We start from the raw sequence: 54,003 nt of genomic DNA, 5'->3' as shown, positions 1-54,003 counted from the left end.
GCTCGCGGCGCCGGTGCGTTCCGGCGACCAGACGCAGCTCATCGCGGAACCGGTTCCGGTCAGGCCGGGGATCTCGCTCGCCGACACCCGGGAGTGGGCCCTGCAACGGCTGCACGAACCGCTCACCCTGGCCGACCTGGCGAGGCACCACAGCAGTAGTGTGCGGACCGTCATCAGGCGGTTCCGGGCCGAGACGGGACAGACGCCACTTCAGTGGCTGCTGGACCAACGCATGGACCGGGCGAGGGAGTTGTTGGAGACCACCGATCTGGCACTTGATCAGGTCGCGCAGCGCAGCGGCATCGGTTCGGTGGATTCGCTGCGCCAGCACCTGGTCCGCCGGTCGGGCCTGACCCCGAGCGCCTACCGCGCCGCGTTCGGCCGGGCCGTCACCCGTCGCCGGCGGTGGTGAACGCCGGAACTGGGTGACAGCACCGGGATTTCCCGGAGGGAGCCACCTATGCTGGCGCTCGGCAGGACAGGGGGAGGGGCGGCTGATGGACTGGTTCTGGTGGGTTCTGATCATCTTCTGGACGGGGGGCTTCGCATGGGTCGCCGACAACGTCCGGACCGCACTGCGCAATCGGCATGAGCGGAAAGTGCAGTTGCTGGAGGTGGCGAAGCAGGAACGGCTGGCCGTCGAAGCCGCGAACAAGCCGCCGGAGCCGATCTGCGGATGCACTCACCATCTCGCCAAGCACGACAAGCAGGGCCGGTGCCACGAGCGCGTCGAGGTGCCGACGGCCTGGGACGAGAACAAGAAACCGCTGCGATACGAGGCCGGCCAGTGCAACTGCCAGCAGTACGTGGGTCCGCAGCCCCTGTCACAGGTGTTCGCGGAGGACCTGACGGACCGGATCTGAGCCGCGGTGACCGCCATGCGGTGGAGGGACCGTTCGGTGTGGGTCCGGTGCGGGGCGGCGGCGTACGTCATCGGATTCCTGGAGGGAACAGGCGCGCACGCGTACTTTCTGGCGACGGGCGGGCTGGGTGCCTACAGCTACGCGCCGATGCCCGTCCAGCTGCTCTTCCACGCGCTCCTGCCGCTGGATCTGCTGGTGGCTCTGCTGATCATGCGGGGCCACCCGGGTGCCCCGCTGCTCGCCGCCGCAGTCATGCTCACGGACCTGGTCGCGAACTGGGGCATCCAATGGCACGCCGTCCTGGCGCACCCGATGGCCTATCTCCGCCCCGTCGGACTGCTGCCCATCACCGTCTTCGGTGCCTTCGTGGTACTCACCGCCCTTCCGCTCAGCCGGAGCCTGGCAGCCGGATCCGACGTCACCACCCTCAGCGCATGAGCTACGCCGCTCTGATGGCCGGAGCGAGGTACAGGACCCCGCCGCCAGTGCTCGACCGGTCCTCGGGGCGTGCTACTTGCTGACAGCGAAACGCATCAGGGCGTGCTCGTCCCCCTGCTTGATCTTTCCCGTCAGGTTGATCACCTCGAGCTTCCAACTGCCGCCGACCCGTATCGCCTTGGCAACGGCGCAACCGTTGTCCTGGGTGAGCAGGCTCGGCCAGATGTCGGCGACCTGCTGAGAGCTGCCCCCGGTCGCGTCGTAGACCTTGAAGCTGATGTTGCGCGCCTTCTGGAAGGAACTGCCCTTCTTGTACGCGGCGGCTATGAACACGATCGATGAGACGTTGGGCGGGATCCGGGCGAACTCGACGGTCACCGTCTCGTCGTCTCCGTCCCCGCGCCCGCTCTGGTTGTCGCCGCTGTGGACCAGCGAGCCGTTGCCCATGGGGTCGAGTGAGTCGAGACCCGCGAGGCGCACCGGTTCCCCGCCCTGCATGGCGATGGCGATCAGGTCGAGGTCGGTGCCGGTCGTGCGGCGCAGCTTGCCCAGCACCCCGCCGCTGCTGCCGGCGGTGGGATCCCACGAGACCCCGATGGACAGGTGGGTCACTCCGTCCAGGTCCGCCGGGCCGTCTTCCTTGGTGAGCGTGATCATGTATGGCTCATTCTTGTGTCGGAGGGACTACAACACGCAGAGTGTGCACGGCCCCCTCGTGGTTCCATGTGTCGGGTCCATGAACACGCTGGAACCCCGCTCGGCCCTGGGCGGACGCCGGTACGAAGAACGTCTGCGAGCTCAGGCGCCGGACTTCACGCCGAGGTCGGTGAGCAGGCCGCGGATGCGGGTCTCGATCTCGTCGCGGATGGGGCGTACGGCGTCGACGCCCTGCCCGGCCGGGTCGTCCAGCGTCCAGTCCAGGTAGGTCTTGCCGGGAAAGACGGGGCAGGTGTCGCCGCACCCCATCGTGATCACCACGTCCGATGCCTGGACGGCCTCCGTGGTCAGGATCTTGGGGATCTCGGCGGAGACGTCGATGCCCACCTCGCCCATCGCCTCGACGACGGCGGGGTTGACCGTGTCGGCGGGGGCCGAGCCGGCTGAGCGGACCTCCACCGCGTCTCCGGCGAGATGGGTGAGGAAGGCCGCGGCCATCTGGGAGCGGCCCGCGTTGTGGACGCAGACGAAGAGGACGGAGGGCCGGCCGACGGCGGGAGTGCTGGACATGGTGGCGACTTCCTGGGCGGTGGGTCAGGGGAGGGTGGGAGCGGCGAGTCCGGGCTCGCCGGGAACCGACGGCGAATCGGGGTCGGTGTGAACCGTTGGCGTATCGGGCTGCGCGGGTGCCGGGCGGCCGAAGACCGCTGTCACGAGCGCCAGCCCGAGCACCGTGCCGACGGCCTGTGCGGCGATGAACGGAGCGACCGAGTGGGGCGCGATCCCGGCGAAGGTGTCCGTGAAGGCACGGCCGATCGTGACCGCCGGGTTCGCGAACGACGTCGAGGACGTGAACCAGTACGCGGCGCCGATGAACGACGCCACGGCCACCGGGGCGAAGCGGTCACGGCCGGCCCTGGCCAGGCCGAGGATCAGGAGGACGAGGCCGGCGGTGGCCACCGTCTCGCCCAGCAGCAGGTGGCCGGCCGAGCGGTCGTGCGTCGACCAGTGGACCAGCGGCTTGCCGAACATGGCGTCGGCGAGGACCGCACCCGCGATCGCTCCCGCGGTCTGGGCGGGGACGTAGGCCGCCAGGTCCCGTGCGGTCGGTCCGTCGCCGGTGCGGCGGCCGTCGAGCCAGGCCGCGAGGGTGACGGCGGGGTTGAAGTGGGCCCCGGAGACCGGCCCGAGAAGTGTGATGAGCACGCCCAGGCCGAAGACGGTGGCCAGCGAGTTGGCGAGCAGCTGTACGCCGACATCACGGGTGAGTTCGGTGGCCTGGATGCCCGAGCCGACCACCACGGCGACCAGTGCCGCCGAGCCGAGGGCCTCGGCCAGGGTGCGGCGGCCCAGGGAGGCGTTCACGCGCGTGCCTCCGTGGCCGTCGGCGTCGTCAGGAACACGGCGAGCCGGTCCAGGGCCCCCGGCAGCACCCAGTAGTAGACCCAGGTACCGCGCCGCTCGCAGTCGATGAGTCCGGCCTGCCGCAGCAGCTTGAGGTGGTGGGAGATCGTCGGCTGGGACAGGTCGAAGGCCGGGGTCAGCTCGCACACGCACACCTCGCCGCCGTCCCCGCGCGCGGCGATCATCGACAGCAGGCGGAGCCGGACCGGATCCCCGAGGGCCTTGAACACCTTCGCCAGCTCGGCCGCCCGTTCCTCGTCCAGCGGCGAGGCGGTCAGCCCCGGGCAGCAGGCCGTGTCCTGGCCCAGCACCTCAAGCTCTTGTTTCGACATGCCTCTATGTTGACGTTCTTCGATCCAAGGCGCAAGGTTGCATCGAAGAACGTCAATGCAAGGCCGTTCCGGGGCATCGCGATGCCCCGACTCACCCAGGAGTGACGCCATGAGCGAGCAGTCCGCCGAGCTGCGCGAAACAGTCCGGCAGCGGTATGCCGCCGCAGCCGTGAAGGTCACCGGGGGCGACACCGCCTGTTGCGGGCCCGAGCCGGTCGAGGTCGACGAGAACTTCGGCTCCGCTCTCTACGCCGCCGACGAGCGCGAGGTCCTGCCCGCGGAGGCGGTCGCCGCGTCCCTCGGCTGCGGCAACCCCACCGCCGTCGCCGAACTCCGCGCGGGCGAACGGGTCCTGGACCTCGGTTCCGGCGGCGGCATCGACGTCCTGCTCTCCGCCCGCCGCGTCGGCCCCACCGGCAAGGCGTACGGCCTGGACATGACCGAGGAGATGCTCGCCCTGGCGCTCGGCAACGCGAGGAAAGCAGGCGCGACCAACGTCGAGTTCCTCAAGGGCACCATCGAGGCGATCCCGCTCCCCGCGAACACCGTCGACGTGGTCATCTCCAACTGCGTGATCAACCTGTCCGTCGACAAGCCCGCCGTCTTCGCCGAGACCTTCCGCGTCCTGCGGCCCGGCGGCCGTATCGGCGTCTCGGACGTGGTCGCCGACGACGCGCTCACCCCCGGACTGCGCGCGGAGCGCGGCGACTACGTCGGGTGCATCGCCGGCGCCCTGTCGTTCGCCGAGTACCGGGAGGGCCTGGAGGCGGCCGGCTTCACGGACGTCGAGATCACCCCGACGCACCCGGTCGCCGACGGCATGCACTCCGCCATCGTCCGAGCGGTCAAGCCCGCCGACGTCACCGAGGCACGCGGTGCGGCTACGGCAGCAGGTACGTGCTGCGGTGTCTCCGCGTGCTGCACCTCGGACGAGCGCGCCACCGACCCCTCGGCCACGGCGACCGAAGCCAAGGCCGCCTCGGGATGCGGCTGCCGGGACGCCGCCCCGCTCCCTCCCGTGCGGTGACCAAGGACCGCGAGGCTCGCTCGACTCCCCTCGACGGCCGCCGCATCTCTCACATGGCGCGCAGGCCCCGGTCGGCGAAGGTGATCAGCCACTCGAAGCTCTCGTCGATGTCGGCGCTCCACTGGAAGCCGTTGTCCGCCTGCAAGGTCGCGAAGCCGTGGCAGAGGCTGCGGAGCATGCGCAGGGCGTGGTCCACGTCGGACTCGGGGATCTGGTAGCCGCGCAGGACCGCCATGAACGCGCCGAGCAGCCGCTGCCCCGCGGTGGCCAGCGGATCGTCCGGACCGGACGGTTCCACGCCGATCGTCGCGGCGTAGCGGCCGGGGTGCGCCAGGACGAAGGCGCGGAAGGCGCGCGCCGCGGCCGCCAGGGCGCCGCGGCCCGCGTGCCCCTGGACCGCTCCGCCGACGGCGTCGGCGGCCTCGCTCAACGCCAGAACCGCGATGCGCCGGTTGAGGTCTTCCTGGCTGCCCACGTGCTTGTACAGGGACGGGGTCCGCACGCCCACCCGCTCGGCCAGCAGGCCCATCGTCAGGTTGGCGAAGCCCACCTCGTCGGCGAGGGCGGCACCGGCCGCGACCACGGCCGACGGGTCCAGACCTGCCCTAGGCACGGGCGGCGACCGATCGAAGGAAGGGGAGCATGAGCGAAACCACCTGGTCGGGGAACTGGTCGTGCGGGTAGTGCCCGGCACCCTCGATCATCTCAAGGCGGCCGAGGCCGGCGGGAAGGGCATCGACGACCGCCGAACCCTCGGCGTGCGGGTCGGCCCAGTCGGGGTCGAGTGTGCCCATCACGACCAGCACCGGGCAGCGGACGTCGCCGAGCCGCTCGCCGGCGTCGGTGGGAGCGGTGCGGCCCATGCCCTGCAGGGCCTTCATCCGGCCCGGCTCGCGCAGCAGGGAGTCGATGCGGCCGAGCCGCTCGGTCCAGTCGGCCGGCTTCACGCCGGGGTAGGCGACGTCGAGGTACGAACGCCAGAGCGGCACGCTGCCGAACGCGCCCGCGCCGAGCAGGCGCAGCATGCCCCGCCGGAAGCGCCTGACCCGCAGGTCGCCGAGGCGGATCGACTGCTTGCGGGTGAACGGCGCCAGTTCGACGACCGCGGTGATCAGTGAGGGCTCCTGGGCCGCGGCGATGGTGGCGGCGCCGCCGGAGATCGAGTGGCCGACGAGCACGGCCGGGCCGCCCAGGTGGCGGATCAGGGCGAGCAGGTCGCCGGCGACGGCGGTGCGGCTCCAGGCCGGCCAGTCGGTGCCGGACTCGCCGCAGCCGCGCAGATCGACGGCGGCGACCCGGTGGCCCGCCGCCACCAGCAGCGGGATCACGGCGCGGTAGGCGGCGCGGCTGTCGCCCATGCCGTGCGCGAGAACGATCAGCGGGCCGGCCCCCGCCACCTCGTAAGCGATCGTGCCGCCGTCGACGGCGAGGAACTCGGTCATGACACCCTCCACATGGCTAACGTTGTTAGCTAAAAGCTAATCCCGTTAGCCATCCTTGTCAACGGCGAAGTCGCGGCAGCCGACGTACCCGTCCGCCGGCCTGGCCGACGGCATCGGCCGAGGCTCCAACACGCGTACTGCGAAACGGTGTTGAGGGCGCCCGATCTTCCGGTCGGGCGCTCTCGAACGGAACCGCGGGCCCGCTCCGTCTGTCCTCTCTTCAAGGCGATGTCGACGAAGAACGGAACAGCATGACCTTGCAGAGACGGAAGCCCAAGCGGCGGCTGGTGCCGGCCGTCGCCGGAACCGCCGTGGCGGCCGGGGTGCTGGCGCTCCTGCCGTCCGGAGCGCAGGCGCAGACCCAGACCTCCCAGCCGTCCGGCGCCCAGGCCGACTTCGCGGCCGCGGCAGCCAAGTACGACGTCCCCCTGCCCGTGCTCATGGGGGTCACCCGCGAGGAGTCCGGCTGGCAGTCCCACCCGGGCTACAGCGACAAGGGCGGTTACGGCCTCGGCAACCTCACCGACGTGACGACGAGCATGCTCGTCGACGGAGCGGCCGGCGCCGGTGGCCGCTCGGACCTGGCCTCGCTGGTGAACCGGGCCGGCATGCACACCCTGCGGACGGCGTCGAAGCTGACCGGCATACCCGCGTCCCGGCTGAGGACCGACCGCGGGGCCAACCTGGAGGGCACGGCCGCTCTGCTGGCGTCCTACCAGAAGACCCTCACCGGCGGCCTGTCGGAGAACCCGTCCGACTGGACCGCGGCCGTGGCCAGGTACAGCAGGCTCACGGACGAGAAGGCCGCCACCGGATACGTCGACGACGTCTTCGGGGCCATCACGTCGGGTGCCGAGCAGAAGACCGCCTGGGGAACGCTGCGCCTGGCCGCGGACAAGGCTGCCAGGCCCGAGCTGTCCCAGCTGGACAAGCTGGAGCTGAAGAGCGCGACCGCCACCGCCGGCGCCGAGTGCCCGTCCTCCATGGCCTGCACGTACGCGCCGGTCGCCGTCACGGGCAGCAACGGCCAGGTGTCCGACAGGCCCGCGAACGGCATCCAGATCGACCGGATCGTCCTGCACACCGCCGAGGGCTCCTTCGCCAGTGCGCTGGCGACCCTGACGGCCACCGGCGCGGTCGCGTCCGCCCACTACCTGATGGACACGGACGGCAGCACCACGCAGCTGATGCCGGTCGAGGACATCGCGTACGCCGTCGGCAACTACCACTACAACCTGCACTCGGTCTCGATCGAGCACGCGGGCTTCACCGCGCAGGGCGCCCAGTGGTACACCGACGCCACCTACCGGCAGACCGCGGAGCTGGTCACCTACCTCGCCCAGCAGTACGGCGTTCCGCTGGACCGGCAGCACATCCTGGGCCATGACAACGTTCCCGGCTCGCTCGACTCGAACCTCGCCAAGCAGCACTGGGACCCGGGCACGGCCTGGGACTGGAACCGCTTCATGAAACTGCTCGGCGCGCCCACCGACACGGGCCGGCACGGTGTGGGCGAGGCCGGCTCGGTGGTGACCATCGCCCCGGACTTCAAGGAGAACACCCAGTCCTACACGGTCTGCCCGATCGACGACCCGACCGGCGCGACGACGGCCTGCGGCGAGGTCGCGCAGGCGTCGAACTCGCTGTTCGTGCGCCAGGCACCGGCCGCCGACGCGCCGCTGCTCCTCGACCCCAATGTGCACCCCAGCCTGACGGCGGGCACGGACGGGATCAGTGACTGGAGCGACCGGGTCCAGGCCGGTCAGCAGTTCGTGGTGGCCGACCGCCAGGGCGACTGGACCGCGATCTGGTACGACGGCCAGGAGGGCTGGATCTACAACCCGTGCGGGCGGAACACCGTCCCGACCACGGGCGTGACGGTCATCGCGGCCGTGGGCCCCGGCGCCGCGCCGCTGTACGGCCAGGCGTACCCGGCGGCGTCCGAGTACCCCGCCGGCCTGTCGCCGTCGAGGCAGGTCGCGCTCACCGCGCCCGGCTACCGGATCCCGGTCGGCCAGGCCTACGTCGTGGACCAGCCGGCCGCGCCCGCCGACGACTTCTTCACCTCGGGCGCCGTGGTGAAGGGCGCGGCGAAGTACTACCAGGCCCAGTTCAACAACCGGACCATCTACGTGAACGCGGCCGACGTGACGGCCACCGAAGCCGACTGATCCCGGACCCCGTACAGGGGAGAACCCGAACACCGAGACGTGCCCGGAGCCGAACGGCTCCGGGCACGTCTCATTTGCGCCGCGGTCCGCTGAGCGGACTCCTGTCGTTCTGGAAATCCGAATGTCGGCCGAACAATGAACCAACTCGATTCCAGGGGCTCCGCTGAGAGGCGGTCTCATGCGTCATACCGCCGCGCGAGCATCGAACCCATCCGTCAGGCCCCGCACACCGCTCAGGCCGGCCTCCACAGAAGCCGGCTTAACAGCGTCCTCTTGACCGTTTCCCCGCAGCACCGAGGACGCCGCCACGCACCGGCCCCACTCCGGCGCTCACCCGAAGCCGGGCCATGCCCTCGGCTTTCCGAACCCCCACCCACCCGGGGACCGCCCTGCCGCCCCCGACATCGCGCGGACTCACACCGCGAATCGATCCCCCGACGCCGGAGGTTCAGTTGACACGCTCGCGCCTTACTCTCACAGCCACGGCCGGTGCCGCCGGGCTGGCGCTCCTGACCGCCGCGTGCGGCGGCGGGAACAGCGCCTCGTCCGGTACCGCGAAGGCCCAGAACCCGGACGTCCTGACGGTTGCCTCGGCCATCGCGCCCAACAGCCTCAACCCGGCTCTGGGTGGTTCCGCCGACCCGCAGCAGTACTACTTCGAGCTGGCGTACGACACGCTGATCCGCCAGACCGCGGACGGGAAGTACGTGCCCGACCTCGCGGTCAAGTGGGGCTACGTCGGCTCCGGCAGCAAGACCTTCGACATCACCCTGCGGTCCGGCGTGAAGTTCAACGACGGCTCCGCACTCACCGCCGCGGGCGTGAAGAAGTCGCTCCAGTACTACGCCAAGGCCGGCGGTCCGCTGGCGGCCGACCTGGCGCCGGTGGGATCGATCGACGTCCTCTCCCCTCTCAAGCTCCGTCTCCACCTCAAGACGTCCGATCCGCTGATACCGCTCTATCTCTCCAGACCGACGACCGGAGAGATCATCAGCCCCACCGGCCTCGGCAGGACGGACGAACTCGGGACCACGACGCACGGCGCCGGGCCGTACATGATCGACGCGTCGCAGACCGTCTCCGGGCAGACCTATACGTACGTCCCCAACCCCACGTACTTCGACAAGTCGCGGGTGCACTGGAAGAAGGTCGTAGTCAAGGTCATCAAGGACGAGAACACCATGCTCAGCGCCTTCCGCTCCGGGGAGGTCGACTACGCGCTCGGTGACTCCACGACCGCGAAGTCCGCGAGGTCCGCCGGGTTCCAGGTCCTGTCGAGCCCCTACTCGGTCATGGAGCTGATGGTCATGGACCGGACGGGCACCATGGTCAAGGCCCTCGGTGACCTGCGGGTGCGGCAGGCCATGATGTACGGCATCAACCGCGACTCGATCGCCAAGGCCCTGTACGGCACGTACGCCAAGGGCTGGGACTATCCCGTCCTCCCGGACACGAGCGGCTACACCCAGGGCAGCGAAGGAAAGTACGCCTACGACGTCACCAAGGCCAAGAAGCTGCTGACGGAGGCGGGCTACCCCAACGGCTTCACCCTGCCCATCACCGTGAACCTCACGGGTGTCGGGGAGTCCCAGGCCGCGGAGGCCTTCGCCGCGGAGATGGCGAACATCGGGATCAACGTCAAGATCAACGTCCCGGCGAACGTCAACGAGCTCTACTCCACCTACACCAAGTACCCGGCGATGATGTTCGACTACGGCGCCGGAATCGCCCCGCCGTACGCCCAGGGCAACGACCTTCTGTACAGCTGGGGCAATCCGTTCAAGGAGAACGACAAGCAGCTCGACTCGCTCTACAGCCAGGCCGCCGCCGCGTCGACCGCCCAGCTCCAGGAGCAGGGCTGGCAGAAGTTCGAACAGCGCCTGTCCGACCTGTCCTGGACGATTCCGATGGCCTCCCTCCAGAAGATCGTCTACGCCCGGCCGGGTCTGAAGGGCATCGACCTCTCGTCCACGAACCTCACGCCGGACCTGACGTCCCTCTACGCCGCCAAGTGACCCCACCGAGAAAGGCACCACGTCATGTGGCGAACCAGCGGAATGCGGATCGTGCAGGCCGTCCCCTTGCTGCTTTTCGTCTCGGCGCTCACCTTCTTCCTCCAGCTGTTCGTACCGGGTGACGCCGCCCGGTCCATCGGAGGACTGAACGCCTCACCCCAGGCGGTCGCCGCACTGCGGCACCGCCTCCACCTCGACCAGCCGGTCTGGGAGCGCTACTGGGCCTGGCTGAAGGACGCGGTGCACGGCGACCTCGGGCAGTCGATCAGCAGCAACGAGTCGGTCTCGGGCGCGCTCAACACCCGGCTGGGGGTGACGCTCTCCCTGGTGATCGCGACCACCCTGCTCGCGCTGGTCGTCGGAGTCGTACTGGGCATGGCCGGCGCGCGCGGCGGGCGCGCCACGCGGGTCACCGCGGACATCGCGTCCATCGCCGGTATGACCATCCCCGCGTTCTGGGTCGGTCTGCTGGGCATCTGGATCTTCAACACCCGGTTCGGCCTGCTGCCGGCGAACGGATACGTGTTCTTCGGGACGTCCCCCGGCGGCTGGCTGCGCTCGCTGCTGCTGCCGGTGGCCGCCCTGGCCTTCGCGCTGGTCACGGTGATCGCCAAGCAGACGCGTGAGCAGCTCGCCGACGTGCTGAGCCGGGACTTCGTACGGAACCTGCGGGCCAACGGCGTCAGCGAGCGGTCGATCCTGTTCAAGCACGCCCTGCGGCACGTCTCCGTCACGGTCCTCACCGTGGCGGGCAACAACCTCATCGGACTGCTCGGCGCAGCCGTGGTGGTCGAGGAACTCTTCGGCCTGCCCGGTCTGGGCAGCGCGGCGGTCACGGCCGCGTCCAGCGGCGACATCCCGGTCATCCAGGGAGTGGCGGTGTACTTCACCCTCATCGTGGTCGGACTGAACCTCCTGCTCGACCTCGCCGTCGGCCGGCTGAACCCGCAGGCGGTCGCCGCATGAGCGCACAGGAGACTTCGATGCCCGACGTGCCGTTCCTGCGTCGCGTCCTGCGCCGGCCGCGCATCGCGATCCCGGCCGTGATCCTGGTCCTGGAGCTGATCGCGTCGTTCGGCGCCCGGTGGCTCGCGCCGTATCCGCCGCAGCAGGCGGACTTCACCGCGGCGCTGGCCGGGCCGAGCGCGAAGCACCTGCTCGGCACCGACCGGCTCGGCCGCGACGTGCTGTCGCGGCTGATGTACGGCGGCGCGGACACGTTCCGGGAGATCGCGATCGCCGTGGTGATCACCCTGGTGATCGCGGTTCCCCTCGGCCTGGTCATCGGCCTGCGCCGGGGGCTGCTCGACGCGGTGCTGATGCGGACGGCCGACGTGGTGATGTCGATCCCCGGCATCATCCTGCTGCTGATCGTGCTGGCCCTGTTCTCGCAGAGCATGACCGCGGCCATGGTCGTGATCGGCCTGCTGTCGGTGCCCGGCATGATGCGGGTCGTCCGGTCGGCGACACTGACGGTCGGCCGGGAGACCTATGTCGCCGCGGCGCGGGTGTCCGGGCTCGGCACCTGGCGCGTGGCCCGCCGGCACGTGCTGCCGAGGATCACCGGCCTGATCCTGGTGAACGCGGCGCTGGCATGCGTGGGCACCTTGCTCATCGCGTCCGGCATCAACGCCATCGGCCTCGGCGTGAAGCCGCCCGCCCCCTCCTGGGGCGGCATGATGGCCGACGCCTCGCAGACCCTGAACGAGAGCCTCTGGCTGGCCATCCCGACGGGCGGGCTGATCGCCGTCACGGCCGCGGCGCTGATCGTCCTCGGCGACGGCCTGCGCGACATGCTCGCCGAGCGCTGGTCCGGCGCGTCGGTCGCGGCGCCGGCCCGGCGCCGCAGGGCATCCGGCCCGGCCGTGGCCGCGGCGGCGGTACCCGAGTCCGACGACGCATGGCTGCTGGCGGAGCCGAACCCGGTCGTACGGCTGACCGGCGTGACCGTCACCGCGGACACCGCGGCCGGTGCGGTCGACCTGATCAGCGACGTGAGCCTGACCGTGGGGCAGGGCCGCACGGTGGGACTGGTCGGCGAATCCGGCTGCGGCAAGTCCATGACCGGGCTGGCGCTGCTCGGCCTGCTGCCGAACGGGGCCCGCGTCTCCTCGGGCACGGTCGAGATCGACGGCGTGGACGTCGGCTCGTTCGGCGCGGCCAAGTGGCGGGACCTGCGCGGCGGCACCATCGCCTTCGTCTCGCAGGAGCCCATGGTCGGCCTCGACCCTCTGTTCACGATCGGCCACCTGCTGCGCGAGGCGGTGCGCACCCACGAGAAGCTCTCCCGCAAGGAGGCCACGCTCCGGGCCCGGGAACTGCTCACCCAGGTCCAACTCCCCGATCCCGACCGGGTCCTGAAGCTGCGCCCGTCGCAGATCTCGGGTGGCATGGCGCAGCGCGTCTCCATCGCCGTCGCGCTGGCCGGACGTCCGCGCATCCTCGTCGCGGACGAACCGACCACCGCGCTCGACGTCACCGTCCAGCGCGAGATCGTCCAGCTGCTGCGCACGATCCAGCGGGACACGGGCATGGCCCTGCTGATGATCAGTCACGACTGGGACGTCATAGCGGAGGCATGCGACACCGCCCTGGTCATGTACGCGGGCCAGGTGGTGGAGGCCGGTCCGACGGACCGCGTCATGACCGCGCCGGTCCACCCCTACACCCGCAGGCTGCTCGCCGCGAACCCGCGGCTGGCGGCGGTGGGCGAACCCATCCCCACCATCCCCGGCACCGTGCCGCCCCCGGGACAGTGGCCCGTCGGCTGCCACTTCGCCGACCGGTGTCCCGACCGGGTCGACCGGTGCACGCAGGCGCCGATCGCCCTGACACAGCCCGGTGACGACGGTGTCGCCCGCTGCGTCCTGGCAGGCGAAGAGCTGGAGGTGTCCTCGTGACGACGACCGACGCGACCGACGCGACCGACGCGATCGACACGCTCGACGCGACCGGACGGCCGCTGCTCGACGTCCGCGACCTGTCGGTGTCGTACCACCGCCGCGGCAAGGGCACTCCGGCCATCCGGGACGTGTCCCTGGACATCCGGCCGGGCGAGACCGTCGCCCTGGTCGGGGAGTCCGGTTCCTGCAAGTCGACCCTGGGCCGTGCCGTGCTCGGTCTGACACCCGCCACGCGGGGCACGATCCTCTTCGACGGCCAGGACGTCACCCATGCCGCCGGTGCCCGGCGCAGGGAGCTGAGCAAGAGCGTCCAGGCCGTCTTCCAGGACCCCAACGGTTCCCTCAACCCGGCGCTGACCGTGGGCCAGACCCTGGCCGAACCCCTGCTGGTGCACTCGCGCGACGAGCGGTCCGTGGTCCTGGAGCGGATCCGGGAGGTGCTGGAGCTGGTGGGGCTGCCGGGCGAGGCGGCCGGCCGTTACCCGCGCCAGTTCTCCGGAGGCCAGCGGCAGCGGATCGCGATCGCCCGCGCCCTGGTGATGTCGCCCAAGCTCATCGTGTGCGACGAACCGGTCAGCGCGCTCGACCTGTCGGTCCAGGCACAGGTCCTGAACCTCTTCACCACACTCCAGCGGGAGACGGGCGTCAGCTACCTGTTCATCTCCCACGACCTCGCCGTGGTCCGGCATCTCGCCCAGCGGATCGTCGTCCTGTACCGCGGCGACGTCGTGGAGAAGGGCACGACCGAGGAGGTCTACGCCGACGCGGCACACCCCTACACCCGACGGCTCCTGACGGCGGGCGGGGTCGGCGGCGCCCCGGCTCCTTCCGCCCGCTGACGCGGACGGTCCCCGACTTCGGTACGCGGAGGTACCCATGCAGCAGTTCACCGACCGTCTCGGCGTGACCAGGCCCCCGGAGCGGTCCGGGTTCAGCGCGGAACGGCTGGGGCGGATCACCGAGTTCTTCGACCGGCAGACGGAACTCGGGGTCGTCCCGGGATGGTCGGCGCTCGTGGCCCGGAACGGAGAGCCCGTGTACGCGGCGGGCGGCGGACTCCGGGACCTCGAACTCGGGCTGCCGGTCGAGCCCGGAACGCTGTGGCGTCTCTACTCCATGACGAAACCGGTGACCTCCGTCGCCGTCATGATGCTGGTGGAGCGGGGTCTGCTCGGACTCGACGACCCGGTCGGCGCGTACGTTCCCGAGTTCACGGACATGACGGTGTACGACGGCGGGTCACCGGGGAGCCTGCGGGTCCGCCCGGCCGCCCGCCCGGTGACCGTGGGCCACCTGCTCACGCACACCGCCGGGCTGACCCTCGGGCTGGCCCACATGGACCCGGTGGACGCCCTGTACCGCCAGGCGGGCCAGGACGTGCTTCCGCTGCCGGGCACGACACTCCGGCAGATGTGTGCCGACGTGGGCGGGCTGCCGCTGCTGTTCGAACCGGGCACCGCGTGGAACTACTCGCTCGGCGTCGACGTGCTCGGCCGGATCATCGAGGTCTGCAGCGGCGAGACCCTCGACCGGTTCATCGAGGCGAACGTGCTCGGCCCGCTCAAGATGACCGACACCACGTTCTCGCTGGCGCCCGAGCGGGTGCCGGACCTGGCGGAGATCTACAGCCCGGACCCCGCTTCGGGCCGCCTCGCCGTGAACCAGGAACTGCGGCCCACGTTCCGCCGGCCGGCGGAGTTCCCGTCCGGCAGCGGCGTGCCCGGACTGGTGTCGACCCTGGCGGACTACCACCGGTTCGCCGCCATGCTGGTGCGCGGCGGCGAACTCGACGGCGAGCGGCTGCTCGGTCCCCGCACGCTCGCGTTCATGACGGCCAACCACCTGCCCGGCGGCGCCGATCTGAACTCGTTCGCCAAGTACCCCGACGACGAGCACCGCGGCTGTGGCTTCGGGCTGGGGTTCTACGTCGTCACGGATCCCGTCCGCGCGGGTTCGTTCGGCAACAAGGGGGAGTTCGGCTGGTCCGGCGCGGCGAACACGCACTTCTTCGTGGACCCGGTCGACGGCGTCACCGCCGTGTTCTGCACCCAGGTCGTCACCTGGGGCAGGCACCGCACGCCCATCCGCCGCCAGCTGCGGAACCTCGTGTACCAGGCCATGACCACGTGAACCGGCCCCGGCCGGTCATGGCGCGGGTAGTTCCACGGTGATGCGGAGCCCGCCGGCCGGGCGTGGGCCGAGGGTGAGCGTTCCGTCGTGTGCCTGGGTGATGGTCTTGACGATCGCGAGGCCGAGGCCGACGCCCGCGTGGTCGGCGTGGATGCGTCCGGTGCCGCGCCGGAACGGTTCGGTGAGGGTCGAGGCCAGCTGCGGGGTGACCGGCTCGCCGGTGTTCTCGACGGTGAGCACCACGTTCCCGGGGCCGACGCGGGTATGGACCCACACGGTGCCCCGCTCGGGCAGGTTGTGGACGATCGCGTTGTGCACGAGGTTCGTGGTCAGCTGCAGCAGGAGCGCGGGCGATCCGGTCGTGGGGGTGATGTCGCCGCTGGTCCGAAGGGTGACGCCGTTCTTCTCCGCGAGGGGGAGGAGTGTCTCGGTGGCTTCCTCCGCCATGAGGGACAGGTCGACCTGTTCGCGGGCGAAGGACCGCTGGTCGGCCCGGCTGACCAGGAGCAGCGCCTCGGTGAGGTCGATCGCCCTGGTGTTGACGGCGTGGAGGCGGTCGATGATCTCGCGGGTGTCGTGGTCGGGGTCGGCGCGGGCCACGTCGAGAAGCGCCTTCGAGATCGCCAGCGGGGTGCGCAACTCGTGAGAGGCGTTGGCCGCGAACCTCTGCTGTCCGGCGACGTGTGCTTCGAGCCGTTCGAGCATCGTGTCGAAGGCGTCGGCCAGCTCGCGGAACTCGTCCTCGCGGCCCGGCAGCAGGATCCGGTGGGAGAGCGATCCGTTCGCGGCGATGCGGGTGGCGTCCGTGATCCGGGTCAGCGGAGCGAGCATCCGGCCGGCCAGAAACCACCCTCCCACCAGGCCGAACACCAGCAGGAACGCCAGCGCGACGGCCGCGGTCGGGGCGAAGGAGCGCACGACGGCGTAGCGGTAGTCGGGGATGAGGACGAGCCCGACGTGGTTCACCCGGTTCAGGAACACCCACCCGGCCGTGAGCATCAGGACACCGGCCAGCAGCAGGAATCCGGTGTAGCTGAGGGTGAGTTTGACGCGCACGCTCAGCCCGGGTGCCCTATCCACGCCCGCCCCCCTCGGGTCCGGCCTCCGGCTGCGTGTCGATGCGGTACCCGGCGCCGGGCAGCGTGACGATGATCCAGGGTTCGCCGAGACGCTTGCGCAGTGCCGAGACCGTGATGCGCACGGCGTTGGTGAACGGGTCGGCGTTCGCATCCCACGCGCGTTCCAGAAGGTCCTCGGCGCTGACGACACCGCCTTCGGCGGCGACGAGAACTTCCAGCACGGCGAACTGCTTCCTGGTCAGCGCGACATAGCGGCCGTCCCGGTAGACCTCCCTGCGGAACGGGTCAAGACGCACACCCGCGATCTCCCGTACGGGGGGCCTGCTGTGGGCGCGTCTGCGGTCGAGCGCCCTGAGCCTGAGCGCGAGTTCCTGGAGCTCGAAGGGTTTCGTGAGGTAGTCGTCGGCGCCGAGCTCGAACCCGGACGCCTTGTCGTCGAGACGGTCCGCCGCGGTGAGCATCAGGATCGGCATGCCGCTGCCGGAGGCGACGATACGTCTGGCGATCTCGTCACCGGAGGGTCCGGGGATGTCGCGGTCGAGGACGGCGATGTCGTAGCTGTTGACCCCCAGCAGCTCCAGAGCCGTGCCGCCGTCGCCCGCGATGTCGGCCGCGATCGCCTCCAGACGCAGGCCGTCGCGGATGGCTTCGGCCAGGTAGGGCTCGTCCTCGACAATCAGCACACGCATGCCTTCGAGGCTACGAGCCGGCACCTGTCGTCGGCGTATCGAAAACCGCATACGCGCCGGCAACACGGCGTCGCCTTGGCTGGCGGTATGCATCGAGTCCCGCCCTCGGCACGAACGACGTCCCGCCGCATCCGACGGCCCCTTGACGCCCTCGGCCTGACCGACGTCGTCCCTCGGGACACCGGCCACGGCACCTGGCGCGCGCGCATCCGCCGGGCGGTGCGCGCCGGCACCCGGCCCGGGCCCTGGCGGCGCGGCCGGGTGCTCGCGGCGTCGGCGCTGCTGCTCGGCCTGCTCATGCTGCTGCACGCGCGGATCACGGACCGCGGGGGCCTCGGCAGCCTGGTGGAGAGCTTCCTGCCGTGGTTCGGCCTGTTCGTTCCGGTGTTGCTGGCGGGGGCGCTGTGGCGTCGCTCCGCCTCCGCGGTGGTCGCGCTGGTGCTGCCGGTCACGGTGTGGCTGAGCCTCTTCGGCGGGCTGCTCGGCAACAGGTCCGGCCCGGGCGGCGACCTCACCGTGGTCAGCCACAACGTCGACGCCGGCAACCCCGACCCGGCCGGCACCGCCCGCGACCTGGCCGCCTCCGGGGCGGACGTGCTGGCCCTGGAGGAGATCACCCCGCAGGCCGCGGGCATGTACGAGAAGGAGCTGGCGAAGGCGTACCCGTACCACGCGGTGCTGGGCACGGTCGGGGTGTGGAGCAGGCTGCCGCTGTCGGACACCCGGCCGGTCGACATCGAGACGGACTACGGGCCGCTGGCGGCCACCAAGCCGGCCGACGCCAGGTCGGCCGAGACCCGGGCGCTGCGCACCACGGTGGCCACGGACCGGGGTCCGCTGGCGGTGTACGTGGCCCATCTGGGGTCCGTACGGGTGCTTCCCGGCAGCGGCTTCTGGACGGAGAGCCGGGACCGCGGCGCGAAGGCGCTCGCCAAGGCCGTCGCCGCCGAGCCGGACCAGCGGGTGGTGCTGCTCGGCGACCTGAACGGCACCCTGGACGACCGCGCGTTCGCCGGCCTCACCTCGCGGCTGGAGTCGGCGCAGGACCTGGCCGGGGACGGCTTCGGCTTCAGCTGGCCGGCGAGGTTCCCGGTGGCGCGGATCGACCAGATCCTGGTCCGAGGCGTACGGCCGGAGAGCGCCTGGCTGCTGCCCGCCACCGGCAGCGACCACCTGCCGGTGGCGGCCGCCGTCAGCTGGTGAACATCGGTCCCGGCCGGCTCGCCTGCCGGTTCTCCCGTCACTTCGTGAAGGTGAGGTACTTCCAGGCGCCGTACGTCGTCGTGTTCACGCTGTCCCCCGAGCCGCTGATGTACGAGTCGCGGACCCGGAAGCGGTAGCCGGTGGGCGGGGTGCCCGTGAGCGTGACGACGGACTTCCCCGAGGAGTCGAGCTTGAAGTACTCCTTGTCCGTGGTCTGCCAGACGCCGTCGTAGTAGACCTGGACCTGCAGCAGCTGCTTGCGGCCCGGGTACGCCGTCATCGTGGTCGTGACGACCGGGTCCTTGGACTGCCTGAAGAAGTAGTACGTGTGGCTCCACGTGTACTTGGTCCTGTAGGCACCGGCGAGCGTCGAGGAGACCTTCACCCGCGCGCCGACCGTGCTCGACACCGTCCTCGGCGCGTAGTGCGCGTCGCCCGCGAACTTCGCCGTCAGCTTGGTCTTCCGCTTCAGGGTGACGGCGACCGAGAGGTTGCCCGCGGAGTTGACCGTGCCCGACTTCACCAGGGTGTTGGGCTTGTCGGAGCCGTACGGGTCGGCCCAGATCTCGACCTTGCGGTTCTTGTACGTCGAGCCCAGGTGCGCGGTGAACGTGACGGACTTGGCGTAGTCGTACGCCTTGCCGTTGTTGTTCAGCGTCAGCGCGGGCGTGGCGCGCGAGACGTCGACGGTGTCCGAGGCGGTCGCCCCGGTGTGCGTGGTGTCACCGGCGTACGTCACCGTGTACTTCACCTTGCCGCCGGCCGGCGGGGTGTCCGTGAAGGAGTACGAGCCGCCCGTGCCGAGGTACTTGGTGCCGAGGGACTTGCCGTTCGGCGAGTCCAGGTCGGTGCGGGTGACCTGGAGCGGGGTGCCCGCGGGCAGCGCCAGGTTCGCGGTGAGCCTGCCCTTGACGGTGAGGGACTCGGCGCGGGTGGCCTTCGCCGGGGCGGCGGCCGTCAGGGTGGGGGCGTACAGGCGGGGCGCGTCGACGGTCTGGAACTGCATGGCGCCGACGTACCCGGTCAGTACGAACAGCTGCGAGCCGTCGGCCGACCAGCTGGTGGAGTGCCCGCCGTCCGGCATCCAGGAGCGCGACAGGTCGCGGACACCGGGCGGCTGGGCGGGGTCGGCGCCGAAGACGTAGGTGTCGCCGATGCCGTCGGTGTCGAGGACGGTGGCCGCGACCGTGCCGTCCGGGGCGACGCTGACCGTCTCCGGTTCCGAGACGGTCGGGAAGGTGCGGACCTCGGACAGGTCGGAGAGGCGGTACTCGGTGAGCGCCCGCGTCCCGGGGCCGGCGACGACGACGTTCTGGCCGTCCGGGGTGAGGGCCGCGTCGCTGAAGAAGCCGTTCTTCTCGGCGGAGACGCGGATCACCGGGGTGCCGGAGGAGATGTCGTAGACGACGATCGGGCCGGAGCTGATGTTCGAGTCGAGCGCGAGCAGCGTGCCCGGGTTGTCGGGGTCGGCGTAGAGGTCGGGCGGGCCGGAGAAGTCGTGGCCGGCCGCCAGGTCGAGGGCCACCGCGGGCGTCCCGGCGGTCAGGTCGACCTCGCCGAGCCCGGAGTCCCACTGGTCGCCGTAGCCGAACCACAGCCTGCCGTCGGCGTACGCGAGCCGGGAGGGGAACGTCCTGTCGCCCGTCGGGTACTCGGCGGTCTGCGTGAGCTGCGCGGTGTCGATGGCGACGATCTTGTCGGCGCCCTGGACCGCGGCCCACAGCGTGCCGGAGTCCGGGCTCAGCTCCAGGTCGCGGACCTGGGCCAGGCCGGTGAGCTTGGTGACGACCTTGCCGGTGAGGTCGGTGACGACGATCTGGCTGTCGTAGCCGTCGCTGATGAAGACCCGCTGGTGGACGCCGTCCACCACGGTGTCGTCCGCGCTCCAGACCGGTATGGGCGTGCTGGAGTCGGCGGACGCCGGTGCGGCGAGCACCACCGAGCCGAACAGGGCCGCCAGGGCTGTGGCGGCCGGAAGGGTGCGCAGACGCACGGTGTCGATCCCCCCGGAACGAAGATGAGCGCAAGTGGGTGCCACCCGTGCGTCCGCTGTGGGTGAACCATGGGTCGCGGGTGGCGAGTGAGCGAAGACTAGATGATGTTCCGGGAAACGGCCGCGGAGGGGGTACCTCTCGTTTCCTCAGTCCCCGGAACCGTCGCAGAGGTCGAGGATCCTGGTGAACGGCCTGCGGAGCACCACGGCCATCGGCTCCGTGTCGTCCTTGGCGTACCGGGCCAGTCCGGCGCGCGCGACGCCCGTGTCCTCGCGCGGGTCCCGCCCCGCCAGGACCGCCTCCAGGGCGCGCCCGGTGGCCTCGGCGACCGGGAGGAGGCCTGTCCGGGCCCGGGCGAGGGCCGGGGTGGGCCCGTCGCGCATGCTGAAGAACTCGACCTCGGCGGCCAGGGCCAGGAGATGGGGCACCGCCTGGACGGCGCGGCCGATCCGGTCGCCCAGCTCGGTCACCTCGGCACGGTGGCGGCGCCGCAGCGGATTGAACCGCATCGCCTTTTCCGCGTCCCGCGCCTGAGCCCCGTAGCGGCGCAGCCGGTCCGCCTCCGCCTGCGCCGACGCCCGGTTCGCGGACGCCGCGTCCGGCGACCCGATCGCGCGCGTGCTGCGTACGAGGCTCTCCGCCAGACCGGCCGCACACTCCCGCGCCAGCGTCGCCGCTTGCCGGCGGGGGTCCCGCGGCCAGAGCACCGGGCCGAGGACGGCGGTGACCGCGCCCCCCAGCGCGTTCTCCCACAGCCGTGCGAAGCCGTACGCATCCGGCGAGGGATTGGCGAAGACCAGCAGCGAGGTCACCGCGACCTGCACGTTCAGCGTGGTCCCGGAACTGACGACGGTCCCGCAGAGCAGGGCGAGACCCATCACGACGGCGAGGACGAGCGTGCTCGGCCGGAAGAGGCTGACCACGGTGATGCCCAGGGCCACACCGGCCAGCACGCCGAGGATCCGCAGCAGCAGTGCCGTCAGGGAGGAGGCGGAATCACCGCGCAGGCACAGCAGCGGAACGATGGCGGCGAACACCGGTGGCTGATCGGCGCCGGCCCACAGCGCCGCCTGCCAGCAGAGCACCGCGATCACCAGGATCCGGGCCGCCGTCGGCCCCTGCACGCGGAGCCTGCGGCGCACCTGCGTCCACGGGGAAACGCCCGTCACCTGCCCACCATAGGCACACACCACGGCCCGCCGCCCTCCGGTGACGCCCTGTGGCCGGTCTCCCCGTCGGCGCCGGGCGTCACCCGGTGGTGTGAACTTCTTCCCGTATACCCTTAGTTGCCTGGGAAGACATGATTTTGGGTTGCTCTGTCCGGCCTAGACTCCACGGACATGTCGCTGTGGCTGCTCAACCATTTCAGCACCTTCACGCTGGCCGTCGTCACCGTCGGCGGGACCGTTCTCCTGGCCGTCACCGGCAGCGTGCTGCTGCGCCGCAGGTACCCGTCGCTGGCCGGCGGAGAGCACAACGACATGGTCGGCGTGACGCTGGGGATGTTCGGCGCCATCTACGGGATCATCCTCGCGTTCGTGATCGTCACGCTGTGGACGCAACTGGAGGACACCCAGACCATCGTCGCCTCCGAGGCCACCGACGCGGCGCTGATCACCCGCGACGCCGCCGCGTTCCCGGCGACGGTGCGGGCCCGTCTCGACTCCGCCATGAGCGGTTACGTACACGCGGTCGTCGAGGACCAGTGGCCCCGGATGCGCGCCGGACACCCCAGCTACGGGGCGACGGAAACCCATCTCCGGGCCGCCTTCCACGTGTTGCAGACGTACGACCCGAAGAGCGAGCAGGAGCAGGTCTTCTACGAGCAGAGCGTCAGCCATCTCGACGACGTCGCCTCCCAGCGGCGCGCCCGCATCACCATGGCGCGCCAGGAACTCCCCCTGCTGCTGCAGGTCCTGGCCATCGGCGGCGCCCTTGTCCTGGTCCCGCTCACGTTCCTCTACGGCATGCGCAAACTGCGGGTCCAGATTCTGTTCGTCGCCTCGGTCGCCGGGCTCGTCGGCTTCAGCCTGCTCCTGGTCTTCGTCCTGGACCGCCCCTTCGCCGGCGACCTCAGCGTCAGCCCCGCCCCGTACCGGGAAGGGGCCCTCGCCCAGTACTGGACCCGGTGAGCGGTCACCAGCTGACGGCGTCGTCCATCGACTGCTGCCAGTACGTGACCTTGAGCGAGTCGTCGACGTAGACGCCCTTGGCGGGCAGCGACGGGCGCGCGCCCGTGCCGACGCTCTCGTTGCCGGAGCGGCCCTGGAAGTAGACGGCCAGGGACTTCACGGTGCGGCCGTTCGTGCCGCTGCCGTCGGTGGCGGACAGGTTCACCGAGGCGTAGCCGGACTCGCCCGGCGCGAGCGTGACGACCGCCTGCGGCTTCGAGTCCCCGATGACCGGGGGCACGGCCTGCGCCTCGCCGAAGCGGACGGCCGGGTAGCCGTAGAGGTAGCAGCTCCTGCTGCCGGTGTTGGTCACCGTGAGGAGCATGTGGTTCACGGGGCGGTTCAGCGGGGCCGCGACCATCGTGGTGACGGACCCCTCGCAGGTGACCGGCTTGCCGGTCGAGGCGGGCGCCTTCGACGTGGAGGCGGAGGTGCCCGCGGCGGACCTCGGCGTGCCGGTGGCGGCCGTGCCCGCCGGGGCGGAGGTGCCGGAGGCGGACGAGGGGGCGGAGGACTTCGCGGGGGAAGGGGAGTCCGTGGCCGGGGTGCTGGCCGCCGCGACGTCCTCGGCGTGGACGCCTGTGCCGTCGTTGCACGCGGTCAGGGACAACGCGGCGAGTACGACGGTCGTGGCGGCGCCGACGAGACGGGTGCGGGAGGTGCGGAGGTTGGACATGTGGCCGTGCCCCTTCGGTGTTCGGGTGGCGGTGGTGATTGGATGACGGAAGCCTGTGGGGCGATCCGTCCCAACCGCCAGGCACAGCGGGCAGTTGGGGACGCTGGAACGCAGAAATGCGCTCTGACCAGGGAGGATGTGATGGCCCTGGAACGCGGGACTGGAATGCGAGGGAGTGGGGGAAGGTGCCAGGGGCGACAGAGACCGAAGCGACGGAGGCGTTCGCGCTGCTGCTGCGGGAGCTCAAGGACCGCTCGGGGCTGAGCTACGGGGCGCTCGCCAAGCGGCTGCACATGAGCACGTCGACGCTGCACCGCTACTGCAACGGCACCGCGGTGCCCGTCGAGTACGCCCCGGTGGAGCGCCTCGCACGGGTCTGCCGGGCGACGCCGCAGGAGCTGGTGGAGCTGCACCGGCGCTGGATCCTGGCGGACGCGGCACGAGGGAGCCGGGGGGAGCAGGCCACGGCGCCGGACACCGCCCCTGCGGCGGATCCCGGATCGCAGGCAGCGCAGGCAGCGCAGGCGACGCAGACGACGCACGGGCCGGGTGAGGGTGAGGGCGAGGGCGAGGGCGGTGAGCCGGTCGTCGTCGATCTGCCGCGCGAGCCGGTGGCGTCGCGGCGGCGCCGTACCGTGCTGATCGCCTCCGTCGCGGTGGCCGCCGTGCTGGGGGCCGTCGTGCTCGCCGCGCGTCTGCCGCTCGGCGGCGGGAACGGCGGCGCGGGCGACCGGCGGGCGGCCGGTGACACCGGCACGATCACCGGCACCCTCACCGGCACGGCGGACACCGGGAAGACGTCCGCCTCCCCGTCCCCGACCGCGAAGGGACACCGGCCGTCCGCATCGGCCTCCGCCACCCCCACCGGGTCCGGCGACGCCAAGCAGGGGAGCGGGGCCCAGGGCACCGGCGGCACCACCACCGGCGCCGCCGTGCCGCTCACCGTCAACACGCGCCCCTACGTCTACGACGACCCGTGCAGCCAGCACTTCCTGGTCGACAGCGAACCTGCGCAGGTCGGCCCGCCGGCGAACGAGCAGGACGCCCCGCGCTGGGCCGCGGCGTACGGGGCGGTCTCCTCGGGCGAACAGGAGGTCGCCCTCACCGTCCAGGGCACCGGCGAGGAGACCGTCGTCCTGGAGGCGCTGCACGTACGCGTCCTCAGCAAGGGCGCGCCGCTCGCCTGGAACGACTACTCGATGGGCGTCGGCTGCGGTGGCGGCGTCGGGACCAAGTCGTTCGACATCGACCTCGACAACGGCAGCCCCACGGTCACCGCCAAGAACGGCCAGCGCGACCTCCCGTACAAGGTCAGCGAGTCCGACCCGGAGGTCTTCTACGTCTTCGCCCGCACCGAGGCCCACGACGTCCGCTGGGACCTCACCCTGGACTGGTCCAGCGGGAGCCGCCACGGCACCGTCCGCATCGACAACGCCGGCGCCGCGTTCCGCACCAGCGCCGACGCGGGCCGCCCGGGCTACGACTACCCGCTGGGCGGCGGCGAGTGGATCGAACGGGAGGGCTGACAGGAACCCCTCAGCCGGGCTTGACGACGGCCGTCGCCTTGAACCCGCAGCACTCGATCTCGCGGACAGGTGCGACGGACGTTCTGCGGATCCGGTCGCCGCGGAGGGTGCCGGTGGTGTCGACGGCGTCGGCGATGACGCCGATGCCCACCCGGCCGCCGGTGATCTCGTTGTGGTCGGTCGTGCCGTCGCCGTCCTGGACGGCGATCCCGAAGAACCGGTTGCCGGTCAGCCGATTGCCGCTGATCCGGCAGCAGTTCGGGCTGAAGATCTGGTAGATCCCGACGTCGGAGTCGGAGACCTGGTTGCGGGAGATCTCGGTGCCCGCCGCGGTGCCGATGGCGGCGACACCGGAGGACTGGAACTCGTTGACCGGGTCCGCGCCGCACCCGGGGAAGGTGCACACGGCGTGGGAGACCACGTTGCCGGTCACCGTGGCCGCCGCGGCCCCGATGACGATGCCGGCCTGGACGGCGGGGATCCGGGCGCCGCCGGTGACGACGTTGTCCTTCACCAGCACGGGGGAGGGCGTGCCCGTGCCCGGGCCGTTCACATTGACACCGTCGGTCTGGTAGCGGGCGACCGTGACCTGGGTGATCCGGCCGGAAGCCGCGCTGCCGGCCGCGCCGTCCACCTGGATGAAGTCCGGCAGCCCGATGGCCACACCCCGGCCGAATGCCTGGTCGGCCGGGCAGGCCGGGGCGGGCAGCATGTCGAGGACGCGCGAGCGCGACAGGTCCAGACGGGCCGACTGCAGTGCGGTGATGCCGCTGGCGAGCCGGCCGCAGGGCAGCGGCCCGGTCACGGTGAAGCCGGACATGCGGACGTGGGCGCCATGGGCGATCCGTACCACGGAGGTCACCGGCACGCCGTGGCGCACGTCCGTGCCGAAGGGGGTCAGCGTCGCCGGCGACCTGATGACCGGCGAGCCCTTGCCGACCCCCCTGAGGCTGAGGTCCTTGCCGCTGACGACGACCTCTTCGCGGTACGTGCCGCCCCGGACGAGGATCGTGTCACCCGACGCGGCCGCGTCCACCGCGGCCTGGATCGTGCGGTAGTCACGGGGCACCACCAGCGTGGACGCCGCGTGGGCGGCCGGTGCGACGCCGACCACGGCGCCCAGCGTGGCCAGGACCGACAGAACGGCGAGGACACCTCTGGTACCCAGGTTTTGCGGCCTCTTCGAAGCGCCCTTCATGGGACTCCCTTTTCCTGACATGGGCGAACAGGATAAAAGTACCCAATATGATCAAAAGGGATTTGGAACGGCGCGCGATGTGCTCCAAGTGAGGGGGACCGCCCGGCCACGCGCTGCCGCGCGGGCCGGCGGTCTCCGTGGACACGTCAGCCGGCCTGCGAGGGGGTCTGCTTGATGCCGTCGACGATGGCGCGCTTCAGCACGGCGCTGGTGAAGACGACCGTGCCGGGCTTGATGAGGGCGTCCGTTCCGGTGCCCCGCTTCACCTGGACCGTGCGCTCGCCCAGGTAGACATGGGTCTTCCGGTCGAAGATCCACTCCTCGCGCTGGCCGCTGGTCTCGTCGAGGCGGGCCACCGCCACGCCGTGCCGGCCGGCCGCGTCCACCGCGTCGTCGACCACGACCACGCCCGGGATCTTCGCGGCGGTCCTGAAGAGGGCCGAGTACAGCCCGGCGGGGGGATAGCTCTCGCCGAGCAGGTCGCCGATGGTGCTGAACGCCTCCTGGGCGGGGGAGTTCCCGTGCCCCGCGGTCTCCTTGTAGATCTTGGCCAGCAGGGCGTCGGGGTCCGTGGTGAGTCCGGCCAGGTAGTCGTACGACGGATTGTTCAGGAACGCCTCGGGGGTGTTGCCCTGCTCGTCGGGGAGGCTCAGGGTCTCGCCCTCGGGGCTGTCGTTGACGGCCGGGTCGATCAGCCAGCCCTTGGTGCCGTCCGGGGACTCCCACGCCTGGCGGCGGTGCAGCTTGTGACCGGCCACGGTGGTCTTGTCGCCGACGGTCTTCAGGAAGGTGTCGGCCATCTCGGACTCGATGTAGACGTACTGGCCGGGCTTGACGGCCGGCTGGTCCTCCGCGGCCGCCGCCAGCGCGATCCGGTCGAGCAGTTGCGGTACGCCCTTGGTGGTCGCGGCACCGACGGTGGTGGTCAGGACCGGCCCGGTGGCGATGTCTTTGCCGCCTCCGTCCCGCACCCCGCTGCCGCCGCCGGAGACGACCACCCCCGCGACGACCACCCCGGCGACGGCGGCGGCCAGCGCCGGCAGGACGACCGCGGCGCGCGGCATCCGCCGGGCCTTCACCCGGGCCGCCGTCGTGCGCTCTTCCGTCCGAGTCTCGTGTATCCGGGCCATCATGCGCTCCTTGTGGAACTGGTGACGGCCCGTCGGCAGGTCGCGTGCCGTCCGGTCGAAGAGCTGTGCGCCCTCCGCCCGCTCGGCAGCGTTCTGCCGGGACGTGTCCGCGTTCATCGGTTTCCCTCCCGTGCGGGCCGGATCACGTGTGCGTGATCGCCTCTTGTCTGTCGGCGAGCGCTGCCGGCTTCCCGTTTTCCGGGACTTTCTTCGAGATTCCCGCCGAACGCCGCTGCCGCCACGGAACGCCTCACCCTCCCTTTCCCGCCGTCGAGTGGAGATGCCTGAAGCCGGGCCGGTGCGGACTCGGCACGCTTGCGGAGCTTCTTGCGGGCGCGGGACAGCCGGGAGGCGACCGTGCCGACCGGAATGCCGAGGGCCTCCGCGGCGGCCTCGTAGTCCAGGCCCTCCCCCAGGCAGAGCACGACGACCTCGCGCTCCGCACGGCGCAGCGAGGCGAGGGCGGTGAGGGCCGTCGCGAGGCGTCTTCGGCCGTCGAGCCGGTCCGCCACCTCCTCGGCGTGGTCGGGCACCGACAGCTCGGCCGCCGCGGCCGCCTGCGCCGCCGCCCGGTAGCGCCGGTTGCTCCGGTACTGGTTGCGCGCGGTGTTGGTGGCGATGCCCAGCAGCCACGGCCGCAGGGAGCCGCCCTCCGGGTCGACCCTGTCGCGCAGCCGCCACGCCTCCATGAAGGTCGCTGCCATCACGTCCTCGGCCGTCGACCAGTCCGCGGTCAGCCGGAAGGCATGGTTGTAGACCGCGCGGGAGTAGCTGTCGAAGAGCTCGCCGAACGCGCTCGGATCCCCGGCCCGTACCCGGGTTCGCAGATGAGTGCTCACCTCGATGAGCTGTCCGGCACCCCGCACCGACTTCCCGTGACCTGCGTCACACGATCCCTGGCCCGGCTCTCACCCGGGGATGCCACAGACGGCTCACCGTATACGGCCGGGCACGCCGAGCGGCGGCGGCGCAGGGGGCGTGCGCAGCAGCGCGCGAGCAATGGTGCGCGCCATCTCGAGGCAGCGATATGGGAACTCCGCTTCCGTTTGTGGCGGGTGTGCTGAAATCTTGGACATGCGCGAAAGGGAAGCTTTCGCGTAGATCGACTGGCGTGGTCACGGTTCGGCCGGATCGGCAGAGCGCAGGCCATTCGTGGCCGCCGAGGGGGGCTTCGGGCGCGCTGTCATGGCGCGGTATGTCGACACGCCGCGAATTCCGTGCCGTACCCGATCGCCGCGGCCGCCTGCTTCAGGAACAGGGAGCCGCATTTCCGGGGCGCAGTCACGCGGACTGACCGACAGGACAGACCTGCCGGGCAGCCCGCGGGCGTCGTGAACGTACGTCCGCGGACTGTCCTGCGATCGGCTCAGCGGGTGACCAGCACCGCGTCCAGGGTGACGGTGGACCTTCCGGGCCTGCTGCCGGACAGGACGCGCAGCTGGACCTTGTGGGTGGTGATCGTGGTGCCGAGGGTGCGGGTGAACACCACCTGCCGGTAGGCGGTCGTGGCGGCGTAGGTGTCGATCGTGCCGACCGTCTTTCCGTCCACCACGACCGCGAAGCGCCCGCCGCTCGACCTGCGGGTCGCGACGACGCGCAGCTGGGTGCCGTCGGCGGAGAAGGACACGTAGGCGCCCTTGGCGGTGGAGGTGCGTTCGGTGCCCGCCCAGGCGGAGGACGCCGACACCGACTTCCAGGTGCCCGTGTAGTGCAGTGCCGACGCCCGGTCGTCGACCGGGATGCCGGTGGTCGCCGCCTTGCTCCAGGAGCCGGTCTGGCCGGCGTCGTCGTGGGCGCGGACGTAGAAGCGGTAGGTGAGTCCGGCGCCCGGCTGCACGGGACTGCCCGCCTTGCCGAAGACCGCGGAGCCCGCCGTGGTGCCTGTGCGCCAGGTGTGGAGGGGACCGAGCTTCCAGACACCCGCGCTGTCCCGGGTGGTGACGCGCCAGCCGATGTCGTACGCCTTCACGCCCGCGGTCTTCGCCGACCAGGTGACCGGCACGGACGCGCTGGTCGCCGCGCTGCTCGCGACGGCCGGTGCGGTGACGGTGGCGGCGGGGGCCGTCCGGCGCAGGGCCGCCTTGCCGGTGAGGTCGGCCGCCGACCGGCCGGTGACGGTGTCCTGCACGGTCAGCGTCCAGCTGTAGGCGCCCTCGGCGGCGGTGCCGCCCGTCTGGGTCCTGCCGTTCCACACCGGTGCGACCTTGCCGTCGGCGGCCGTACCGGTCAGGGAACGCACCTGCGTGCTGCCGGACTTGAGGGTGAGCGTCCAGCTCACCGGACGGTTGTACGTCCAGGCGGGGGCCCAGGTGTCGGCCGAGCCGTCGCCGTTGGGGCTGAAGCCGGCGGGGGCGGTGGCCGAGGCCGGGGTGGGAACGCCCGCCCAGGTCACGTGGGTGACGCCGGCGTCGTCCATCCAGGCCGCCCAGGGGGCGTCGCGGTCGACCGCCCAGCGTTCGGCGGCGGCGGAGTCGGCCTTGGAGGGGAGGGTGAACAGGGGCTGCGCCGCGGACGAAGTACCGTCCAGCGGCTGGGCGTTCAGCGTGAGGGTGCCGGTGTCCGCGGACTTGGTGAAGGTGTAGAGGACGTCCGTGCCGAGGATCGGCGTGCGTACGGAGGCGTCCACGGCGGTGCCGGTCGAGCTGCCCGTCCTGAGGAGCAGACCGGTGGTGGAGGCGGCCCCGCAGGTGGTCAGCAGGATCCGGGAGCCGCGCACCTGGAGGTCGCCGGGCAGGCAGTTCACGGTGGCGGCGGTGGTGGCCGTGCCGGTCGTCAGGTCGGTCCGGCGGATCGACCAGGTGGACGTGGTGCCGTTGCGCACCGAGGAGTACACGGCGCCGCCGTACAGGGCGGAGCCGGAGGGCACCCGCTCGCTGTGGCCGTCCGCGAAGGTGTAGAGGAGAAGGGTGCCGTTGGCCGCGGTGGTCTTGTCCGACACCAGTGCGTGCGCACCGTCGAAGTCCGTGACGGTCACCACCGAGGCGTCCGTGTAGTCCAGCGGGGTGCCGACCAGCGTGCCGTCCTCGTACACCTGGTAGTGGCCCTCCTCGCCGGTGCCGCCCTGCTCGACCAGGACCCGTCCGCCGGCCGCGGCCAGCGTCTTGTGCACCGAGCCGCCGGAGTACGCCAGCACCCGGGACGGCGTGCTCGCCGAGGCCCCCGACGGGCTTGCCGTCAGGTCCGAGCGGAGCAGGACCCCGTCCTGCCGGGAGGAGTCGTCGGCCGTGTACAGCGCGCCGCCGGACAGGGCCAGGGCGTCCAGCCTGGCGGGTCCGGAGGGGATCGTGGTGGCGTCGCCCGCGGCGGTGGAGACCCGGCCTTCGGTGAGGGTCTGGATCGCGGCGTCCTGGTCGGGCCGGTAGAGCGTCGCCCGCATGCTGCCGTCGTCACCGACCGAGAGGTCGCCGACGGTCCCGCCGAGGTCCTTCGCCGCCGTGGACCCGTCCCTGGCCATCGCGAACAGTTCGTTCGACCCGTCCGAGTCGTTGCGCCGGTACCAGGCGAGGGTGTCGTCGCTGATCCAGCGTGCTCCGGCGACCGGCAGGGTGACGGTGGCCGGGCCGTCCCCGGGTGCCGAGCGCTGCCACTCGGTCAGGGTCGTCCCGTCGATCACCCCGACATGGGCGGGGGTGAACTCCAGGCCCTGCGGCAGCTCGTCGGTGTCGGGCTCGGCCACGGTGACCGCGGCTCCGGTGGCGAAGTCGACGTACACGACCTCGTGGCCCCAGCCGGGCGCCGTCCGCCGTAGCACCAGGGCGCCGTCCGCGTCGGAGGCGAGGACCTCGTACTGCTCGTCGCCGGAGAGCAGGGTCCGGTCCGTGCCGCCGGGGGTGCGCAACAGCAGGCGCACCAGGTAGGCGGAGGCGTCGTCCACATAGCTCTGCTGGACGAGGATGCCGTCGCCGGCCTGTCCGCGGTAGCGCTCGTCCCCGGCGGCGCCCGCACTGTCGTAGGCGACCGGGAGGACGTCCTCGTCGCCGGAGCCGACGTGGCGCAGGGTGACGTGGTCGGCGAGAGCGCCGTTCGGGTCGGTGGAGGTGGCGACCGCCACCACGCCGTCCTGCACGGACACCGCGTGGACGGTCACCGTCTCGTCGGTGTCCGCGAGCCGGCCGAGGTCCTGGGGGGTGCCGCCGGCGACGGCGAGCCAGCCGTGCGCCACCGTGTCGGCGGAGGTCCCCTGCCGCCAGACGACCGCTTGGCCGGAACCGGAGACGTCCTGCGCGCCGGGCACGGAGGTCGTCCGCGCGGCCAGCGTCGCCGACACCTCGGTCGCGGGCGCGGCGCCGGCCGGGAGCGAGGTCACGGCCTGGGCCACGGCCAGCGCCGCGAGAGCGGCTGCCGGAACGGCGAGGAAGCGGCGTCTGTGCGAAGGCATGGCAGCCCGATCTCTGTTCGAACGTCAAGGCGGGGATTGTCACACAGCGTCCCGCACCGCCCGGCGGCGGGACCTTGTTCCGCGGTGCCGCGGTGCCGCGGTGCCGCGGTGCCGCACCGCCCGGCGGCGGAACCGTGCGGGTGCCGTGCGGGTGCCGTGCAGGGCCGCACCGCCGCAGGCCGCACTGCGCCTCGTGCTCACATGTCGTACGTGTGCGAACGCGGAGCGTGTCGGTTTCGGGAGCGGATGCGTCGCAGGGGTGATGTGACCTCACCTGTTTGGTGTTATATGAGCCGTATGCACCAACTGCTCCGGCGGCTGCGATCCTGGTACGGGATCCGCAGCCTTGCCGGCCAGATGTTCCTTCTGCAGGTCGGAGTCGTCCTGGTTCTCGTGGCGACGGCGGTCGCCGTCCTCCTGCTGCAGTCGCGAGCCGACGCCGACCGGGAGGCCCGCAACCGCACCCTCGCCGTGGCCTCCGCCGTCGCCTCGGATCCCACCGTGCGGCAGGCGCTGACCGGCACGCATCCGACCGCCGTGCTCCAGCAGTTGGCCGAGGACACCCGCAGACGTTCGCACGTGGACTTCGTCGTCGTGATGAGTCCCACGGGCATCCGCTACACCCATCCGAACCCCGCCCAGATCGGCCGCCGCTACATCGGCAGCATCGCGGCGGCGCAGCACGGCGGCATCGTCACCGAGACGACGACCGGGACACTGGGGCCCTCGGTGCGGACCGTCGTTCCCGTGACCACCCCCGAGGGCAAGGTCGTCGGGCTGGTCTCCGCGGGCATCACCGTCCACCAGGTGACTGTCGCGGCCGGCCGGCAGGCACCGCTCGTCCTGGCGGGCACCGGGCTGGCGATCGCGGCCGCCACCGGTGGCACGGCCCTCATCGGCAGGCGCCTGCGCCGCCAGACCCACGGTCTGGGGCCGGTGCAGATGACCCGCATGTACGAGCACCATGACGCCGTTCTGCACGCGGTCCGCGAAGGCGTCCTCATCGTCGGTCCGCAGGGCCGTCTGCTCCTGGCCAACGACGAGGCGCGGCGCCTGCTGGGACTCGCGGCGGACGTGGACGGCCTGCCCGTCACGGACCTGGGGATCGCCCCCGGGGCCGGACAGCTCCTCGCGTCCGGCAGGGCGACCACGGACGAGGTGGTCGAGGTCGGCGACCGGCTGCTGGCCGTCAGCCAGCGCCCCATGGACCGGCCGCCCGGACCCGGCGGCTGGGTAGCCACCCTGCGCGACACGACCGAACTCAGCGCGCTGATGGGCCGGGTCGAGGTGGTCCAGGAACGGCTCAAGCTGCTGTACGACGCCGGACTGCGCATCGGCACCACCCTCGACGTGCGGCACACCGCGGAGGAACTGGCGGAGTTCGCCGTACCCAGGTTCGCCGACTACGTCACCGTCGACCTGAGCGACGCCGTGCTGCGTGGCGAGGAGCCCGACGAGGTGGACGCGGAGGAGCTGCGCCGGGTCACCCTGCACGGCATCCGGCAGGGTGTGCCGCTCTACCCGCCCGGTGCGCTCATCCACTTCGACCCCTCCACCCCGCAGGGCGAGGGCTTCGGTTCCGGGCGGATGGTGCTGGAGGCCGACATGGCGGCGTTCTCCGGCTGGCAGGCCCAGGATCCCGAACGGGCACGGCAGCTGGTGGCCTACGGCATCCACTCCATGATCGCCGCCCCGCTGCGGGCCCGCGGCGCGATCCTCGGCGTGGCGACCTTCTGGCGTTCCAAGGAGCCGACCTCCTTCACCTGGGAGGATCTCTCGCTCGCCGAGGAGCTGGTCGCCCGCGCGGCGATCAGCGTCGACAACGCGCGCCGCTTCACGCGGGAGCGCACCATGGCGGTCACGCTGCAGCGCAGCCTGCTTCCGCACGCCCTGCCGGAGCAGAACGCCGTCGACGTGGCGCACCGCTACCTTCCGGCAGGGGCGGGGCCCGGTGGCGTCGGCGGCGACTGGTTCGACGTCATACCGCTCCCCGGAGCACGCGTCGCCATCGTGGTGGGCGACGTCGTGGGGCACGGACTGCACGCCGCCGCCACCATGGGCCAACTGCGCACCGCCGTACACAACCTCTCGACGCTCGACCTGCCCCCCGACGAACTTCTCTGGCACCTGGACGAGCTGGTCACCCGCCTCGACCAGGACCGCGAAGGCGACAACGGCACCCCGACGCTCACGGGCGCCACCTGCCTGTACGCGGTCTACGACCCGGTCTCACAGCTGTGCACGATGGCCAGGGCCGGTCACCTGGAACCCATCATCGTGCCCCCGGACGGCCACGCCCACCTGCCCGGGGTACCGGCCGGCCCACCGCTGGGGCTGGGCGGAATGCCCTACGAGAAGAGCGAGGTGGTGCTGCCCGAGGGCAGCGGCATCGTGCTCTACACCGACGGCCTGATCGAGGACCGGCGGCAGGACATCGACGAGGGCATCGAGCGTCTGCGCCGGGCCCTCGCGGTGGCGGGGCGTACGCCGGAGCAGATGTGCCGGGCGGCGATCGACGCCATGGTGCCCGGGGCGCCCCGCGACGACGTGGCGCTGATCGTCGCCCGCACCCGGATGCTGGACGACAAGCACACCGCGTCCTGGGCGGTGCCCTCCGACCCCTCGGCCGTCGCCGGTGTCCGTGCCGCGGCCACCGAGCTGCTGCGCGACTGGGGTCTGGAGGAGGAGGCGTTCACCCTGGAGCTCATCCTCAGCGAGCTGGTCACCAACGCCATCCGGCACGCGACGGGCCCCGTCGGGGTGCGCCTGATCCGGGACCGCAGCCTCATCTGCGAGGTCTCCGACGGCAGCAGCGTCTCTCCGCACCTGCGCCGGGCCACCACCATGGACGAGGGCGGCCGCGGACTCTTCCTGGTGGCCCAGTTCGCCGACCGCTGGGGGACCCGCTACACCGCCGACGGAAAGGTCATCTGGACCGAGCAGCGGCTCTGTACGCAGCTGTGAGGGGCGGCGGCCGCCTCGGCCGAGGGGCGCCGGTCCCCCCGGATGTTCGCGATCGGGCGGGGACGGGAAGCATGCCTGGCATGTCGAAGCCCGAGCTGGAGTTCCATCTGCCCGCCGGGCCGTGGCGGGCCCCGGCCGGCGCCGGTCCGGGCGTCGAGGAGTGCGTCCTGGCCGACGACCCCGCCCGCGGATCCCGTACGGCGCTGGTCCGCTGGGCGCCGGGCACCGACACCTCGGCGGACGGCGTGACACGCCACGACTTCTGGGAGGAGGTCTACCTGGTCGCGGGTGCCCTGCACGACCTGACGCTCGACCGGACCTTCACCGCCGGCATGTACGCCTGCCGCCCGCCCGGGATGCCGCACGGCCCCTGGACCTCCCCGGACGGCGTCACCATGCTGGTGATCACCTACCCCGGACCCGGCGGGCGCTGAAAGACGCCTCCACCCCGATCAGTTCGGGTTGCGGTGCAGGCCGGCGCGCCGTCGGTTCGGTCTGTGGAGCCCAGCGGCTGACGGTCCGTACGTAGTCGAGGATCACCGAGGCCATCGCGAGGACGAGAAGCGGTCCGGACACCCAGGGATGCGTGGCCATCTCCAGCGGCAGCCAGCGGTAGGACACCAGGAGTGCGGCGAAGACCGCCGTACCGTGGGCGACCAGCCGGATGCCCGACGGGTCCCAGCCGCGGTCGAGCGAGCGCAGGGCCGCCTCGACCGTGAGTGCGAACACCGCGCCGGCGACGAGATCCGCGCCGTAGTGGTAGCCGAAGCCCAGCGTCGCGGTGAGCGTGGCGATCAGCCAGAACGCGCCCGCCCAGCGCAGCACCCGGGGGCCCTGCCGGGAGTGCAGGAAGATCGCGGTGGCCCACGCCGTGTGCAGGCTCGGCATGCAGTTGCGCGGGGTGAACCCGTCGTACCGCAGGGGGTGCGGGGCGGTGACCGGCGGCACCGTTCGCGGCCACAGGTCGGCCGCCGGCCAGTGTCCGCCGTGCGGCGGCCGCTCCGGCCAGAGGCTGACCGACGCCCAGTGGTCGGCGCCGGTGCCGTAGGCGAAGACCGGTCCGACCACCGGGAAGAGCATGTAGACGGCCGGCCCGAGCAGGCCGATCACCAGGAAGGTGCGCACCAGATGGTGGCGCGGAAAGCGGCGCTCGGCCGCCACGCCGCGCAGTTGGTACAGCGCGACGGCGACCGCGGCCACGGCGAGCTGGCCGTAGACGACGTCGAGGACGTTGAAGCCGATCGGGCCGGTGGCCGTGACGATCCGGCCCACCAGCCACGACGGGTTGCCCAGGGCGTGGTCCGCGGTGGCCACGTACTGGTCGAGCACCGTCGGGCGGGTCTTCGAGGTGACGAGCAGCCAGGTGTCGCCGGTCTTGCGGCCGGTCACCAGCAGCAGGCCCAGCCCGACGCCCTTGAGCAGCAGGACGCGTTCGCGGCCGGCGCGGCGGGTCACGGCGACCACCGCACAGCCGAGCATCACCCACAACGCGCCGTTGCCGAACGGCTGGCCGCGGGTCACCTCGGCACCGCACGCCCACCGGACCGCCGCGAAGGCGAGGTCGATGCCGATCGCGGCGCCGAGGGCGGTGAACCGTTGCCGCCAGGGGAGCACCACCATCGTCAACGCAAGGCCGGCGTAGAGCAGAAAGCCGGATTTGGGGGCGCATATCACCTCTCGCGCCTGGTTGGTGATCGGCCCCGGCAGACCGTAGTGACGTGCGGCTGCCTCCAGTGCGACGAGGAACGCGAAGGCCGTGGCGGCTGCCACGGCCCAGAGTCTCGGTGGTGTGTGTCTCAAGGTCCGCCCGTTTTGCTAGAGGTTGCGGGACAGTTGGGGTGCTGTTCGACGTAGGAAGACGGAAAGGCCGCGGCCCGGGTTCCAGCCTTGTGCCCGACGGCGGTGCGGTCAATGGTGGGTTACCACGGGGTAAAGGGTTCGGCATCGTCCGTTCAACGTACTTGATCTGTGCATGACCCGTTCGATGGGATACGCGAAGACCACGTCGAGATCTCCTCGGAGACCGAGACCACTTCGTGAGACTCCGAACCACAGGGGGATTCATGCACATAGCCCGTACCGGGCGGGCCGTCGCGGCCGCCACGTCCGTCGCCGCCCTCGCGGCCACCGCGCTGACGGCCGCCGCGCCCACCGCCGTACCGCACACCCTCGCGGTACCGGCCGTCGTCGGGCACACCCTGGTGCACGGTGTGAGCAGCCCGCTCTCCAGCGAGCAGTGCCAGGCCAAGTGGCAGATCAACTGCTACAGCCCGCTCCAGTACCGCACCGCGTACGACCTGAACGCCCTCTACCGCAAGGGCGTCACGGGCAAGGGGCGCACCATCGTCATCGTCGACTCGTACGGCTCCCCGACCGTGCAGCACGATCTCGACGTCTACAGCAAGCAGTTCGGGCTGCCCAGCACCAAGGTGAAGGTCGTCAAGTGGGGGCACGTCCCCGCCTTCGACCCGAAGAACTCCGACATGACCGGCTGGGCCGGCGAGACCACCCTCGACGTCGAGATGGCGCATGCGGTGGCGCCCGCCGCGAAGATCGTCGTCGTGGAGACGGCGGTCTCCGAGACCGAGGGCACCACCGGTCTGCCGGAGATGATGGACGCCGAGAAGTACATGATCGACCACGGTGTCGGCGACGTCATCAGCCAGAGCTTCGGCGCCACCGAGAACACCTTCCCCGGCTTCGCCAAGGGCGACTTCTCCAGCATCAAGAAGCTGCGGTACGCCTTCCAGGACGCCAACCGCAAGCACGTGACCGTGCTCGCCGCCTCCGGTGACGGCGGCGCCACCGACCTGCAGGCGGACGGCAAGACGTACTACAAGAAGCGCGTCAACTCCTGGCCCTCCTCGGACCCGTTGGTCACCTCGATCGGCGGCACCCAGCTCCACCTGGACGACAAGGGCAACCGCGTCAAGCCGGACAGCGTCTACAACGACTACGGCTCCGGCGGCGGCGGCCAGTCCCACGTCTTCACCCGCCCGTCCTTCCAGAACGGCGTGAAGAAGGTGGTCGGCACCCGTCGCGGCACCCCGGACATCTCGATGTCCGCCGCGGTCAACGGCGGCGCCTGGATCTACTCCAGCTTCGACCCGACCGCCACCGGCTGGGACGTCAGCGGCGGCACCAGCGAGGCCACCCCGCTCTTCGCGGGCATCGTCGCCCTCGCCGACCAGGCGGCCGGCCAGCGCCTGGGCAACATCCAGAAGAGGCTGTACGACCTCTCCTCCTACCACTCCAAGGGCACCGGCATCGTCGACGTCAACGACGGCACGAACAACAGCTACCAGGGAGTGACCGGCTACAAGGCCGTCAACGGCTACGACCTCGCCACCGGCGTCGGCACCGTGGACGCCCTGCGCTTCGTCCCGGCCCTCGTCAAGCAGAAGCCCTGACACTGACCGCACCGCAAGGACAACGGCCCGGGTCCCGCACCCGGGCCGTTCCCGTTCCCGTCCCGACCGCGCCCTCCTCCTCGGCTGTGCCCTCTTCCTCAAGCCATGCCCTCTTCCTCGGCCGCCTGTGCCGCCGGGTGGGCGGGGGCGGTGCAGGTGACGTGCGGGGGCGGGCGAAGGACGATGGAGGGGAGGTGTGAGGGCGACGCGGTGAGACCGGCCGGCTGCGGTGTCCGGTGGTCTCCTCGGCGTCCGCCCGGGGCCACGGCGGCCGAGCCGGCAGAACGGGCGGTGACCGGCATGCGTGATGCCACCCCGAGCGGCGGGAGCGGCGCCGTACCGCCCGACCCGGCGGACCCGGCCACGGCGGTCGTCGACGACCGGGGAGTCGTGACGGGGTGGAGCGCGGGCGCCGAGCGGCTGCTCGGCTACCCCTGCCAGGAGGCCGTCGGCAGCCCCGTCAGCCGTCTGATCGTCTCGGCACCCGAGGGCGGGGACGGCCTCACGGACCTGACCACGGCCGCGACGACGGCCCTGCTCCGGCACCGGGACGGCCGGACCGTCGCGGTACGGGTACGGGCGTATCCGTCGGTCGACCGCGAGGGCCGTGCCCAGCGGCTCCTCGTGGTGGCACCACCGGAGCCGCCACAGCCGGACGCGGTGACGGGGGACGAGGCGTTCGCCCAGTGCCGGCTGCCCGTGATGGTGTACGACTCCGCGCTGCGGGTCGTGCGGGCGAGCGCCGGTGCCGTGCGCGAACTCGGCCTGCGCGAGGAGCGGATGCGCGGCCGGCCCGTCACCGACATCCTGCCGCCGCACCTCTGTCACCGGATCGAGAGCGGCATGGGCCGGGTGTTCGCGACGGGCGAGCCCGAGGAGTTCCACATCCGGGGCCGGGTCCGGCCGGACGCCCCCGAGAAGGTCTGGTCCGTCACCGTCTCCCCGCTCGTCACACCGGCCGGGCAGGTGCGGCACGTGGAGGTCTCCGCGCTCGACGTCAGCGAGCAGTACCTGGCCAGGGAGCGGCTCGCACTGCTGAACGACATCAGCGCCCGGGTGGGCAGCACCCTGGACGTGATGCGCACGGCGCAGGAGATGGCCGACGTGACGGTGGACCGGCTCGCCGACTTCATCACCATCGACCTGCTCGACTCCCTGTGCCGCGGCGTCGAGCCGAAACCGTCCGTGACCGGCCGGGTCCCGCTGCGGCGCGCGGCACAGCAGTCCGTGCTGCGCGGGGCGCCCGAGGCGGTGATCGAGCCCGGAGACGTGGACGACTACCCCGCGTCCGCACCGCCCGTCCGCTGCCTGGCCACCGGCAGGTCCTCGCTGCACAACACCGGGGACGAGGCGATCCGGGCCTGGGAGCTCGCCGATCCCGAGCGGTCGTGGGTGGTCCGCAGGTTCGGGATCCACTCGATCATGGTCATTCCGCTGCGGGCCCGCGGCATCACCCTCGGCGTGGCGGTCCTCGTCCGGCACCGGCGCGAGGACCCGTTCACCCGCGACGACCTGCTGCTGGCCGAGGAGATCGCCGCGCGCGCCGCCGTGGCCGTGGACAACGCCCGCCGGTACACCCTCGAACGCGGCACCGCGCTCGCCCTCCAGCGCAGCCTCCTGCCCCGCCGGTTCTCGGCCCAGGACGCGGTCGAGGTGGCCCATCGCTACCTCCCGGCCCGTACCCGGGCGGGGCCGGGCGGCGACTGGTTCGACGTGATCCCGCTCTCCGGCGCCAGGGTCGCGCTGGTGGCGGGCGACGTGGTGGGCCACGGACTGCGGGCGTCGGCCACCATGGGGCGGCTGCGGACCGCGGTGCGCACCCTGGCCGACGTCGAACTTCCCGCCGACGAACTGCTCACCCACCTCGACGACCTGGTCACCCTCCTGGCGGCCGAGGAGGAGACCACCGCGGAGCACGAGCCCGACCTCGTACCCTGCAGCGATCTCATCGCCACCTGCCTGTACGTGGTCTACGACCCGGTCTCCCGCCGGTGCACGGCCGCCAGCGCGGGCCACCCGCCACCCGCCGTCGCCGCCCCGGACGGACCGGCGGACTTCCTCGACGTGCCGCCCGGCCCGCCGCTGGGCGCGGGCGGGCTGCCCTTCGAGACCGTCGAGCGGGAACTGCCCCCGGGCAGCCTTCTCGCGCTGTACACCGACGGCCTGCTCAAGGGGCCCGGGCAGGACCTGGGCGACGGTCTGGCGCGGCTGCGCCGCTCCCTCGACCGGGCTGCCGCCCTGCCGCTGGAGGAGCTGTGCGACGAGCTGCTCCCGGCGCTGCTGCCCCCGCAGCCCGAGGACGACGTCGCCCTGCTCGTCGCGCGCACCCGGGCGCTCGACGCGGACCGGGTCGCCACCTGGGACCTGCCCTCCGACCCGGCCGTGGTCGCCGACGCCCGTGCCCGGGTACTGGCCCGGCTGGAGGCCTGGCACCTGCCGGACGTGGCGTTCACGGCCGAGCTGGTGGTCAGCGAACTCGTCACGAACGCGATCCGCTACGGGCAACCGCCCGTCCAGCTGCGGCTGATCCGGGGGACCACACTGCTCTGCGAGGTCTCCGACGGCAGCGGCACCGCCCCGCACCTGCGCCGGGCCCGCGGCTACGACGAGGGCGGCCGCGGCCTGCTGCTCGTCGCCCGGCTCGCCCGCCGCTGGGGCACCCGTCAGCAGCCCGGCGGCAAGACCATCTGGGCCGAGATCGGACTCACCGGGCCGGACACGTGACGGCGGCGGTCACGGGGGCACCACGTCGCCCGCGACCGCCGCGCCGCCCTCGACCGCCGCACCGCCCGTGACCGCCCCTCGTGACCGCCGCGCCGCCCGGGAAGGCGGCCGCCCCGGTCTCAGCCGCGCCGGTCGTCGCGGACCGGCGACCGCGTACCGTCGCGGCCGACCGTCAACCGCGCCGGGGCATACGGCACATAGGCCGCCCCGTCCAGGCCGAGCGCGGTGGCGGACCGCTGGAGGGCGGCCGGTGTCGCGGCGTCGTCCCAACGGCCGGTGTCCACACGGTGTTCGAGGGCGTGCAGCGAGGCCACGGTCTCGGCGGTGGTGAACGCGCAGTGGCCCTGCCGTTCGACATACGCCTGCCGCAGCAGCGCGCCGTCGCCCGAGGCGCGCACCCGCTCGGCGAAGCGGTTCTCCTGCTCCACCGGGACCAGGTTGTCGGCGGTGGTGTGGACGTCGAGCAACGGCACCTCGAGTCCCTGGCCGGCGGAGGACGTCTGCCGCGCGGTACGGACCGCCGCGGGATCGGCGCTGATCGCGGCGCCCGCGGTCAGTGTTCGCAGGTCGGCGGCCAGGTCCAGCCCGGCCGCCGTGTACAGGGCGCGGACCTGGGGCGCGTGTTCGGAACCGGCGAGCAGACCGGCGTAGTCGACGCCCCGGTTCCACGAGTTGTTGCCGCCGACCGACTGCTCGACGGCGTACCGGCCGCCCTCGACGAACGCCAGGATGCCCTGTGCGAACCAGTCGTACTGCTGTGCCTCCTGGCCCGCCCAGTCGGTCGCGGCGGGCCTGGCCTTTCCGGGCGACCAGGCGGGCAGGTTGAGGAAGGCGGCGGCGAGCGCGATCCTGGCCCGGCCCTGCGGGGTGGCCTGCGCGGCGGTGACCGCGTCGGTGAGCTGCTGCGCGGCGGCGGCCGCCGCGTCGGCGGAGCCGAAGCGCACCAGCTGCAGGTCCTGGGCCGGCAGCAGCAGCCGGGCGATCGCGTACTCGGCGTCCAGCTGGTAGTTGTCCAGGTCCGTGGCGCCCGCGACCAGGCCGCACTGGCCGAGCGCGCCGTCGATGCGGCCGCCGCCGTCCCGGGCCAGCTGCGCGTTCACGAGCCCGCCCATGGACTGCCCCAGGGCGAGGGTGCGCCGCGGCGTGCCGATCTTCGCGGTGACGGCGTCGAGGGTGGCGAACTGGTCGCGCTCGGCGCTGTTCAGGGCCCACATCGAGCCATGGGGGTCGTACGAGGACCCCGCCAGCGCATAGCCCTCGGCGAGCAGCTCGGTGCGGACGGCGTCGGTGGGGGCGTCCCTGGCGACGGTGGGGCCGAAGCCGTGGCTGAACAGCAGCAGGGTGCCGTTCCAGTGTTCGGGTACGTCCGCGATCCAGGTGGCGCCGTCGGAGAGGGTGCCGGTCAGGCTGCCGGCGGCCGGCGTGTCCGCCCGGGCGGCGGGTGCGGGCAGGGTGGCGAGGGCCGTGGCGGTCAGTGTGGCCAGGGCGGCCAGGGCGATGCGCAGTCGGGTGCGGGAGGCGCGGGTGCGGGTGCTGACTGACATGGAGGCGGCTCCTTGCGCGCGGGGGTGACGGACGGCGGAGCGGTGCTCGGTGCGCTGAGCGAGGGCATCGAGGAATGTAGGGCCTGTTTGTTGCGGCCGTCAATGAATTGCACAACATGGGGCTTGAAGCGCTTCGGCCTCCACTTCGCCGAGGTAGCGACAGCGAAGGCAGCGAAGGCGGCGAAGCCGGCGAAGACGGTGAACGCCCTTGGCCGGACGGCCCGTTACCCGCCCGCCGCCCCGCATCGGCCCCTTCGTGATCCACGGTCCGCCGGTCCGGTGAACTCCCGTGCAACCGGCCTGACCTGGGGGAACGTCCGCCCGTCCGGGCATCTCGGGTCGACGTGCCGGGCACGCCCCAACTGCCGTGTTGTCCTTACGTCTTGACGTACCCCGCCACTGCGCGTTTGCTTCCTTCACACCATCGGTTGCGCATGACGCTCCCCCCATTCGGAAGGCGCCTGATGTGAGCGTTCCTACCCTCCGCGGGACCCCCCTGCCCCGCCTCGCGATAACCCTGGCCGCCTCCGCGTCCGCTCTCACGCTCACCGCGTGCGGCGTCGTCGACGGCATCGGCGGGAGCGGTGACTCCGCGACCCCGAAGAAGGGCGACGACATCACGGTCGGGCTGTTGCTGCCCGACAAGGACACGGCCCGCTTCGAGGCCTTCGACCACCCCATCTTCAAGAAGGAGGTCGCCGCCCTCACGCACGGCAAGGGCAAGGTCGACTACGCCAACGCCGAGGCGAGCCAGGACAAGCAGAGCCGGCAGTTCCAGGAGATGGTGTCCAAGAAGGTCGACATCATCGTGGTGGACGCGCTGGACGCCAAGGCCATCGCGCCGGACGTCCAGAAGGCGAAGGACGCCGGCATCCCCGTCATCGCCTACGACCGGCTCGCGCAGGGCCCGATCGACGCCTACGTCTCCCATGACAACGAACTCGTCGGCGAGGTCCAGGGCCGCGCCATCATGGAGGCGCTCGGCAGCAAGGCCGCCACCAGCGACATCGTCATGATGAACGGCGACCCCGCGGACCCGAACACCGCGAGTTTCAAGGAGGGCGCCCTCACCGAACTCAAGGACAAGGTCCACATCGCCGAGCAGTACGACACCGACAAGTGGTCGCCCGCGGTCGCCGAGGCGAACATGAAGAAGGCGATCCGGGCCGTCGGCCTGAACAACATCGCCGCCGTCTACTCGGCCAACGACGGCATGGCCGGCGCCGTCATCGACGCGCTGAAGCAGGCGGGCGCCACCACGATCCCCCCGGTCACCGGGCAGGACGCGAACCTGGACGCGGTGCAGCGGGTCGTCTCGGGCGAGCAGTACATGAGCGTGTACAAGTCGTTCCTGGACGAGGCCACCGACGCCGCGGAGATGGCGGTGTACAAGGTGCAGGGCCGCGACATCCAGTACGACGCGCTGACCCAGGACAAGGTCGACAGCCCGACCCAGAAGGACATCCCCGCGACGCTGGTGCCGGTGGTCTCCCTCACCAGGGACAACATCAAGGACACGGTGATCGCGGACGGCGTCTACACCGTCGCCGACATCTGCACCCCGAAGTACCGGTCGGCGTGCGCCGCGATCGGCCTGGAGTAGCCGGGGGAAGGGGGCGGCGATCAGGCCGCTGAGCCCGGACGGCCCTGTGTCTGCGTGCGGAACCGCCCCGGGGTGGCTCCGAACTCCCGCTTGAAGGCGTGCGAGAGGGCGTAGGGAGTGCCGTAGCCGACCCGGCGGGCGATGGCGGCCAGCGGCTCCTCGGTGTCGCGGAGCAGGGTCGCGGCGAGGGTCAGACGCCACCAGGTGAGGTACGTCATCGGCGCCCGGCCCACCAGGCCGGTGAACCGGCGGGCCAGGGTCGGCCGGGAGACGCCCACCTCGGTGGCGAGGCGGTCGTTGGTCCAGGCGGCGGCCGGGTCCGCGTGCAGCGCGCGCAGCGCGGCGGCGGTGACCGGATCGGTCAGCACGGCCGGCCAGGTACCGGTCGCGCCCTCGGCCATCCAGGACCGGATCATGTAGACGAACAGCAGGTCCAGCAGGCTGGGGACCACCGTGCCCGACCCGGGCCGCCGCGCGTCCAGCTCCCGGCCCAGCAGGTCGATCGCCGCCCGGAGTTCGGGGTGGCTGCCCACCCGGTTGGGCAGGTGGACGGCCTCGGGCAGCTCCGCCATGAGCGGGTGGGCGTGGCTGCGGTCGAGCCGGTACTTGCCGCACAGCAGCTCCACCCCGCCGTACGCCCCGTACGCCGTCCGTCCGTCCGCCCCCTCGTCCCCCGCCCAGCGCTCGAACGGCACCGCGCGTCGCACGGCCGCCGCGTCGGCGGGGGAGTCGGCGAGCACATGCCCCGTGCCGTGCGGGAGCAGCACCGCGTCTCCGGTGCCCAGCGGGACCGGGGCGCCGCCGTCGGGAAGCAGCCAGCAGGTCCCCTTCAGTACGACGTGGAAGCCCGCGCCCTCGTACGGAGCCAGCCGTGTGCACCAGGTGCCGCTCACCCGCACCCGGTTGGACGAGGGCTGTCCGACCCTGACGGCCGCGATCGCGTCGCTCAGCACATCCACGGCGGCAGGCTAGCCCACAAGGCTCGGAGGTGAGCCGAGCACGTATTTCGAGGAGCACGAAGAGCATTGAGACGCTCACCAGTGCTCCCTAGGGTCGATTCCATGGAGAGCGAGAATTCCCCGAGCATCCCGAGCATCCTGAGCGGCCCGAGTATCCGGAGCGAGAGTTCCGGACGCGACGATTCCCGGCGCGAGGGCTTCGTACAGCGCACCGTGCTGGGTGACGTCGAGGTCATCCGCGTCGTCGAGTGGCAGGGGCCGTTCACGCCGGCCCGCACCCTCGTGCCGCGGTCGTCCGCCGAGGTCTGGGCGGACAACGCGGACTGGCTGGCGCCGGACCACTGGGACCCGGCGGCCGACCGGGCGGTGGCCGCACTGGGCACCTGGGTGCTGCGCAGCGGCGGGCGGACCGTGCTGGTCGACACCCCGGTGGGCAACGGCCGCGAGCGGCCCGGCCTGCCCGGGTTCCACCAGTGGCAGGGCGACTTCCTCGGGCTGCTGGCCCGGGCCGGGGTGCGGCCTCAGGACGTCGACGTCGTCGTCAACACCCATGTGCACGCCGACCACGTCGGCTGGAACACGGTCGGCGTCGAGGGCGGCTGGGCGCCCGCCTTCCCCAACGCCCGGTACCTCGTCCCGACCGCCGACGACTTCCACTTCGGGCCGGAGAACGGGTACGGAAACGGGGTGGGGGAGGACGACCGGCTCGTCTACGAGGACAGCATCGCGCCGGTCCACCGGGCCGGTCAGACCGTCCTGTGGGACGGCGTCCACCGCATCGACGAACACCTCACCCTGGAGTCGGCACCCGGCCACACCCCCGGCTCCTCGGTGCTCCGGCTCGCGTCGGGGAGCGATCGCGCGGTCTTCGTCGGCGACCTGCTGCACAGTCCGGTCCAGATCCTCCGGCCGCAGTGGAACAGCTGCTTCTGCCTCGACCCCGCGCAGGCGGAGGCCAGCCGCCGCCGGATCCTCGAACGGGCCGCCGCCACCCGTGAACTGGTCATCCCCGCGCACTTCGGCGGACCGGGCGCGGTGGAGGTCCGCAAGGAGGGCGGGGGGTTCGCGCTCGGCCCCTGGGCGGCCTTCGCGCCCTGACGGGTCCGCGGGCCGTCCGGCGTTCCACAGGTACCCCGGCCGCCCGGGGCGGCGCCGGCGGTCGGCCGGATCGTCAGGCGGGCGACCGGGCCGGGGTCTCTCCCCCGGCCGGCGGCGGGGACGGGGGCGCTGCCAGGAACTCCACCACGGCCAGCACGAACAGCAGGCACAGGGCGATGCCGACCACCACCCAGCCGGTGGGGAACGACCACAGCAGGTAGACCAGCACCGCCACGGCCACCAGGACCCAGGTGATCCAGGCGCGGTAGCGGCGTACGAAGGGGCCGACCGGGCCGGTGCGCAGTCCGGCGCGGTCGGCGGTGCCGCGTACCGCTCCGATCCCGGACGTCCACAGGCCCCGGACCAGCCCGGCGTACCGGCCGGCGCCGGTGAGCCAGGCGGCCAGGGCGACGACGACGGCCAGGGCCACGACCATGCGCACGCCGGTGCGCAGGAAGTGGGTCAGCGCGTCGTAGACGGCGGCCGCCGCGCCCGGGGAGACGCCCGCGGGCAGCCGGTCCAGGTAGAACACGCGGAACACGCGCAGCCCGATGCCGAGCAGCCCGGTGGTGACGGCGACGCCGATGCAGCCGGCCACCAGGGCCCGGCGCCGCCGGACCGCGAGCAGCACCCCGGCGGCGACCAGCAGCACGGCCAGCACGGGCAGCCAGTTCCCGGCGAGCTGGAGCAGCCGTACGTAGGTCTTGACCTTGCCGACCTGGTCGGACCTGACGAGGGTGAAGTCGGTGTGCACGGCGGGGATGTGCTCGGCGGGGGTCAGTCCGGCGTCGACGAGCCGCTGCTTGACCTGGTCCACGAGGGGGCCGATGTCGAGGGTGACGCTGTCGTTCGTCAGCTGCACCGCGCCGCCGCCGCTGCCGGTGAGCGCCTTGTCGAGACTGCTGTGGATCCGGCGGTTGGCGTCGGTCCACACGGTCCGGAACGCGTCGGACGCGGCGACCTCGCGGGCCTTGTCGTGGACGAAACTGCGCACGGCCCCTTCGAGCGCGTCGCCGAGTCTGCCGCCCAGCGCCTGCTGCAGGCGGGGCCGGTCCGCGGGGGCCACGTCGGCGAGCAGGGCGGGCAGGTCGAGGTGGCTCATGAGCGCGTCGGTGGCCCGGTTGGCCACGGCGTTCTGCACGTCGGGATCCGAGGCGAGCGGGGCGACCGTGCTGACGTAGCGGTCGGTGTCGCCCACCTGGTCCGCCGCCCACGACGCGACCACGGCGAGCGGGGCGAGCAGGCAGCCGACGACGACCAGGACGACGGCGAGGAGAGATCTGACGTGGTGCCGGGGAGGCCGGACCCGTTCCTTCTCCAGGGCCGCGACCCGGGCCCGAAGTTCCCGGACGTCGTCGGACCGGCCGGCCTCGCCGTCCGCGTGCGCGCTGTCCTCCGTCACCCGTACCTCCAGGTCGCTCCGCTCCTCCTCCAGCCGAACCGCCAGGGAGCACACACGCGAGCAGAGGTGGGCCGTCCGGGTCACCGGCGCGGCCGGCCGGGCAGTCGGCGAAGGCGCGCGACTCGCGGGCGAGGAGCCGCTCGAAGTCGGTCAGGCGAGGTCGAGGTAGCGGTCGATGCGGGAGTCGTCCTCGTCGGTGGCGAGCCACCGTGAGCAGGGGAACGACCATTCCTTGTCGGAGTCCTCGTCCCGGATCGTGATGCGGTCCAGGAACCACCCCGGCCTGGAGCCCGAGTTGTCGTGACGGATGCGGACCCGGTAGAGATCCCCCAGGTCCTTGAGGGTGTGGGTGAACGTGTCCGCGCTGTCGCGCTCGAAGTCGTCCCTTCCGCTGTCGAGTTGCAGTTCGTCGCTGCTGCCGTTGCTGCCGAAGACCGTGAGGTAGACGTTGGCGTCTGTTCCGGCGCTGTCCACGTCCCCGGTGTGGACGGTGATCCTGTAATCCGGCATGGCCACCCCCTGGGCATGTTTTCCGGCATGGTCCTGCAATTGCTCGTACGACCGCAATCCGTCGCCGGACAGCCGCGGACGGCTCGATGTGGCAGTAGTCCGGGTACTCGGAATGCATTGCCGGAGTCGGACGAAATGCGGGCCCGCCGTACCGTGAGATCGTCGATCGATTCGGAGCGCGGTCTCCTACTTCCATATGCGGGCTTTCTTTTTCCCGCCGTATCCAGGAGGGTGATTCGGCGAACCAGGTCTCCGGCAGAATGGGGTGGAGTTCCGATGGCGACCGTCTGGCTCGAAAAAGTGTTCAATCAGAGCGACTACAGTTTCACCCTCCTGCAGAACGACGGAACGTGGCGGCCGTACTGCAGGGAGCGGGGAAAGAGCTACGGCAGGGACGAGGAAATCGTACTGGGCAGCGGTGACGTCCTGACGTTCGACCACTTCTTCCTCCCCTGGGTCGACTGGGGCAGGCTGCGCGTACAGGGACCGGAAGGCGGCATCGATTTCGTCGTCGGGCCCGTCAGCTGGTCCAGCCTGGACAATCTGCGCGGGTTCGACGACCGGCAGGAAGAGATATTCACCGCCGAGATGGGCCCCAGGGGATCGTGGTGGTCATCCTCCGTCTCCCTGCACCTCACCTTTCACAACGACGGCATGCGGTGGTCGATCTGGTCCGCGACCAAGGTCGGCACGGACATTCTGGGAAAGGCCGCCTCCTATCTGGACCTGGCCGCCACCGAACTCATCAAGAAATTGATCGGCAGCCTGTTCGAAAAGCCGCGCGTGTGAAAACCGGCAGTCCCTGATTTCCTGGAGAAAAAACGACGCCCTCCGGACCGCAGCGGTCCGGAGGGCGTCGTTCGGTGTGTGATACGCGGGTTACTTCACCGGCTCCGGCTCCGGAGCGGGCTCCTGCTCCGTCTCGCCCGCCGGGTCGACCGGGGTCCGGACCGAGTCGAGGAGCAGCTGGGCCACGTCCACCACCTGGATGGACTCCTTGGCCTTGCCGTCGTTCTTCTTGCCGTTGACCGAGTCGGTGAGCATCACGAGGCAGAAGGGGCAGGCGGTGGACACGATGTCGGGGTTGACCGACAGCGCCTCGTCGACACGCTCGTTGTTGATGCGCTTGCCGATCCGCTCCTCCATCCACATCCGCGCGCCACCGGCGCCACAGCAGAAGCCGCGCTCCTTGTGGCGGTGCATCTCCTCGTTTCGCAGGCCCGGGACGCTGGCGATGATCTCGCGCGGGGGCGTGTAGATCTTGTTGTGGCGGCCCAGGTAGCAGGGGTCGTGGTAGGTGATGATGCCCTCGACCGGGGTGACCGGGATCAGCTTGCCCTCGTCCACCAGGTGCTGGAGCAGCTGGGTGTGGTGGATGACCTCGTAGTCGCCGCCGAGCTGCGGGTACTCGTTGCCGATGGTGTTGAGGCAGTGCGGGCAGGTGGCGACGATCTTCTTCGCCGACTTCGGCTTGCGGGACTCCTCCGTCACCTTGCCGTCGTCGTCCAGCTCCTCGCCGAACGCCGTGTTCAGCGCCATGACGTTCTCCATGCCGAGCTCCTGGAACAGGGGCTCGTTGCCCAGGCGGCGGGCGGAGTCGCCGGTGCACTTCTCGTCGCCGCCCATGATCGCGAACTTGACGCCCGCGATGTGGAGGAGTTCCGCGAAGGCCTTCGTCGTCTTCTTGGCGCGGTCCTCCAGGGAGCCCGCGCAGCCGACCCAGTACAGGTACTCGACCTCGGTGAGGTCCTCGATGTCCTTGCCGACGACCGGGACCTCGAAGTCGACCTCCTTGAGCCACTCCAGGCGCTGCTTCTTGGCCAGGCCCCAGGGGTTGCCCTTCTTCTCCAGGTTCTTGAGCATCGTGCCCGCCTCGGACGGGAACGCGGACTCGATCATCACCTGGTAGCGGCGCATGTCGACGATGTGGTCGACGTGCTCGATGTCCACCGGGCACTGCTCGACACAGGCGCCGCAGGTGGTGCAGGACCACAGCACGTCCGGGTCGATGACGCCGTTCTCCTCGGCGGTGCCGATGAGGGGGCGCTCGGCCTCCGCGAGGGCCGCGGCGGGCACCCCGGCCAGCTGCTCCTCGGACGCCTTCTCCTCGCCCTCCGCGTTCTTGCCGCCGCCCGCCAGCAGGTAGGGCGCCTTGGCGTGCGAGTGGTCGCGCAGGGACATGATCAGCAGCTTGGGGGAGAGCGGCTTGCCGGTGTTCCAGGCCGGGCACTGCGACTGGCAGCGGCCGCACTCGGTGCAGGTGGAGAAGTCGAGCAGGCCCTTCCAGGAGAAGTGCTCGATCTGGGAGACACCGAAGACGTCGTCCTCACCGGGGTCGGTGAAGTCGATCGGCTTGCCGCCCGAGGTCATCGGGAGCAGGCCGCCGAGCGAGGTCTCACCGGTCGCGTTCCGCTTGAACCAGATGTTCGGGAAGGCGAGGAAGCGGTGCCAGGCGACGCCCATGTCGGTCTTGAGGGAGACCGTGATCATCCAGATGAAGGAGGTCCCGATCTTGATCATCGCCGTGAGGTAGACCAGGTTCTGCAGCGTGTCGACGCTCGTGCCCCGGAAGGCGGCGACCAGGGGGTACGAGGCGAAGTACGCGGCCTCGTAGCCGTGCACGCCGGCGAGGGCGCCCTCCAGGCCGCGCAGGGTCATGATGGCGAGGCCGATGATGAGGATCACGGCCTCGACGAAGTAGGCCTGGCCGAAGTTCGAGCCGGCGAACCGGGACTTGCGGCCCGGCCGGCGCGGGTGGCTCAGCTGCCGGATGACGATGAGCGTGAGGATGCCCAGCGTGGTCATCGTGCCGATGAACTCGACGAACATCTCGTACGGCAGCCAGTGGCCGATGACCGGCAGCATCCAGTCGGCCTGGAACAGCTGGCCGAAGGCGTTGATCAGCGTCAGCACCAGGGAGAAGAAGCCGACGGCGACGAACCAGTGCGCGACACCCACCACACCCCACCGGTTCATCCGGGTGTGGCCGAGGAACTCCCTGATCACCGTGGCGGTGCGGGCGGTCCAGTCGTCGGTGCGGGTGCCCGCCGGGACGTCCTGGCCGAGCCGTACGAACCGGTAGATCTGCGCGATGGCGCGGCTGAACAGCGCGACGCCGACCACGGCGAGTACCAGCGACACGATGATCGCGGCGAGTTGCATGGGGGCTCCTCGGGCCTGCGAGGGGTCTCTTCGGGTCTCTTCGCGTCGCTTCGCGAGGTTCCCGAAATTACTAAGCGGTAACTTATGCAGTCGGTCTGAGACTACCCGCATCTTTACTCGCACTGTAGTCAGGTGCGGGGTGATCTGGATCGCTGAGGTCTGCCTGAGGCCCGCCTGGGCGGTACGCCCCAACCCGATCGTGTTATTCGTACAGAATTGTTACATTCAGGTCTAATTTGGACCCGTGCTCTACGGGATCGCCGCCGCCACCACCGCCTTCCTGCTCGCCGCCGTCCTCGCCGCGCTCATCCGGCCGTGTGCCCTGCGGCTCGGGCTCGTCGACCGCAGGCGGGCCCGGCGTGTGCCCGCGCTGGGCGGCCTCGCCGTGGTCGGCGCCACCTGCCTGGTCGCGTACGCGGGCGACTGGACCGGGGTCGCCCCGCTCGGTACCGGCGTCGGGGAGCTGGTGGCCGCCGGGGGAGCCGTGGCGCTGCTCGGGCTGGTCGCCGACGTGTGGCGGCTCAAGACGCGGTTCCTGCTGTTCGGTACGGCGGTGGCGGCCGCGTGCGTCGTGCCGTACGGCGAGTTCGGCGCCGTCGGCGGGCTGCTCGGCGCCGGGTGGATCGCCTTCGTCGCCGTCGCCTTCAAGGGGCTCGACCACGCGGACGGGCTGGCCGGGACCGTCGGGGTGGTGACCGCCTTCGGGACCGGGGCCTGTGCCGCGGCCGAGGTGATGGACGGGCTCGCCGTGCTGCTCAGTGTGCTGGCGGCCGCGCTCACCGGGTTCCTGATGCACAACTGGCATCCCGCGCGGATCGCCCTCGGTGCCACCGGCTCGCTGTTCGCCGGGTTCGTGCTGGCCGCGGCCGCGTTGATCACCCGGACCGGGCACGATCCCGCCGCGAGCGCGGGCGTGCTGTTCGCGCTCACCGCCGTCGCGAGCGCCGACGTGCTGCTCGTCCTGCTGTCGCGGCTGTTCGCCGGTCGGCCGGTGCTGCGGCGCGGGCCCGACCATCTCGTGCACCGGCTGCGGCGCCTGGGGCTCACCTCGCAGGGGGCGACCGTCGCCCTGGGTGCCGGATCATTCGCCGGGGTGCTCGTCGCGGTGCTCGTGCACGGCGGCTGGGTCGGCCGGACCGGCGCCACATGGGTCGCCTGCGTCACCTTCGGTGTCGTGCTCGTACTCCTTCGAATCCCGGTGTACGGGCCCCGGCATGGAGAGTCATCGCAGGTCAGCGGGCACTTGCGTGTAAGGAGCGGATAAGACTTGAGTCTGACCCACTCAGGTCTGTTGACCCAGGGCGAGGCTTGATGCACACTTGAGTCCGTTCCACTCAAGTCAGCTGGAGGAAATCACCATGGCACGTGCGGTCGGCATCGACCTGGGCACGACTAACTCCGTCGTCAGCGTTCTTGAAGGCGGCGAGCCCACCGTCATCACCAACGCCGAGGGTGCCCGGACCACGCCGTCCGTCGTCGCCTTCGCGAAGAACGGCGAGGTTCTGGTAGGCGAGGTCGCCAAGCGCCAGGCGGTCACCAACGTGGACCGGACCATCCGGTCCGTGAAGCGTCACATGGGTACCGACTGGAAGATCCAGCTGGACGGGAAGGACTTCAACCCCCAGCAGATCTCCGCGTTCATCCTGCAGAAGCTCAAGCGGGATGCAGAGGCCTACCTGGGCGAGAAGGTGACCGACGCGGTCATCACCGTCCCGGCCTACTTCAACGACTCCGAGCGCCAGGCGACGAAGGAAGCCGGCGAGATCGCCGGTCTGAACGTCCTGCGCATCGTCAACGAGCCCACCGCGGCCGCGCTCGCGTACGGCCTCGACAAGGACGACCAGACGATCCTCGTCTTCGACCTCGGTGGCGGCACCTTCGACGTGTCCCTCCTGGAGATCGGCGACGGCGTCGTCGAGGTGAAGGCCACCAACGGCGACAACCACCTCGGCGGTGACGACTGGGACCAGCGCGTCGTCGACTACCTGGTCAAGCAGTTCGCGGCCGGCCACGGCGTGGACCTCGGCAAGGACAAGATGGCCCTGCAGCGCCTCCGCGAGGCCGCCGAGAAGGCCAAGATCGAGCTGTCCAGCTCCACCGAGACCTCGATCAACCTGCCGTACATCACCGCCTCCGCCGAGGGCCCCCTGCACCTCGACGAGAAGCTCACCCGCGCCCAGTTCCAGCAGCTGACCGCGGACCTCCTGGAGCGCTGCAAGACGCCGTTCCACAACGTCATCAAGGACGCCGGCATCCAGCTCGGCGAGATCGACCACGTCGTCCTCGTCGGCGGCTCCACCCGTATGCCCGCCGTCGCCGAGCTCGTCAAGGAGCTGACCGGCGGCAAGGACGCCAACAAGGGCGTGAACCCGGACGAGGTCGTCGCCATCGGCGCCGCCCTGCAGGCCGGTGTCCTCAAGGGTGAGGTCAAGGACGTCCTGCTCCTCGACGTGACCCCGCTGTCCCTCGGTATCGAGACCAAGGGCGGCATCATGACCAAGCTCATCGAGCGGAACACGACGATCCCGACCAAGCGGTCCGAGATCTTCACCACCGCCGAGGACAACCAGCCCTCCGTCCAGATCCAGGTCTACCAGGGCGAGCGCGAGATCGCGGCGTACAACAAGAAGCTCGGCATGTTCGAGCTGACCGGTCTGCCGCCGGCCCCGCGCGGTGTCCCGCAGATCGAGGTCGCCTTCGACATCGACGCCAACGGCATCATGCACGTGACCGCGAAGGACCTCGGCACGGGCAAGGAGCAGAAGATGACCGTCACCGGCGGCTCCTCGCTGCCGAAGGACGAGGTCGACCGGATGCGCCAGGAGGCCGAGCAGTACGCGGAGGAGGACCACCGCCGCCGCGAGGCCGCCGAGACCCGCAACCAGGGCGAGCAGCTCGTCTACCAGACCGAGAAGTTCCTCAAGGACAACGAGGACAAGGTCCCGGGCGAGATCAAGACCGAGGTCGAGGCCGCCATCGAGGAGCTCAAGGAGCACCTCAAGGGCGAGGACACCGCCGAGATCCGTACCGCCACCGAGAAGGTCGCGGCCGTCTCCCAGAAGCTGGGCCAGGCCATGTACGCCGACGCCCAGGCCTCGCAGGCCGCCGCCGGCGGTGCCGGTGCCCCCGCCGGTGACGCCGCCGACGACGTGGTGGACGCCGAGATCGTCGACGACGAGCGCAAGGACGGTGCCGCGTGAC

Annotated in this window: 44 protein-coding genes (1 of these 44 only partly in view); 23 read left to right on the top strand and 21 right to left on the bottom strand. The window is 71.4% G+C overall.

Annotated elements, in window-relative coordinates:
* The 3 genes from KVT45_RS30750 to KVT45_RS30740 all read left to right on the top strand — a co-directional run.
* Positions 1-412, top strand: a 412-nt coding sequence (locus KVT45_RS30750; RefSeq protein WP_217552386.1) for a helix-turn-helix domain-containing protein, incomplete at its 5' end; no start/stop codon positions are given.
* An 85-nt stretch (positions 413-497) separates the two neighbouring features.
* Positions 498-863, top strand: coding sequence for a hypothetical protein (locus KVT45_RS30745; protein WP_217552385.1), 366 nt, complete (start codon positions 498-500; stop codon positions 861-863).
* Between the two features lie 15 nt (positions 864-878).
* Entirely contained in the window at positions 879-1,301 is a 423-nt protein-coding gene (locus KVT45_RS30740) for a hypothetical protein (RefSeq protein ID WP_217552384.1), read from the top strand.
* Positions 1,302-1,373: 72 nt separating this feature from the next.
* On the opposite strand, the gene KVT45_RS30735 is transcribed toward KVT45_RS30740, so the two are convergent.
* The 4 genes from KVT45_RS30735 to KVT45_RS30720 all read right to left on the bottom strand — a co-directional run bounded on the left by KVT45_RS30735 (position 1,374) and on the right by KVT45_RS30720 (position 3,694).
* On the bottom strand, positions 1,374-1,958 hold the full coding sequence (locus KVT45_RS30735) for a TerD family protein (RefSeq protein WP_217552383.1): 585 nt from the start codon (positions 1,956-1,958) through the stop codon (positions 1,374-1,376).
* A gap of 141 nt (positions 1,959-2,099) precedes the next feature.
* Positions 2,100-2,528: an arsenate reductase ArsC gene (locus tag KVT45_RS30730; RefSeq protein ID WP_217552382.1), complete on the bottom strand. Its 429-nt coding sequence runs from the start codon at positions 2,526-2,528 to the stop codon at positions 2,100-2,102.
* A gap of 24 nt (positions 2,529-2,552) precedes the next feature.
* Positions 2,553-3,323: an MIP/aquaporin family protein gene (locus tag KVT45_RS30725; RefSeq protein WP_217552381.1), complete on the bottom strand. Its 771-nt coding sequence runs from the start codon at positions 3,321-3,323 to the stop codon at positions 2,553-2,555.
* Positions 3,320-3,694, bottom strand: coding sequence for a helix-turn-helix transcriptional regulator (locus KVT45_RS30720; RefSeq protein WP_217552380.1), 375 nt, complete (start codon positions 3,692-3,694; stop codon positions 3,320-3,322). Before KVT45_RS30720 ends, KVT45_RS30725 begins: the two co-directional genes overlap by 4 nt.
* Before the next feature lie 109 nt (positions 3,695-3,803).
* On the opposite strand from KVT45_RS30720, the gene arsM reads away from it, so the two are divergent.
* Entirely contained in the window at positions 3,804-4,721 is a 918-nt protein-coding gene (gene arsM, locus KVT45_RS30715; protein WP_217552379.1) for an arsenite methyltransferase, read from the top strand.
* A gap of 49 nt (positions 4,722-4,770) precedes the next feature.
* On the opposite strand, the gene KVT45_RS30710 is transcribed toward arsM, so the two are convergent.
* Positions 4,771-5,304, bottom strand: a complete 534-nt coding sequence (locus KVT45_RS30710; RefSeq protein ID WP_217552406.1) for a TetR/AcrR family transcriptional regulator — start codon at positions 5,302-5,304, stop codon at positions 4,771-4,773.
* A gap of 22 nt (positions 5,305-5,326) precedes the next feature.
* Positions 5,327-6,163 (bottom strand): alpha/beta fold hydrolase, encoded by an 837-nt coding sequence (locus KVT45_RS30705; RefSeq protein WP_217552378.1) that lies wholly within the window; start codon positions 6,161-6,163, stop codon positions 5,327-5,329.
* Between the two features lie 251 nt (positions 6,164-6,414).
* Between KVT45_RS30705 and KVT45_RS30700 the strand changes: the two genes are divergently transcribed.
* From KVT45_RS30700 to KVT45_RS30675, 6 genes are all read left to right on the top strand, one after another.
* The gene (locus tag KVT45_RS30700) at positions 6,415-8,334 is read left to right on the top strand and encodes an N-acetylmuramoyl-L-alanine amidase (RefSeq protein ID WP_254647561.1); all 1,920 of its coding nucleotides are present in this window, start codon (positions 6,415-6,417) and stop codon (positions 8,332-8,334) included.
* A 452-nt stretch (positions 8,335-8,786) separates the two neighbouring features.
* Entirely contained in the window at positions 8,787-10,349 is a 1,563-nt protein-coding gene (locus KVT45_RS30695; RefSeq protein ID WP_217552377.1) for an ABC transporter substrate-binding protein, read from the top strand.
* A gap of 24 nt (positions 10,350-10,373) precedes the next feature.
* Entirely contained in the window at positions 10,374-11,315 is a 942-nt protein-coding gene (locus tag KVT45_RS30690) for an ABC transporter permease (protein ID WP_254647560.1), read from the top strand.
* 17 nt (positions 11,316-11,332) lie between these two features.
* The gene (locus tag KVT45_RS30685) at positions 11,333-13,249 is read left to right on the top strand and encodes a dipeptide/oligopeptide/nickel ABC transporter permease/ATP-binding protein (RefSeq protein WP_254647559.1); all 1,917 of its coding nucleotides are present in this window, start codon (positions 11,333-11,335) and stop codon (positions 13,247-13,249) included.
* The gene (locus tag KVT45_RS30680; RefSeq protein ID WP_308310911.1) at positions 13,246-14,091 is read left to right on the top strand and encodes an ATP-binding cassette domain-containing protein; all 846 of its coding nucleotides are present in this window, start codon (positions 13,246-13,248) and stop codon (positions 14,089-14,091) included. The genes KVT45_RS30685 and KVT45_RS30680 overlap by 4 nt, the downstream gene beginning before the upstream one ends.
* A 37-nt stretch (positions 14,092-14,128) precedes the next feature.
* On the top strand, positions 14,129-15,382 hold the full coding sequence (locus KVT45_RS30675) for a serine hydrolase (protein ID WP_217552376.1): 1,254 nt from the start codon (positions 14,129-14,131) through the stop codon (positions 15,380-15,382).
* Positions 15,383-15,397: 15 nt separating this feature from the next.
* On the opposite strand, the gene KVT45_RS30670 is transcribed toward KVT45_RS30675, so the two are convergent.
* Together KVT45_RS30670 and KVT45_RS30665 are read right to left on the bottom strand one after the other, a co-directional pair.
* Positions 15,398-16,462: a HAMP domain-containing sensor histidine kinase gene (locus KVT45_RS30670; RefSeq protein ID WP_217552375.1), complete on the bottom strand. Its 1,065-nt coding sequence runs from the start codon at positions 16,460-16,462 to the stop codon at positions 15,398-15,400.
* The gene (locus KVT45_RS30665; protein WP_217552374.1) at positions 16,455-17,150 is read right to left on the bottom strand and encodes a response regulator transcription factor; all 696 of its coding nucleotides are present in this window, start codon (positions 17,148-17,150) and stop codon (positions 16,455-16,457) included. Before KVT45_RS30665 ends, KVT45_RS30670 begins: the two co-directional genes overlap by 8 nt.
* An 87-nt stretch (positions 17,151-17,237) precedes the next feature.
* Here KVT45_RS30665 and KVT45_RS30660 point away from each other — a divergent pair, with 87 nt between their 5' ends.
* A complete protein-coding gene (locus KVT45_RS30660; protein ID WP_217552373.1) occupies positions 17,238-18,353 on the top strand; it encodes an endonuclease/exonuclease/phosphatase family protein in 1,116 nt (371 codons plus the stop codon).
* A 37-nt stretch (positions 18,354-18,390) separates the two neighbouring features.
* Here KVT45_RS30660 and KVT45_RS30655 read toward each other — a convergent pair whose 3' ends face one another.
* The gene (locus KVT45_RS30655; protein ID WP_217552372.1) at positions 18,391-20,346 is read right to left on the bottom strand and encodes a WD40 repeat domain-containing protein; all 1,956 of its coding nucleotides are present in this window, start codon (positions 20,344-20,346) and stop codon (positions 18,391-18,393) included.
* A 147-nt stretch (positions 20,347-20,493) separates the two neighbouring features.
* Positions 20,494-21,516 carry an aromatic acid exporter family protein gene (locus tag KVT45_RS30650; RefSeq protein WP_217552371.1) on the bottom strand — a complete coding sequence of 341 codons (1,023 nt, stop codon included), beginning with the start codon at positions 21,514-21,516 and terminating at the stop codon, positions 20,494-20,496.
* Between the two features lie 171 nt (positions 21,517-21,687).
* Between KVT45_RS30650 and KVT45_RS30645 the strand changes: the two genes are divergently transcribed.
* Positions 21,688-22,479 (top strand): DUF4239 domain-containing protein, encoded by a 792-nt coding sequence (locus KVT45_RS30645; protein ID WP_217552370.1) that lies wholly within the window; start codon positions 21,688-21,690, stop codon positions 22,477-22,479.
* 4 nt (positions 22,480-22,483) lie between these two features.
* Here KVT45_RS30645 and KVT45_RS30640 read toward each other — a convergent pair whose 3' ends face one another.
* Positions 22,484-23,194, bottom strand: coding sequence for a DUF4232 domain-containing protein (locus KVT45_RS30640; RefSeq protein ID WP_217552369.1), 711 nt, complete (start codon positions 23,192-23,194; stop codon positions 22,484-22,486).
* A 185-nt stretch (positions 23,195-23,379) separates the two neighbouring features.
* Here KVT45_RS30640 and KVT45_RS30635 point away from each other — a divergent pair, with 185 nt between their 5' ends.
* Complete coding sequence (locus KVT45_RS30635) at positions 23,380-24,720, top strand: helix-turn-helix transcriptional regulator (RefSeq protein WP_308310910.1); 1,341 nt, start codon at positions 23,380-23,382, stop codon at positions 24,718-24,720.
* 10 nt (positions 24,721-24,730) lie between these two features.
* On the opposite strand, the gene KVT45_RS30630 is transcribed toward KVT45_RS30635, so the two are convergent.
* From KVT45_RS30630 to KVT45_RS57775, 4 genes are all read right to left on the bottom strand, one after another.
* Complete coding sequence (locus KVT45_RS30630) at positions 24,731-25,918, bottom strand: nitrous oxide reductase family maturation protein NosD (RefSeq protein ID WP_217552367.1); 1,188 nt, start codon at positions 25,916-25,918, stop codon at positions 24,731-24,733.
* Between the two features lie 146 nt (positions 25,919-26,064).
* Positions 26,065-27,165 carry a CU044_5270 family protein gene (locus KVT45_RS30625; RefSeq protein ID WP_217552366.1) on the bottom strand — a complete coding sequence of 367 codons (1,101 nt, stop codon included), beginning with the start codon at positions 27,163-27,165 and terminating at the stop codon, positions 26,065-26,067.
* Complete coding sequence (locus tag KVT45_RS30620; RefSeq protein ID WP_308310909.1) at positions 27,162-27,887, bottom strand: sigma-70 family RNA polymerase sigma factor; 726 nt, start codon at positions 27,885-27,887, stop codon at positions 27,162-27,164. The genes KVT45_RS30625 and KVT45_RS30620 overlap by 4 nt, the downstream gene beginning before the upstream one ends.
* A 527-nt stretch (positions 27,888-28,414) precedes the next feature.
* Positions 28,415-31,426, bottom strand: a complete 3,012-nt coding sequence (locus tag KVT45_RS57775; RefSeq protein WP_217552365.1) for a hypothetical protein — start codon at positions 31,424-31,426, stop codon at positions 28,415-28,417.
* 297 nt (positions 31,427-31,723) lie between these two features.
* On the opposite strand from KVT45_RS57775, the gene KVT45_RS30610 reads away from it, so the two are divergent.
* Together KVT45_RS30610 and KVT45_RS30605 are read left to right on the top strand one after the other, a co-directional pair.
* Positions 31,724-34,390: a SpoIIE family protein phosphatase gene (locus KVT45_RS30610; protein WP_217552364.1), complete on the top strand. Its 2,667-nt coding sequence runs from the start codon at positions 31,724-31,726 to the stop codon at positions 34,388-34,390.
* An 80-nt stretch (positions 34,391-34,470) separates the two neighbouring features.
* Positions 34,471-34,824 (top strand): cupin domain-containing protein, encoded by a 354-nt coding sequence (locus KVT45_RS30605; RefSeq protein WP_217552363.1) that lies wholly within the window; start codon positions 34,471-34,473, stop codon positions 34,822-34,824.
* Here the strand turns inward: KVT45_RS30605 and KVT45_RS30600 are convergent.
* Entirely contained in the window at positions 34,796-36,160 is a 1,365-nt protein-coding gene (locus KVT45_RS30600) for a phosphatase PAP2 family protein (protein ID WP_217552362.1), read from the bottom strand. The genes KVT45_RS30605 and KVT45_RS30600 overlap by 29 nt on opposite strands.
* Before the next feature lie 293 nt (positions 36,161-36,453).
* Here KVT45_RS30600 and KVT45_RS30595 point away from each other — a divergent pair, with 293 nt between their 5' ends.
* A complete protein-coding gene (locus KVT45_RS30595) occupies positions 36,454-37,800 on the top strand; it encodes a S8 family serine peptidase (protein ID WP_217552361.1) in 1,347 nt (448 codons plus the stop codon).
* 300 nt (positions 37,801-38,100) lie between these two features.
* Positions 38,101-40,524, top strand: a complete 2,424-nt coding sequence (locus tag KVT45_RS30590) for a SpoIIE family protein phosphatase (RefSeq protein WP_217552360.1) — start codon at positions 38,101-38,103, stop codon at positions 40,522-40,524.
* Positions 40,525-40,643: 119 nt separating this feature from the next.
* Here the strand turns inward: KVT45_RS30590 and KVT45_RS30585 are convergent, their stop codons facing one another.
* Positions 40,644-42,068 (bottom strand): alpha/beta hydrolase, encoded by a 1,425-nt coding sequence (locus KVT45_RS30585; RefSeq protein ID WP_217552358.1) that lies wholly within the window; start codon positions 42,066-42,068, stop codon positions 40,644-40,646.
* A gap of 496 nt (positions 42,069-42,564) precedes the next feature.
* Between KVT45_RS30585 and KVT45_RS30580 the strand changes: the two genes are divergently transcribed.
* Positions 42,565-43,671 carry a sugar ABC transporter substrate-binding protein gene (locus KVT45_RS30580; RefSeq protein ID WP_217552400.1) on the top strand — a complete coding sequence of 369 codons (1,107 nt, stop codon included), beginning with the start codon at positions 42,565-42,567 and terminating at the stop codon, positions 43,669-43,671.
* Positions 43,672-43,691: 20 nt separating this feature from the next.
* On the opposite strand, the gene KVT45_RS30575 is transcribed toward KVT45_RS30580, so the two are convergent.
* Positions 43,692-44,630 carry an AraC family transcriptional regulator gene (locus KVT45_RS30575; protein ID WP_217552357.1) on the bottom strand — a complete coding sequence of 313 codons (939 nt, stop codon included), beginning with the start codon at positions 44,628-44,630 and terminating at the stop codon, positions 43,692-43,694.
* Between the two features lie 102 nt (positions 44,631-44,732).
* Between KVT45_RS30575 and KVT45_RS30570 the strand changes: the two genes are divergently transcribed.
* Positions 44,733-45,728: an MBL fold metallo-hydrolase gene (locus tag KVT45_RS30570; RefSeq protein ID WP_217552356.1), complete on the top strand. Its 996-nt coding sequence runs from the start codon at positions 44,733-44,735 to the stop codon at positions 45,726-45,728.
* A gap of 73 nt (positions 45,729-45,801) precedes the next feature.
* On the opposite strand, the gene KVT45_RS30565 is transcribed toward KVT45_RS30570, so the two are convergent.
* Positions 45,802-47,130 carry a hypothetical protein gene (locus KVT45_RS30565; protein WP_217552355.1) on the bottom strand — a complete coding sequence of 443 codons (1,329 nt, stop codon included), beginning with the start codon at positions 47,128-47,130 and terminating at the stop codon, positions 45,802-45,804.
* A 150-nt stretch (positions 47,131-47,280) separates the two neighbouring features.
* Entirely contained in the window at positions 47,281-47,640 is a 360-nt protein-coding gene (locus KVT45_RS30560) for a PLAT/LH2 domain-containing protein (RefSeq protein WP_217552354.1), read from the bottom strand.
* A gap of 276 nt (positions 47,641-47,916) precedes the next feature.
* Between KVT45_RS30560 and KVT45_RS30555 the strand changes: the two genes are divergently transcribed.
* Positions 47,917-48,429, top strand: a complete 513-nt coding sequence (locus KVT45_RS30555) for a hypothetical protein (RefSeq protein WP_217552353.1) — start codon at positions 47,917-47,919, stop codon at positions 48,427-48,429.
* A gap of 90 nt (positions 48,430-48,519) precedes the next feature.
* Here KVT45_RS30555 and KVT45_RS30550 read toward each other — a convergent pair whose 3' ends face one another.
* Positions 48,520-50,802 carry a (Fe-S)-binding protein gene (locus KVT45_RS30550; protein WP_217552352.1) on the bottom strand — a complete coding sequence of 761 codons (2,283 nt, stop codon included), beginning with the start codon at positions 50,800-50,802 and terminating at the stop codon, positions 48,520-48,522.
* A 244-nt stretch (positions 50,803-51,046) separates the two neighbouring features.
* Between KVT45_RS30550 and KVT45_RS30545 the strand changes: the two genes are divergently transcribed.
* From KVT45_RS30545 to grpE, 3 genes are all read left to right on the top strand, one after another.
* On the top strand, positions 51,047-52,066 hold the full coding sequence (locus KVT45_RS30545; RefSeq protein WP_217552351.1) for an MraY family glycosyltransferase: 1,020 nt from the start codon (positions 51,047-51,049) through the stop codon (positions 52,064-52,066).
* A 94-nt stretch (positions 52,067-52,160) separates the two neighbouring features.
* Positions 52,161-54,002, top strand: a complete 1,842-nt coding sequence (gene dnaK, locus KVT45_RS30540; protein WP_217552350.1) for a molecular chaperone DnaK — start codon at positions 52,161-52,163, stop codon at positions 54,000-54,002.
* Positions 53,999-54,003 carry the 5' portion of a nucleotide exchange factor GrpE gene (gene grpE, locus KVT45_RS30535; protein ID WP_089100115.1) on the top strand. The gene runs 652 nt beyond the window's last position, so only the first 5 of its 657 coding nucleotides appear in the window; the start codon lies at positions 53,999-54,001; its stop codon lies off the right edge, out of view. The genes dnaK and grpE overlap by 4 nt, the downstream gene beginning before the upstream one ends.

The sequence above is a fragment of the Streptomyces sp. GbtcB6 genome, assembly GCF_019091475.1.
In the GTDB taxonomy this organism is placed as follows: Bacteria; Actinomycetota; Actinomycetes; order Streptomycetales; family Streptomycetaceae; genus Streptomyces; species Streptomyces hyaluromycini.
This window is presented reverse-complemented; position numbering and strand designations above follow the sequence as displayed.

Excerpts from the sequence above, each read along its gene's own strand:
- KVT45_RS30605 (WP_217552363.1), top strand. The coding sequence starts at position 34,471 with ATGTCGAAGCCCGAGCTGGAGTTCCATCTGCCCGCCGGGCCGTGGCGG.
- KVT45_RS30745 (WP_217552385.1), top strand. The coding sequence starts at position 498 with ATGGACTGGTTCTGGTGGGTTCTGATCATCTTCTGGACGGGGGGCTTC.
- KVT45_RS30735 (WP_217552383.1), bottom strand. The coding sequence starts at position 1,958 with ATGATCACGCTCACCAAGGAAGACGGCCCGGCGGACCTGGACGGAGTG.
- arsM (WP_217552379.1), top strand. The coding sequence starts at position 3,804 with ATGAGCGAGCAGTCCGCCGAGCTGCGCGAAACAGTCCGGCAGCGGTAT.
- dnaK (WP_217552350.1), top strand. The coding sequence starts at position 52,161 with ATGGCACGTGCGGTCGGCATCGACCTGGGCACGACTAACTCCGTCGTC.
- KVT45_RS30740 (WP_217552384.1), top strand. The coding sequence starts at position 879 with ATGCGGTGGAGGGACCGTTCGGTGTGGGTCCGGTGCGGGGCGGCGGCG.
- KVT45_RS30555 (WP_217552353.1), top strand. The coding sequence starts at position 47,917 with ATGGCGACCGTCTGGCTCGAAAAAGTGTTCAATCAGAGCGACTACAGT.
- KVT45_RS30640 (WP_217552369.1), bottom strand. The coding sequence starts at position 23,194 with ATGTCCAACCTCCGCACCTCCCGCACCCGTCTCGTCGGCGCCGCCACG.
- KVT45_RS30730 (WP_217552382.1), bottom strand. The coding sequence starts at position 2,528 with ATGTCCAGCACTCCCGCCGTCGGCCGGCCCTCCGTCCTCTTCGTCTGC.
- KVT45_RS30665 (WP_217552374.1), bottom strand. The coding sequence starts at position 17,150 with ATGCGTGTGCTGATTGTCGAGGACGAGCCCTACCTGGCCGAAGCCATC.
- KVT45_RS30685 (WP_254647559.1), top strand. The coding sequence starts at position 11,333 with ATGCCCGACGTGCCGTTCCTGCGTCGCGTCCTGCGCCGGCCGCGCATC.
- KVT45_RS30550 (WP_217552352.1), bottom strand. The coding sequence starts at position 50,802 with ATGCAACTCGCCGCGATCATCGTGTCGCTGGTACTCGCCGTGGTCGGC.
- KVT45_RS30610 (WP_217552364.1), top strand. The coding sequence starts at position 31,724 with ATGCACCAACTGCTCCGGCGGCTGCGATCCTGGTACGGGATCCGCAGC.
- KVT45_RS30630 (WP_217552367.1), bottom strand. The coding sequence starts at position 25,918 with ATGAAGGGCGCTTCGAAGAGGCCGCAAAACCTGGGTACCAGAGGTGTC.
- KVT45_RS30705 (WP_217552378.1), bottom strand. The coding sequence starts at position 6,163 with ATGACCGAGTTCCTCGCCGTCGACGGCGGCACGATCGCTTACGAGGTG.
- KVT45_RS30595 (WP_217552361.1), top strand. The coding sequence starts at position 36,454 with ATGCACATAGCCCGTACCGGGCGGGCCGTCGCGGCCGCCACGTCCGTC.
- KVT45_RS30625 (WP_217552366.1), bottom strand. The coding sequence starts at position 27,165 with ATGAACGCGGACACGTCCCGGCAGAACGCTGCCGAGCGGGCGGAGGGC.
- KVT45_RS30645 (WP_217552370.1), top strand. The coding sequence starts at position 21,688 with ATGTCGCTGTGGCTGCTCAACCATTTCAGCACCTTCACGCTGGCCGTC.
- KVT45_RS30590 (WP_217552360.1), top strand. The coding sequence starts at position 38,101 with ATGCGTGATGCCACCCCGAGCGGCGGGAGCGGCGCCGTACCGCCCGAC.
- KVT45_RS57775 (WP_217552365.1), bottom strand. The coding sequence starts at position 31,426 with ATGCCTTCGCACAGACGCCGCTTCCTCGCCGTTCCGGCAGCCGCTCTC.
- KVT45_RS30675 (WP_217552376.1), top strand. The coding sequence starts at position 14,129 with ATGCAGCAGTTCACCGACCGTCTCGGCGTGACCAGGCCCCCGGAGCGG.
- KVT45_RS30660 (WP_217552373.1), top strand. The coding sequence starts at position 17,238 with ATGCATCGAGTCCCGCCCTCGGCACGAACGACGTCCCGCCGCATCCGA.
- KVT45_RS30560 (WP_217552354.1), bottom strand. The coding sequence starts at position 47,640 with ATGCCGGATTACAGGATCACCGTCCACACCGGGGACGTGGACAGCGCC.
- KVT45_RS30570 (WP_217552356.1), top strand. The coding sequence starts at position 44,733 with ATGGAGAGCGAGAATTCCCCGAGCATCCCGAGCATCCTGAGCGGCCCG.
- KVT45_RS30720 (WP_217552380.1), bottom strand. The coding sequence starts at position 3,694 with ATGTCGAAACAAGAGCTTGAGGTGCTGGGCCAGGACACGGCCTGCTGC.
- KVT45_RS30690 (WP_254647560.1), top strand. The coding sequence starts at position 10,374 with ATGTGGCGAACCAGCGGAATGCGGATCGTGCAGGCCGTCCCCTTGCTG.
- KVT45_RS30585 (WP_217552358.1), bottom strand. The coding sequence starts at position 42,068 with ATGTCAGTCAGCACCCGCACCCGCGCCTCCCGCACCCGACTGCGCATC.
- KVT45_RS30700 (WP_254647561.1), top strand. The coding sequence starts at position 6,415 with ATGACCTTGCAGAGACGGAAGCCCAAGCGGCGGCTGGTGCCGGCCGTC.